The sequence below is a fragment of the Streptomyces sp. NPDC085937 genome (assembly GCF_044540535.1).
Taxonomy (GTDB): Bacteria; Actinomycetota; Actinomycetes; order Streptomycetales; family Streptomycetaceae; genus Streptomyces.
Map to the genome: position 1 here is coordinate 290,454 of NZ_JBITSH010000004.1, position 55,383 is coordinate 345,836.

Consider the following 55,383-nt stretch of genomic DNA (forward strand, 5'->3'; position numbering starts at 1 on the left):
GACGGCCCCCGCCGGGACTGCAATCCCACTGCGAGGGCCTGACCACCGAGGAAGAGGAAGCTTCCCGATGGGTACCCAGAACCCTAGCGTGCCCCCGCACGCCCAGGCCCGCCTAGCGGGCAACAAGCACCCGAACCAGGCCCACCGCACCACCGGCGGGCTCCGGCACGACAACACCCGCCACACCACCCGCTTCACGGTGATCGGCAACCACCTCGCCCAGCACCAGCGGCTCTCGCTCCTCGCCATCGGGCTCGGCACGCACCTCCAGTCCCTGCCGAAGGGCGCCCCCGCCGACATCAAGACCCTCGCCGCCCGGTTCCCCGAGGGGGCCACCCGTATCGCCGCCGCCCTGCGCGAACTGGAGACCCACGGCTATCTGCGCCGCGAACGTGTCCGCACCTCCACCGGCCGCATCGTGACCCGCACGACCTCGTGCAACCAGCCGACGGCCGCCCGCCGCCCTGCCGAGGCACTTTCCCGAACGACAGCCGAACCGCAGCCGCAGCCACAGCCACAGGAGGCCCGCGAGGAGCGCCCCCCACGGGAGACGCGTGAGCAACGAGCGCCCCGCAAACCCCTCCCCGCCGTGCCCCGCCCAGGGTGCAGCGTCCCCGCGCTGTTCCGGGCCGCCGCCGACCTCCTCGCGGACCTCCACCGCCACGAGCCCCGGCTGCTCCTCTCCACCACCGACACGGCCCACCTGACCCCCGGCGTCGCCGCCTGGCTGGAGCGGGACGTCACCCCCGCCGCCGTACGCCGGGCCCTGACCGCCGACCTGCCGCCCGAGGGTGTACGCCGGCCCGCGGCCTTCCTGGCCCACCGCCTCGCGGACCAGCTCCCACCCCCGCCCCCGTTCCGCGTACCGGCCGCCGCCCCGCCGCCGCCCGTACGACACCCCCTGCGGAACTGCGACGGCTGCGACCGGGCTTTCCGTTCACCCGGCTCCGAGACCCGCTGCCGCGACTGCCGGACCGACGTCCAGACGGCTGCCTAGCGTGAACGACGAGGAGCGAGAGCCATGACCACCCCACCCGACCGACCACGCACATCAGGGCGCCTCCCACCGGTACCGGGCCCTGCGCGACGTCGTCCGGTCCACGGACGACGCACTGCCGGGGAAGTTGGAGATCACCAAGGAAGGGATCGTCCACGACCTTCTGTCGCCCAACGGCCGACACGAGCTGACCGCGTCGCTGCTGCGCAAGCGCCTGGAGAGGGTGATGCCGGAAGAGGTCGTGGCCCATACGGGCACGCCTGATGTGGAGGACGAGTATGAGGGCATCCTGCGGCGCCCTGACGTCATGGTGATCACCATGGCGGACATGGAAGTGCCGGCCGGGTTCGCCCCCCGGGCGCTCGTCGCCGCCATCGAAGTCGTCTCGCGGTCCAACCCGGACAACGACTGGGTGGGCAAGCTGCGCGACTACCCGCTGCTGGGGGTCCCGACGTACGTGATCTTCGACCCCCGTACCGGAACCGGCGCCGTTTTCACCGACATCCACTCCACCCCGGACGGCCCTCGCTACGCCGTGCGCAAGGACTTCGTCTACGGCGAGGACGTCACCATCGGCGAGTGGACCATCTCCACGAGCGGCCTGCCGCGCTACCAGGACGGCGGCGCGGAGCGGGACCGGTCGTGAAGGACGTGTTCCGGAATCCGGGGGGACTGTTCCGGTCACCTTCGCCCGTGGGGCACGTCATGTACCCGGCCGGAGGGCGGGACGTCCGGCGCACCGGCCAAGTCGACCGAAGGCGCCCCAGGCCAAATAGGGTGGTCCCATGACGGAACTGCCCTCCTCCAGCCCTCGGCCGGGGGGACCCCCCTCTCGCTCCGCCCGGCGTCTGATGCTGGTGCACGCGCACCCGGACGACGAGTCGATCAACAACGGCGCGACGATGGCGCGCTACGCGGCGGAGGGTGCCCACGTGACGCTGGTCACCTGCACCCTCGGTGAGCGCGGCGAGGTCATCCCGCCCGGACTGCGGCACCTCGGCGGCGCCGCCCTCGGCGGACACCGGCTCGGTGAGCTGCGGGAGGCGATGGCGGCGCTCGGCGTCACGGACTTCCGGCTGCTCGGCGGGGCCGGGCGGTACTGCGACTCCGGGATGATGGGGCTGCCCGACAACGACGACCCCGGCTGCTTCTGGCAGGCCGACGTCGACCAGGCCGCCGGGCTGCTCGCCGAGGTGATCCTCGAGGTGCGGCCGCAGGTGCTGGTCACGTACGACGACAACGGCGGCTACGGGCACCCCGACCACATCCAGGCCCACCGCGTCGCCATGCGCGCCGTCGAACTGGCCGCCGGGGCGGGGTGGGACGTCCCCAAGGTCTACTGGAACCGCGTGCCCCGCTCCGTGGCCGAGGACGCCTTCGCCCGGCTGGAGCGTGACCTTCCCGACCTGCCCTTCGACAAGGCGGGCGGGGTCCAGGACGTCCCCGGTGTGGTCGACGACGAGCGGGTCACCACGGCCGTCGACGGCACGGCGTACGCCGGCGCCAAGGCCGCCGCGATGCGCGCCCATGCCACCCAGATCACCGTCGCCGACCAGCCGTACTTCGTGCTGTCCAACGAGCTCGCGCAGCCGCTGTTCACGACCGAGTACTACGAGTTGGTGCGCGGCGGGCGGCCCCCGGGCCCGGAGGACGACCTGTTCGCCGGCGTCGGCGCGGGGGAGGCGTCGTGAGCGGCGACCGCGTGCCCCTGATGGCGCAGCCCCTGCGTCCGCCCTCCGCGGGGCGGGCCGTCGCCCTGCTCGGGCTGCTGGTGCTGGGCGCCGTGGTGGGCATCGCCGGGGCGCTGGTCCAGCCCGCGTGGTTCCCGGGCGGGCTCCTGCTCGCCCTGGCCGGTGAGGCCGGCCTGGTGCTCGGCGCGTCCCGGGCGACGCGTGGCCGGTCCGGCGGGGTGGCCGTCGCCGCCGGCTGGATGATCATGGTCATCCTGCTCACGGTCAGCCGTCCGGAAGGCGACTTCGTGTTCGCCGCGGGAAGCGGCTCGTACCTCTTCCTGCTCGGCGGCATCGCCGTGGCTGTGATCTGCGCCACCTTTGGTGCCGGGAGGCAACCGGACGGCGACTCCGCCCGACTTCGCAAGTGACGTACCACTTCGCCGTGCCAGGGGCGTGATGGTCCGGTGTGGGTTTCCCCGGCGGTACTGGGATACGGGCCGGATATGGCCAGTAAGGTGGTGCGCGCCGTCGAGCCTCCCTCGAACCCTCGGCCTCGCCCGAGCTGGGAGGACCCCCACCGTGAGGTCGTGACGGGCGGCGGAGCCAACCGGGAGAACCTGCCTTGAGTCGTGAAACTGACACTCCGTCCTCCGGGCCCAACGGGCACGGCGGAGCCGCCTACCCGTCGGGCACGCCGCCCTACGGGATCCCGGCGATTCCGGACGCGGGCCGTCCGGCCGCGCGGCCGGAGGAACGCAAGACCGAGACCACGCTGACGACCCGGATCCGGATCAACATCCCCGGGTCCCGGCCGATTCCGCCGGTCGTGGTGCGCAAGCCCGTCACGGACGCGGAGGGCAGGAAAGCCGCCGCGGACGCCGGGACCGCCGCCGAGCCTGCTCCCGCCGCACCCCCCGCCGACCCGGTCGAGCCCCCCGCGCGGCCCGAGGCCGCCGACCGGCCCGCCGCCGAGGAGAAGCCGGCCAGCGACTGGTTCGCGCCCCGCAAGTCCGGGGCGGGCAAGCCCGGTCAGGGCGCGGGGCCGGCCAACGGGGCGGCGGCTCCCGGTACTTCCGGCGCGCCCACCGCGGCCCCCTCCGGCCCGCCGCAGGCCCCGTCCGCACCGAACGGCGCGGGCCCCGCGGCCGGCGGTGCCGCGCCGGCCGGTCCCGGCGCGCGACCCGGTGGCCCGCGGCCCGGCGGCGTGGTCGGCTCCATGGGCGCCCCGGGCGCTCCCCGTCCCGGCGGCGGGAAGGCGGCCGGCCCCACCGGCGGTCCGGTGGCTCCCGGTCACGGCGGCGGCACCGGCTCCTTCGACGTGACCGAGGCACTGGCCGGCGCCCCCGGCGGCAACGGCGCCCGTCCGGACGCGAACCGCGGCGGCGAACCGCGCCGCGACGACCTCCCGTACTTCGCGGACGGCACCGACGGCGGCAACCGGCGCGACCCCGCGGGGCGGCCCGGCGGCGTGCCCGGCCCCGGCCTCCCCGGCGGCCCGCAGGCCCCCTCCGGCCCCACCGGCGGCCCGGTCACCGGCGACGGCCCGATGACTCCGCCCGCCGCCGCACGCGGCGCGGGCGCCCCCGGTGGCGGCGCGCCCTTCGCGGAGGAGCGCACCGGCCCCGGCGGCGGACTGAGCGACGACACCGCGATCCTCACCCCGCAGAAGCTCGCCGACCCCGGCGCCGCCGGCTACGGGCCCCGCCACGACAACGTGTCCGGGCAGACCGTCACCAGCGGCATCCCGGTGATCCCGCCGAGCGCGTCCTTCGACGCGCCCGGCATGGGCCCGAACGCCCCCGGCCCGCACACCCCGCCGAAGCTGCCCGACCCGGTGAGCCCGCCCCCGGCGAGCTCCTCCAAGGCGCCGAAGAAGAAGGGGCGCAGCAAGCTCGTCCTGCTCGCCACCGGCGTGGTCCTGGTCGCCGGCGTCGCCTACGGCGCGGGCCTGCTGATGAACCGTTCCGACGTGCCCAAGGGCACCACGGTACTCGGCATCGAGATCGGCGGCGGCACCCGCGACGAGGCCGTGAAGAAGCTGGACGGCGCGCTCGACGGCCGGCTGAACAAGCCGCTGAAGCTCTCCGTCGACGGCAAGACCTTCGAACTCCAGCCGGACAACGCCGGCCTGCAGGTCGACATCGACGCCACCGTCGGCAAGGCCGCCACCAGCGACTACAACCCGGTCAACGTCATCGGCTCGCTGTTCGGCCAGTCGCGCGTGGTCGAGCCGGAGATCCCCGTCGACCACGAGAAGCTGCAGGCCGCCCTGGAGAACGCGGCCGGAGGCGTCGGCACGGTCAAGGAGGGCTCGATCACGTTCGAGTCCGGCAAGGCCGTCCCGGTGTACCCGCAGGCCGGCAAGGGCATCGACGCCGCCAAGGCGGCCGACGTGGTCGCCGCCGCGTACCGCACGCAGGTGGAGACCGGTACCGCGAACGCGGTGAACGTCCCCACGACGTCCCAGCAGCCGAAGGTCACCAAGGCCGAGGTCGACCGGATGATGAAGGAGTTCGCCGAGCCCGCCATGTCCGACCGGGTCACCGTGCAGACCGACCCGGCGCACTCGGTGCCGATGAGCCCCGAGAGGTCGCTGTGGAAGTTCCTGCGCGTCGAGGCGGTCAACGGCAAGCTGGTCGACAAGCCCGACCTGAAGGCCCTGGAGGAGCTGTACGGCCAGGCGTTCGACGGTGTGCTCATCACCCGGGGCAACGGCAAGAAGACCGCCGTCACCCCGCAGGACGTCTACGGCGCCCTGCGCCAGGCGCTGATCAGCACGTCCGACCGCACCGCCGTCATCGAGACGAACCCGAGCTGACGCACACACGAAGCGAGCGGCGCCGCACGGATGTTCCGCGCGGCGCCGCTTCCTTTGGTCCGCGCACGGCGGCAGGTTCGTCCGCGCACGGCGGCAGGGCGGCCGTGCGCGGGGCGCGTCCCCACCGTGCGGCATGACATCTGTCATCCCCGGGTCACGACCGCCGGCACTGCCGGGCACCCGCCCCCGGCGGCCACGATGGGCGCATGACGACGACAGAGGCGGTCGTGTTCGACCGGGTCACCAAGAGATACGGCGACGTCCGCGCCGTGGACGACGTGACCCTCACCCTGCGCGCCGGGGAGACCGTGGCGCTCCTCGGCCCGAACGGCGCCGGCAAGTCCACCACCCTCGACCTGCTGCTCGGCCTGGGGCGCCCCGACAGCGGCACGGTCACCGTCTGCGGCACCGGCCCGCGCGAGGCGATCGTCGCCGGACGCGTCGGGGCCATGCTGCAGAGCGGCGGGCTGATGGGCGAGGTCACCGTCGCCGAACTGGTGGGGCTCGCCTGCGGCCTCCACCCCAGGCCGCACCCCGTCCCCGACGTCCTCGCCCGCGCCGGACTCACCGGGATCGCCGGCCGCAGGGCCGACAAGCTGTCCGGGGGACAGGCCCAGCGGCTCCGCTTCGCCCTGGCCACCGCCGGGGACAGCGACCTGCTCGTCCTGGACGAGCCCACCACCGGCATGGACGTCACCGCCCGCCGGGCCTTCTGGGCCACCATGCGCGAGCAGGCCGGCCAGGGGCGCACGGTCCTCTTCGCCACGCACTACCTGGAGGAGGCCGACGCGATCGCCGACCGCGTGCTGGTCCTGCACCGGGGCCGGCTGCTGGCCGACGGCACCGCTGGCGAGATCAAGGCGAGCACCGGGGCGCGGCGCGTCTCCTTCGACCTGGCCGACGGCACACCCGACCGGACCGCGCTGCGCCGGCTGCCCGCGGTCACGGCCGTCGACGTGTCGCCCGGCGGCACGGTCCGGCTGCGCTCCTCGGACGCCGACGCCACCGTCCACGCCCTCTACGGACTGGGCCTCTATCCCCGCAACCTCGAAGTCGCCGGGCTCGGACTCGAGCAGGCGTTCGTCACCCTCACCGGGACCGAGGAGGCCGTCGCGCCATGAGGGGACTGATCCGGCTCGAACTCGTCCGCGTCCTGCGCAACCGCAAGTTCCTGTTCTTCTCCGTGCTCTACCCCAGCGTGCTGTTCCTGCTGATCGCGGGCACCGCCGACACCACCGCCACGCTCGACGACAGCGGCCTGACCCTGCCCGCCTACCTGATGGTCTCCATGGCGTCCTTCGGCGCCCTGACGGCCGTGCTGATGGGCAACAGCGAACGCATCGCCCGGGAACGCGAGAACGGCTGGGTGCGGCAGCTGCGGCTCACGTCCCTGCCCGGCCGGGGCTACGTGCTGGCCAAGACCGCGAGCGCCGCAGTGGCCGCCCTGCCGTCGATCGTCGTGGTCTTCGCCGTCGCCGCCACGGTGAAGGACGTACGGCTGGACGCCTGGCAGTGGCTCGCGCTCACCGGGACGATCTGGGCGGGCAGCATGGTCTTCGCCGCCCTCGGCGTGGCCATCGGGTACGCGGCCACCGGGGACGCCGTACGGCCCGTCACGATGATCGTGTACTTCGGGCTGTCCCTGCTCGGCGGCCTGTGGATGCCCACCACCACGTTCCCCCGGTGGCTCCAGGACATCGCCGGCTGGCTGCCCACCCACGCGTACGCCGCCCTGGGCCGGGCGATGGAACAGAGCCACGCGCCGGACGTACGGGACGTTGCCGTCCTGCTGGTCTTCCTCGTCCTCTTCACCGCGGGCGCGGCCTGGCTGTACCGGAAGGACACCTCGCGAGCGTGAGCGGCATCGGCTTCGGACAACGTCCCCAGAACGTCGGGCAGCGGGCCGTCAAGGTGCTGTGGACGGCCATCTGGCTGGTGTTCCTGGGCGCGCCCGTGACGGACCTGCTGCACGGCGGGCACCCCACGGGCGCGCGCGTCCTCGGCTGGCTCGGGCTCGCCGTCTTCGTCACCTGGTACATGCTGCTGATCTTCCGCACCGGCCGCGGCGACCGCACGGCGCTCGTCCTCGGCTCCGTCGCGGTGCTCGCGGCCCAGTCCGCCGTCCTCTCCCTCACCCTCGGCCGCGAGTGGCTGGTCCTGTTCGTGTACGTCGCCATCGCGTCCGGCGCGGCCCTGCCCACGAGACTGTCCCGCTGGACCGTCCCCGCCGCCTGCGCGGTGATGGCCGCGCTCGCGTTCGCCGTGCCGGACGGCGTGGACCTGCTGTGGGGGCTGCTCCCCCCGGCGCTGCTCGGCGGCTTCGCCATGACGGGCGTACGGGAACTGATCCGCACCACGATCGCGTTGCGCGAGGCCCGCGCCACCGTCGCCCACCTCGCCGCCAACGAGGAGCGGCTGCGGCTCGCCCGGGACCTGCACGACCTGCTCGGCCACTCGCTGTCCGTGATCACCCTCAAGAGCGAGCTGGCGGGCCGTATGCTCCCCGGCCACCCGGAGGAGGCGGCCCGGCAGGTCGCCGACATCGAACAGGTCAGCCGGCAGGCACTGGTCGACGTCCGGGAGGCCGTCACCGGCTACCGGCGGCTACGCCTGGCCGGCGAACTGGCCGGGGCACGGCTGGCGTTGCGGGCCGCCGGAGTCGTCCCCGACCTGCCCGACGAGTCCGGCGCAGGCGACGTACCGGAGGAGGCCGAGTCGGCCCTCGCCTGGGCGCTGCGCGAGGCCGTCACCAATGTCGTCCGGCACAGCGGCGCCCGGCGCTGCACGGTCGGCCTGGTCCGCCGGCAGTCCCTGCAGGGCCCGGTGCTGGAACTCTCCGTGGAGGACAACGGCTCGGGAAGCCCCGGCGCCTCCTACGCCCTGGGCAACGGCCTGCGGGGCCTGGGTGAGAGGCTGGGCGCCGTGGGCGGAACACTGGAGGCCGGGCCCGTCCGGCACGGATTCCGGCTGGTCGCCCGCGTCCCCGTGGAGAGGGCCGCCGACCCGGCGCCGGGAGGGGGAGCCGCATGATCAAGGTCCTGCTGGCCGAGGACCAGGCGATGGTCCGCGAGGCCCTGGCCGCGCTGCTCGGCCTGGAGCCGGACATCGAGGTCGTGGCCCAGGTGGCGCGCGGCGACGAGGTGCTCGCGGCGGCCCGCGCCCACGACGTGGACGTGGCGCTCCTCGACATCGAGATGCCGGGCGCGACCGGTATCGAGGCGGCGGCCCTGCTGCACCGCGAACTCCCCGCACTGAAGCTGGTCGTCCTGACCACCTTCGGGCGGCCCGGCTATCTGCGCGGCGCCATGGAGTCGGGCGCCGACGCCTTCCTCGTCAAGGACGCCCCGGCGGCACAGCTCGCCGACGCGGTGCGCCGGGTGCTGGCGGGCGAGCGGGTCATCGACCCGGCCCTGGCCGCGGCGGCGCTCGCCGAGGGGGCCAACCCCCTCACCGACCGCGAACGCGAGGTCCTGCGCGCCGCCGCCGACGGCTCCACCAACGCGGACCTCGCCCTCGCGCTCCACCTCTCCCCGGGAACGGTCCGCAACTACCTCTCCACCGCCATCCAGAAACTGGCGGCCCGCAACAGGGCGGAGGCGGTCCGCATCGCCCGCGACAAGGGGTGGCTGTAGCGGTGGCCGGCCGGGCCTCGCAGGACGGGGCGTGCGGGCAGGCGCGGTGCTCCGGTGCGGTCCTGTGGCGGCGCAGCGGTGAGGGCTGCCCCGACGGATGAGCCGGGGCAGCGCTGTCAGTTGAGGAGCGCGCGGGCGGCGTGGGCCTCGCCGCGGACGCGGGCGGCGGCCGGCGGGTCCACCGCGGCGACGACCTCCGCGTACGCCTCCAGTTCCGCCGCGCCCGCCGTGAACTCGCCGCGCTGGACGAGAAGCTGGGCCCGCTCGTAGCGCAGCCGGGCGGGCCGGGACGGGAGGAGCAGGGCGAGGTCCAGGGCCCACAGCGCCACGTCGGTCCGCTCGGGACGGGTCGCCGCCCACGCCCGTACGTTGTTCAGGATGCGCGCGACCACCTCCAGCGTCCCCGCCGGCGTCAGCATGGACGCCTCCAGCGGGCCCCCGGTGACACCGGCGACCAGCAGTTCCGCGTCCGCCCCGGTGAGCACCCGGCCCCCGTCGAACGGGTCGGCCAGCACCTGTCCGGCGCCCGGCCCCCCGGGGTCGCCGAAGCCGACGACGAAGTGCCCGGGCAGCGCCACGCCGTACACGGGCGCGCCCGCCCGCCGGGCCACCTCGATCCACACCACCGACAGCAGGATCGGCAGCCCGCGCCGCCGCCGCAGCACCGCGTGCAGCAGCGAGGACTCCAGCCGCCGGTAGTCGTCCGGGACGCCGTGGAAGCCGTACCGCTCACCCAGCAGGTCCCGCAGCGCCAGCGCCCAGGCACGCGGCGACCCGGGCCGGTGCGGCAGCTCGCCGGCCAGCCGGTCGAGCTCGATCTCCACCGCGTCCATGCCCGCCTCGTCGAGCGTGCCGTCGCCCTCCGCGCCCACCAGCAGGCAGAGCGCGGACAGGCCGGGCCGCTCGCTGCGGGCCTCCTCGGCGAACCGCCGGCGCAGTTCGGCGGAGCGTCCGGGCGGTGGGGGCCAAGGGGAGCGCATACCCGGTTCGTGCCCGCTCACAGCGCTCCGTCACCTGCCGGAGCCGACGATTCCGCGGGAGACGTGCGCGGCTCGCGGTAGTGGTGGTACGCGTGGTGCGGGGCGAAGCCCATACGGCCGTACAGTGCCCGCGCGCCCTCGTTGTCCACCTCGACCTGGAGCCAGGCCGCCGACGCGCCCTCCTCCAGCGCCCGGCGGGCCAGCGTCACCATCACGGCCGTGGCCAGCCCCCGCCGCCGCTGCGCCGGATCCACCTCGACCGCCGCGAACCCGGCCCACCGGCCGTCCACGACGCACCGCCCGATGGCGGCCGGCGCCGCCGCGCCCGGAGCGCCCGGCACCGTCGCGAACCACACCGACGGCTCACCCGGACTCCCGGCCGGCGCGCCCGGGGAACCCCCGCCCAGCACCCGCAGGGCCACCTCGCTCACGCCCTTGCGCTGGTACCGGGACAGCCACGCCCCGTCCGCCTCCCGCGACAGCAGCACCGCGGACGACGGGTCACCCAGGTCCGCGACCGGCGCGAGCGCCCCCGTCCACAGCTCGGCGGTCACGTCACGGACCCACCCGCGCCGCTCCAGCTCCGCGCACAGCAGCTCCTGCGTGCCCTCGGCGCCCGTGGCGGTCTGGACGTACGCCGGCAGCCCGCGGGCCGCGTACCAGCGGCGTACGGCCGTCAACGCGTCGTCGAGCGGCATCCCGGGGTCACCCAGCGGCAGCACGGAGTTGGCCCGCCGGGTGAACCCGCCCGCTGCCCGCAGCTCCCATCCGCCGAGCCGCTCGCTCTCCACCGGCCGCCAGCCCCGCGCGGCGATCCGCGCCAGCTCCTCGTAGGACGCGGCGGGCCCGCGCCGACGCGCCGGGGCGGCGGGAACGACCTTGCCCGCGACCAGCGCGGACTCGGCGACGCGGACACTTTCCCCGCTCTTCCTTGTGATCCGCAACACACCGTTGTCCCATGATGTGAGAACGCCGACCGTGTCGCCGAACTTCTCACCCGAAGGACCATGTTCGATCAAGCTCCGTACGGAGACCCGTTTCCCCACGTCAGCAGTGGTGATACGGACCTCGAGGCGCCCGGCGGCTGAGATTTCCACAGGTCAGTTCACCCCTCCTGTTCGGATCATGCTCCGGAACGGAGATACTAGGGGCGGGCATCGACGACGCCGCGCTCCCGCGCGCCAGGCGGCGGAGCCTGAGGAGGCCCGCCAGCGCCCTATCGAGGAGGAACGACAGCGTGACCTACGTCATCGCGCAGCCTTGTGTCGACGTCAAGGACAAGGCGTGCATCGAGGAGTGCCCGGTCGACTGCATCTACGAGGGCCAGCGGTCCTTGTACATCCACCCGGACGAATGCGTCGACTGCGGCGCCTGTGAACCGGTCTGCCCGGTCGAGGCGATCTTCTACGAGGACGACACTCCGGAGGAGTGGAAGGACTACTACAAGGCGAACGTCGAGTTCTTCGACGAGCTCGGCTCCCCCGGCGGCGCCAGCAAGCTCGGTCTGATCGAGCGGGACCACCCGTTCATCGCCGCGCTGCCGCCCCAGGCGTAGCCGTCCCGCATCGGCCTCGCACCGACGCGTCGCCCCCGGTCCCGTACGGCCCCGCCCGCCGTACGGGACCGAGGCGTTCCCCGAACCAGAAAGTGAGCCCCCGCCCGTGTCCGCAGTCTCCGACCGGCTGCCCGCCTTCCCCTGGGACAAGCTGGAGCCGTACAAGAAGACGGCCGCCGCGCACCCCGACGGCATCGTCGACCTCTCGGTCGGCACGCCCGTCGACCCGGTGCCCGAGCACATCCAGAAGGCGCTGATCGCGGCGGCGGACTCGCCGGGCTATCCCACGGTGTGGGGCACCCCGGAACTGCGGGACGCGATCACCCGCTGGGTGGAACACCGGCTGGGCGCCCGCGAGGTGACCCACCGGCACGTCCTGCCGGTCGTCGGCTCCAAGGAGCTCGTCGCCTGGCTCCCCACCCAGCTGGGCCTCGGCCCCGGCGACCAGGTCGCCTACCCGCGCCTGGCCTACCCGACGTACGAGGTGGGCGCCCGTCTGGCCCGCGCGGAGTACGTGGCGTACGACGACCCGACCGAGCTGGACCCCGCGCGGCTGAAGCTGCTGTGGCTCAACTCGCCGTCCAACCCGACGGGCCGGGTGCTGCCCAAGGAGGAGCTGACGAGGATCGTCGCCTGGGCCCGCGAGCACGGGGTGCTGGTCCTCTCCGACGAGTGCTACCTCGAGCTGGGCTGGGAGGCCGACCCCGTCTCGGTGCTCCACCCGGACGTCAACGGCGGCTCCTACGACGGCATCGTCGCCGTCCACTCGCTGTCCAAGCGGTCCAACCTGGCCGGTTACCGCGCCGCGTTCCTGGCCGGCGACCCGGCGGTGCTCGGCCCGCTGCTGGAGATCCGCAAGCACGGCGGGATGATGACGCCGGCCCCGACCCAGGCGGCCGTGGTGGCGGCCCTCGGCGACGACGAGCACGTCCGCGTCCAGCGCGAGCGGTACGCGGCCCGCCGCACGGCCCTGCGCGAGGCCCTGCTCGCCCACGGCTTCCGCATCGAGCACAGCGAGGCCAGCCTGTACCTGTGGGCCACGCGTGACGAGTCCTGCTGGGACACCGTCGCCCACCTCGCGGACCGCGGCATCCTGGTCGCCCCCGGCGACTTCTACGGCCCGGCCGGCGACCGCTTCGTCCGCGTCGCCCTGACCGCGACGAACGAACGCGTCCGGTCGGCGGTCACTCGACTGACCTCCTGACCCGCCGCGTCGTCGCCGACGCGGCGGGGCACGACGACGGGGCCCGGGGAGAACTCCCCGGGCCCCGTCGCCTTCGCCGGGTGCGCCCCGCGGCGGTGAGGTCAGCCGATGGGCAGGCCCTTCACCGGCAGCTTCTTCGCCGCGCCGCCCTTGGCGAGGGAGTCGGTCGGCAGTTCCTTCACCACCGGCACGGCCTTCTTCACGGTCGTGCCCGCGGCCGGCGCCACCTCGGTCGCGTCGGGCGCGGTCTTGCCGACACCCTTGGTCACGTTGTCCACGGTCTTGCCCGGCGCACCGTCCAGGGCGTTCAGCCCGAGGTTCGGGGCGGCCGGCAGCGCCGGCGCCGCGCTCGCGGAACCGGCGGCACCGACCCCGGCGGCCGCTCCCGCAGCGACGATCAGCGCGGCACGGGCGATCCGACGGGTCAGGGGGAGGGACATGGTGCTCCTTCGACGGCAGAGAACGATGAGGTCCGGCCGCCCGGTGACGACCCACTGGCTGTCGACCGCCTGTCGCCGGGCTCGGACGCAGTGACTACCGCGCGACCGCCCCGAAAGTTGCGGAGGCGCCGGGCAAAGAGTCGGCAATGCGGGGCATTGTCGGCCGGGTTCAACGCCTGCGGGTGATCTCCCGCACTCCTGCGCGGGGGCACGTCCGCACACCTGCGCGGGCCTGCGTGCCCTTCCTTGCGGAGCCGCCCCGTGCTACTCGCCGGTGGTGATCCGGACCGCGTCCGCGCCGCCGTCCGTGCCCGCGGACCCCTTGCCGTCCAGCGTCCGCCACTGGCTGTCCGTGTGCCCGGCGACCCACTCCCGCCCGCCGTACGACACGCTCCGTATGTGCAGCTCGGAGGCGTTGGCCACGGCCCAGTGGGCCAGCTGCCACCCCCGCTCACCGGCGTGCCGCCGGTCGCCGGAGACGGCGGTGACGGGAAGCGTCACGGTCCGCCCGCAGGAGCCGTCGCCCGCCGCCTCCGCGGACGCGGAGGGCGTCGGGCGCGACCGCTCCCCGGCGTCGTCGCCCACCTCGGCGCCGGCCGGCTCCAGCACGTCCCGGCCGAAGTCCCGGGCCAGCGCGGCCCGCACCGCGTCCGCGCCGCGCGCCCGGGTGGCCGCCGGCCGGCCCTCGCAGGTCAGCGTCGCCCCGGAGCGCCCGGTGAGGGCGGCCGCCAGCAGCGTCGCGTCCGGCTCGTGCTTGGCGTACGCCTGCGGGAAACCGCTGCGCTGCACCTTCTGCGCGGCGACGGTCAGCGGCAGCCGCGTGTAGCCCGGCACCTTCTCCAGGTGCTCGTAGAACTTCTCCGACGCGTACGCCGGGTCCATGATCTGCTTCGGCGTGCCCCAGCCCTGCGAGGGACGCTGCTGGAACAGCCCCAGCGAGTCACGGTCCCCGAAGTCGATGTTGCGCAGCGCCGACTCCTGGAGCGCGGTCGCCAGCGCGATCGTCACGGCCCGCTCGGGCAGGTCGCGCGCGGTGCCCACGGCACTGATCGTCGCCGCGTTCACCGCCTGCTCGGGGGTGAACTCGTAGGTCGCCCCGTCGCCCTTGCCGGACACGACCTTGCAGCCCGGGCCGCCGGTGCCTCCGGTGACGTACTGCGCCACGACGTATCCGGCGACCGCTGACAGCACCGCGAAGGCCGCGCCGCAGCGGAGCAGACGGCCACGGCGCTTGCGCTTGAGAGGAGGGGACGGCTCTGGCACGCGTACAAGGTACTGGAGAGTACGTTCGCGTGTGAGCCCTGTGGGGACAGTGGGCCGAAGCCCGTCCGCGCTAGGGTCGACGGCATGGCCGACACCCCGCTTGACCTCACGCTGGACGCCGCACGCCTGACCGCGCAGCTCGTCGACTTCCCCTCCGAGAGCGGCACCGAGAAGCCGCTCGCGGACGCCGTCGAGGCGGCCCTGCGTACCCTGCCGCACCTCTCGGTCGACCGGCACGGCAACAACGTGGTCGCCCGCACCCGGCTGGGCCGCGCGGAGCGGGTGATCCTCGCCGGCCACATCGACACGGTCCCGATCGCGGACAACGTCCCCTCGCGCCTCGACGAGGACGGCGTCCTGTGGGGCTGCGGCACCTGCGACATGAAGGCGGGCGTGGCCGTCCAGCTGCGCATCGCGGCCACCGTCCCCGAGCCCAACCGCGACCTCACCTTCGTCTTCTACGACAACGAGGAGGTCGCCGCCGACCTCAACGGCCTGAAGCATGTCGCCGAGACGCACCCCGACTGGCTGGAGGGCGACTTCGCGGTGCTCCTCGAGCCCTCCGACGGGCAGGTCGAGGGCGGCTGCCAGGGCACCCTGCGCGTGCTGCTGAAGACCTCCGGCGAGCGCGCCCACTCCGCGCGCGGCTGGATGGGCTCCAACGCCATCCACGCCGCCGCGCCGATCCTCGCCCGCCTGGCCTCCTACGAGCCCCGGTGGCCGGTCATCGACGGCCTGGAGTACCGCGAGGGCCTCAACGCGGTCGGCATCTCCGGAGGCGTGGCCGGCAACGTCATCCCCGACGAGTGCGTCGTCACGGTGAACTTCCGCTACGCCCCCGACCGCAGCGAGGAGGAGGCCCTGGCGCATGTCCGGGAGGTCTTCGCGGACTGCGGCGTGACCGAGTTCGTCGTCGACGACCACAGCGGCGCGGCCCTGCCCGGCCTGTCCCACCCGGCCGCGGCGGCCTTCATCGAGGCGGTCGGCGGCACCCCGCAGCCCAAGTACGGCTGGACCGACGTGTCCCGCTTCTCCGCGCTGGGCGTCCCCGCCGTGAACTACGGCCCCGGCAACCCCCATCTGGCCCACAAGCGCGACGAGCGCGTCGACACCGCCAAGATCCTCGCGGGCGAGGAGCGGCTGCGGTCCTGGCTGACCGCCTGACACCCGTACGGGCGGCGTCGCGTTTGGAACGCTCTCCCGTGGACATGCTGACGTCCCCCGCATGTAACCCGCGTAGATCTACGCTGAGGCGGTACGACCTGGCAATCGGAGGGAGCGCACATGGCTACGGGCAACCCCGAGGGGAAGCGGCAGCCGCCGGAGGAGAAGCGCCTGGGGCCGGTCCTCCGCCGGCGCGGTCAGGTGGAGTCCAGCACCACCGACCAGCGGCTGCTGGACGAGCGAGCGCCGAGCGACTGGGTGCACACAGACCCCTGGCGGGTGCTGCGCATCCAGTCGGAGTTCATCGAGGGCTTCGGCACCCTGGCCGAGCTTCCGCCCGCGATCAGCGTCTTCGGCTCCGCCCGCACCCCCGCGGACTCGCCCGAGTACGAGGCCGGGGTGCGGCTCGGCCGCGGCCTGGTCGAGGCGGGCTTCGCGGTGATCACCGGCGGCGGCCCGGGCGCCATGGAGGCGGCCAACAAGGGCGCCCTGGAGGCCGACGGCGTCTCGGTCGGCCTGGGCATCGAGCTGCCCTTCGAGCAGGGCCTGAACCGGTACGTCGACATCGGGCTGAACTTCCGGTACTTCTTCGTCCGGAAGATGATGTTCGTCAAGTACGCGCAGGGCTTCGTGGTCCTGCCCGGCGGCCTCGGCACCCTCGACGAGCTCTTCGAGGCCCTGACCCTGGTGCAGACCCAGAAGGTCACGCAGTTCCCCATCGTGCTGTTCGGCACGGAGTACTGGGGCGGCCTCGTCGACTGGCTGCGCAAGACGGTGATCGCCCAGGGCAAGGCGGCCGAGAAGGACCTGCTCCTGTTCCACGTCACGGACGACGTGGACGAGGCGGTCGCCCTGGTCTCCAAGGAAGCGGGCCGCTGAGGCCCCGGGACCCCTACGGGGCGGCCGGGGCCACGACCCCGCCGCCCCCGCAGCGGCCCGCCGGGCCGCCTACGCCAGTCCCCGCCGCGCCACGGCCGGCTCCCGGTCCCCGGCGATGGACGACACCATGTCCAGCACCTGCCGTGTCTCGGCGACCTCGTGCACCCGGTACACCTGGGCGCCCAGCCACGCCGACACCGCCGTCGTCGCGAGCGTCCCCACCACCCGCTCCTTCACCGGGCGGTCCAGCGTCTCGCCGACGAAGTCCTTGTTGGACAGCGACACCAGCACCGGCCACCCGGTGGCCACCATCTCACCCAGCCGCCGGGTCGCCTCCAGGCTGTGCCGGGTGTTCTTCCCGAAGTCGTGCCCCGGATCGATCATCACCGACTCCCGCGGCACCCCCAGGGACACCGCCCGTTCGGCCAGGCCCACGGTCACGTCGAGGATGTCCGCCATGATGTCGTCGTACGTCACCCGGTGCGGCCGGGTCCGCGGCTCCGCGCCGCCCGCGTGGGTGCACACCAGCCCCGCCCCGTACCGCGCGGCGACCTCCGCCAGACGCGGATCGACCCCGCCCCACGCGTCGTTCAGCACGTCCGCGCCGGCCTCGCAGACGGCCTCGCCGACCTCGTGCCGCCAGGTGTCCACGCTGATCACCACGTCCGGGAAACGGCGGCGCACCTCGGCGACGAAACCGACGGTCCGCCGCACCTCCTCCTCGGCCGTGACCTCCTCGCCCGGCCCGGCCTTCACCCCGCCGATGTCGATGATCGCGGCGCCCTCGGCCACCGCCTGCTCCACGCGCGCGAGCGCCGGCTCGTCGCGGAAGGTGGCGCCCTGGTCGTAGAAGGAGTCCGGGGTCCGGTTCACGATCGCCATGATCACCCGCTCGTGCGGTGCGAATTCCCGCCTGCCCAGCCTGAGCATCCCCTTGAGACCTCTCCTCGTCCTGCCGTGCGGGCCGCCTCCGTCCGCCCGGCGGTCCCGACTGTCAGACTCGCATGGCACGATCGGAGCCACACATCCGACTCCGACTCATCCGACCGTGGGGGCCCCGGCGATGGTTATGTTCCTGTTCCTGGTCGTCGCGCTGGCCGTCGTGGTGGCCGCGGTGACCCTGGCCGTGGTGGGCGGCGGCGACAGCGCCCCGCTGCCCGAGGCGGCACCGGAGCGCCTCCAGGACTCCCTGCCGCCGGACCGCCCGGTCAACCGCGCGGACATCGACAGCCTGCGCTTCCCGCTCGCCGCCCGCGGCTACCGCATGGCGGAGGTGGACGACGCCCTCGGCCGCCTCGGCGCGGAGCTCGCCGAGCGGGACGCCCGGATCGCCGACCTGGAGTCCGCGCTGGCGGGCGCCCGGGCCGCCGCGGCGCACGTCGCGATGGACAAGGCCGCCCCGCACCCGGAGGGCGATCAGCGGTGAGCGACGCCGCGAGCGAGGTGCCGGCCGGCCCGGACGGCCTTCCGCGCTGCCCCTGGGCGCTGTCCGCCCCGGACTACCTGGCGTACCACGACGAGGAGTGGGGCCGCCCGGTCCACGGCGACGACGCCCTCTTCGAGCGCCTCAGCCTGGAGGCCTTCCAGTCGGGGCTGTCGTGGATCACCATCCTGCGCCGCCGCCCCGGCTTCCGCGCGGCCTTCGCCGGGTTCCGGATCGCGGAGGTCGCCGAGTTCACCGACGCGGACCGGGAGCGGCTGCTGGCCGACACCGGCATCATCCGCAACCGCGCGAAGATCGACGCCACGCTGGGCAACGCGCGCGAGCTGGCGGGGTGGGCGCCGGGCGAGCTGGACGCCCTGATCTGGTCCCACGCCCCCGACCCGGCCGGCCGCCCGGTGCCGGACACCCTCGCCGACGTCCCGGCGGTGACCCCGGAGTCCACGGCCCTGTCCAAGGCCCTCAAGAAGCGCGGCCTGCGCTTCGTCGGCCCCACCACGGCATACGCCCTGATGCAGGCCTGCGGCCTGGTCAACGACCACCTGAAAACCTGCACAGCAAGAACCTGACCGACACGAGAAGCGCCCCTCAGGGGCGCGGGCAACCGCGCGAAAGCCCCCACGGACCCGCACCCGAAAAGCCGAGCCGCAGCCCCACCCCCTCAGGGGCGCGGGGAACCGCGCGAAAGCCCCCACGGACCCGCACCCGAGAACCGAGCCGCAGCCCTCACCCCCCCTCAGGGGCGCGGGGAACTGCGCGAAAGCCCCGACGGACCCGCACCCGAAAAGCCGAGCCGCAGCCCTCACCCCCCCCTCAGGGGCGCGGGGAACTGCGCGAAAGCCCCGACGGACCCGCACCCGAAATCCGAGCCGCAGCCCCCACCCCCTCAGGGGCGCGGGGAACTGCGCACCCAGCCACAGCGCACCCGCACCCGCCCCCGCGCCGCAGGCCCCCTCACCGCCCCAAATACTTCGGCTTCTCCTTGTTCACGAACGCCCGCACAGCAATCGCGTGATCCTCGGAGGACCCCGCCCGAGCCTGCAACTCGTCCTCTTTCTCCAGCAGTTCCTCCAGCGAGTGGCTCAGCCCGTACGCCACCGACTCCTTCAGCGCCGCGTAGGCCACCGTCGGCCCCTCGGCCAGCGCGCGGGCCGTCTTCTCGGCCTCCGCCCGCAGCTCCGCCGCCGGCACCAGCCGGTTGGCGATGCCCAGCTCGTACGCCTCCTGCGCGGAGACGCTGCGCGGGAAGAGCAGCAGATCGGTGGCGCGGCCGGGACCGACGACCCGTGGCAGCGTCCAGGAGATGCCCGAGTCGGCCGTGAGCGCGACCCCGGCGAAGGAGGTGTTGAACGCCGCCGTGTCCGCGACGATGCGGTAGTCCGCGGCCAGCGCGAACCCGAAACCGGCCCCCGCCGCGACCCCGTTGACCGCCGCCACCACCGGCTTAGGCGCCCCCGCGATCGCCTTGACGATCGGGTTGTAGTGCTCGCGCACCGTGGACATGGTCTGCCCCGAGCCGTTCTCCCGGTCGGCGGCCAGCAGCCCGATGTGCTCCTTGAGGTCCTGCCCGACGCAGAACGCCCGCTCCCCGGCGGCGGTCAGCAGCACGGCCCGTACGGCGTCGTCGTCCGCGGCGGACCGGACCGCGTCACGGAGGGCGACCTTCGCCGCGACGTTCAGCGCGTTCATCGCCTCGGGGCGGTTCAGCGTGATCGTCGCGAGTCCGTCGCTGACCTCGTAGAGCACGGTGTCGGCCATGTCGTATCCCTCCGTGTGCGGCTCGGGACGTACTGGTGAGTACATCCTCGTGTGGAGGACAGCATGACCCAGATCACCGGTCGGGGCGGACGGCCCGTGTGTGACCTGCGTCAAAGAAATGCCGCCCGTTTCCGGGCACCGAAAGTCCGGGCGGCGGCGAAGTATCGCAGCCACATCGCCGAATTGAGTGGTTTTGCTCGCGTGCGTTGCCCAAGCGATGCCTACTGATGTTGGTCATCGGGTCCTGCCATGCGGGATAATGGCTGGGAAGCAATGTGTTCGATGCCGGTGGCGTGTGTCCTGCTTCAGGGACCGCAGGTGCCCTTCAGGGCCGTCGGCTCAGACGGTTTAGCTGGGTTTCAGGAAGGGGAACGAGCATGGCGGCCATGAAGCCGCGGACGGGTGATGGCCCGCTCGAGGTGACCAAGGAGGGGCGGGGCATCGTCATGCGCGTTCCGCTCGAAGGCGGCGGTCGGCTCGTCGTCGAGCTGACCCCGGACGAGGCCGACGCGCTCGGCGACGCCCTCAAGAAGGTCGTCGGCTGACGCGCAAGCGACCATACCCCTTCAGCCGCCCCGGTGCCGCACGCGGTGCCGGGGCGGCTGTTTGCGCGCGCGGGGGAGCGCCGGCGTCCGCCGGTCACCGCTCCGGGAGTGGGAAGAGCACCGTTCCGCGGCCGCTCACCGCTTGACGGCGCACAGCAGACCGTCGCCCACCGGCAGCAGCGACGACACCAGCTCCTGGCTCTCGCGAACGGTCCGCACCAGCTCCCGCAGCCGCAGCACCTCCGAGGGCTGGGGGCCGGAGTCCATGGTGCGTCCGTTCGCGAAGACACCTTCGAAGGCGACCAGGCCTCCCGGACGCAGCAGACGCAACGATTCAGCGAGATAGTCCTGGTACTCCTGCCGGTCGCCGTCGCAGAAGACCAGGTCGTAGCCGGAGTCCGCGAGCCGGGGGAGGACGTCCAGCGCCGGGCCGGGGATGAAGCGGGCCCGGTTCCCGGCGAAGCCGGCCTCACGGAACGCCTGGCGGGCCGACTGCTGGTGCTCCGGCTCCTGGTCGACCGTGGTGAGCACCCCGTCCGGGCGCATGCCGTGCAGCAGATGGATCCCGGAGACGCCGCAGCCGGTGCCGATCTCCGCGACCGCCTTGGCGTCAACGCTGGCGGCGAGCAACCTGAGGGCCGCGCCCGTGCCGGGCGACACCGAGCGCAGGCCTGCCTCGCCGGCCCGGTCGCGCGCCCAGCGCAGCGTCTCGTCCTCGGCGACATAGGCGTCGGCGAACGCCCAGCTCGTCTGCCGGTTGGCGGTAATGACCCTCTCCTGTCCCCGTGGTTGCCTGGGCGTGACTGTATCCGTTGGCGTCGGGAACCCGCAGATGGGACCAGTCGTTCAAAGGGAGAAGAAAGAGAGCGTGCCGGGAAGGGGGGGCGGGGAATGGACGCGGACGCCGAGCAAGTGCAGACGCAGTCGTACGAGCCGTGGCAGCCCAGATCAAATTCTCGTAAAACCGCTTATCCGGAGCTAACGGGCGAGGTGGCTATGGTAGGGGCTCCACTGGACACCACCAGAGCCGACAGGGGAGGTGCGGCTGCGCCTGTGGATCGCGCAGGAGTGCTGCGGCGCTTCCTCGGATCGGCGGGCAGGCCGAAATCCGTGAACAACACCGCTGCTGACCATGACCGCGCCGGCGACCCGGCCCAGACCGCGACCTTCTCCGGCGACGCGGACGGGCAGGCGTGGACTCCGCCCACCTGGGAGGAGATCGTCAGCATGCACAGCGGCAGGGTGTACCGGCTCGCCTATCGCCTCACCGGCAACCAGCACGACGCGGAGGACCTCACCCAGGAGGTTTTCGTCCGCGTCTTCCGGTCCCTGTCGACGTACACGCCGGGCACCTTCGAGGGCTGGCTGCACCGCATCACCACCAACCTCTTCCTGGACATGGTGCGCCGCAAGCAGCGCATCCGCTTCGACGCGCTCGGTGACGACGCGGCCGAGCGGCTGGCCAGCAAGGAGCCGACGCCCCAGCAGGTTTTCAACGACGCGCACTTCGACGCCGACGTCCAGCAGGCCCTCGACACCCTCGCCCCCGAGTTCCGCGCCGCCGTCGTGCTGTGCGACATCGAGGGGCTGTCGTACGAGGAGATCGCGGCCACCCTGGGCGTGAAGCTCGGTACCGTGCGGTCCCGTATCCACCGCGGCCGTTCCCAGCTGCGCAAGGCCCTCGCGCACCGCTCGCCCAAGGCGCGTGCTGAGCGCCCCTCGTTCGTGCCGCGTGTCCCCGCACTGGGAGGAGGGGGCGCGAGCGCGTGAGCAGTTCACTGCCGAAGTCTTCCGAGGGACACCTCGCCGAGCATCACCTGGGAGACCGACTCTCCGCCCTGGTGGACGGAGAGCTCGGTCATGACGCGCGTGAGCGCGTGCTGGCGCATGTCGCCACCTGCGCCAAGTGCAAGGCGGAGGTGGACGAGCAGCGCCGCCTGAAGAACGTCTTCGCGGCCGCCGCCCCGCCGCCGCCCTCCGAGAGCCTCCTGGCCCGCCTGCAAGGGCTGCCGGCCGGGGGCGGGTTCGGCGACGGCGGTTCACCGCTGGGCGGCTCCCCGCTGCCGGGCGGTTCCTCCGGACGGTTCGGCTCGTCCTCCGGGGTCTTCGGTGCCCGGCGCGGCGAGCGCTTCGAGTTCGCCTACGCGCCGGTGCGGCGGCACCAGCCGGCCGCCGCCGCGGCAGCCGACGCTTCCGATTTCGCCGACCGGCACGCCACCGACCGGCCGTCCTCGCGCGGGATGCGGCTCGCCTTCGTCGCCGCCGGCGCGGTGTCGCTGGCCGCGATCGCCCTCGGCGGCGTCACCACCGTGACCCCCGCCGACGCGGAGGCCCGCGGCCAGGGCAAGGGCAGCAACGTCACCCCGATGCGCACCCAGGGTGCGGGCGCGGCGACGACGCCCGAGTCCCGGCGTCGGGGCGTCGGCCCCCTGCTGGGACAGGTGGCGGGCGGTCAGAGCGGCCTGGGGGCGGGTCCCGTCGTCCCCACCGGCGTCGCCGCGCCGTTGCTGCCCGGCATCCCCGCGCCCCCACAGGGCGGTGCCACGGCCATGTCCCCGCTGATACGGCCGCTGAACGCCACCCCGCCGCTCGGCCTGAGCGCCTGGGCCACGGCCGTCGGGCTCAAGACCCCCGGCCTGGTCACCGCCGCTCCGTCACCGGCCCCGGCCCCCACGCACAGCTCCGGGACGGTCCGCTGACCCGTCTCCTGCGCAGGGGCGCGCGAACCTGATTAGATTCCGGGTGGCGCGCCCGGGCCTGTGCGGACGGGCGCCGAGCCGGGCTCCACCGCGCGGGCGGACCGGAGCACGGTGCCACGATCCGTGCCGGTCCAGCCGTGGGGAGAGCATGAACGAGGGGAAGCCGGGCGCACCGGGGGAGGAGCCGACCGCGCGGTCCGAGGGACCCGACGGCGACTTCGAACTGGCCCGCCCGGACCGCGTGCAGCAGTCCGCCCACGCCGCTGCCGAAGGCGACTACGAACTGGACCGCCCCCGTCCCACCGAGGACACCCCCGGGACGGCGCGGGCAGCCGCCCCGGAGCAGCAGGTCGCCGCGTCGGACGGGGCCGTCTCCGACGCCCCCGCCGCACCACTCGACGGGACCGGCCCGACGCCCGCCGCAGACGCGGCCGCCACCACCCCCGGCGCCTCCGGGGACACGCCGGACGCCCCCGACCCGGCTGTGCACGGCGCGCCTGGTGCGGCCGACCTCCCGGCACACGGTGCGACCGCGGGCGCCGAAGCCTCCGCCGCCCCGAGGCCGGCATCCGGCGCCCCCACCCCCGCCGTGCCCGCGCCGGGCGGTGAGGCCACCGCTTCCGTCGCTGCGGGTCGCGCGCCTGCAGCGGCCGGCGGCCCGGCTCACGGTGCGACCGCGGGCGCCGGAGCCTCCGCCTCCGACGGGCAGCCCGCCGCGTCCGCCGCCCCGCATCCGGCGTCCGCCGCCCCGACCCCCGGCGTGCCTGCCCCGGGCGGTGAGCCCACCGCTTCCGTCGCTGCGGCCGCTTCCGACGCGCAGCGGGTGGCACCCGGCGCCGCAGAGCGCGTTTCCGCCGCCCCGCATCCGGCGTCCGATGCCCCCACCCCCGCCGTGCCCGCGCCGGGCGGTGAGGCCCGTCCGGCCGCCTCCGTCGAGGCGTCGACGCCCCTGCACGAGCCCGACCCCTACAGCACCCCGCCGTACGGCGAGCCGGGGCCCTGGGCGCCCGCGCCGCCGGTGCAGCACCCGGCGACCACCCCCGCGCACGGGATGGCCGTGATGGCGCCCCCCACGGCCCCGGAGGGGCCCCCGCACGGGCCCGCCGCAGGGCAGCACCGGGTCCCCGCCCAGCCCGACGCGCCCGCGACAGCTCCCGTCGCTCTCGAGACGGCACCGCCCGCGTCCGGGCCCTGGGCGCGCTACGACCCGTGGGCGGTCGCCGGGACCGCCGTGCCGCTGCAGCAGGCCGACCCCGCCGAGTGGCAGGCCGACCGGCGACGGCGCCGGCGCAGGCGCGCCGCGCTCGGCATCGCCCTGCTGATCGCGCTCGTGTCCGGCGTCGCCGGCGGTGTGGTGGGCGTGCAGCTGGAGCGCAACGGCGGTGTGGGCACCGTGGAGCTGCCCCAGGCCGGCGTGGAGTCCGCCGACCGGGACCCGGACAGCGTCGCCGGGATCGCCGCCCAGGCCCTGCCCAGCGTCGTCACCCTGCACGTCAGCGGCGGCGGGAGCGCGGGCACCGGCACCGGGTTCGTGCTGGACCAGCGGGGCCACATCCTCACCAACGACCACGTCGTCGGGCCCGCCGGGGACAACGGCGACATCACCGTCACGTTCAACAGCGGCGACACCGCCGAGGCGACCGTGGTCGGCCGGGACAGCGGCTACGACCTCGCCGTCGTCCGGGTGAAGGGCGTCCGCGGACTCAGCCCCCTGCCGCTCGGCAACTCGGACAACGTCCAGGTCGGCGACCCCGTCGTCGCCATCGGCGCCCCCTTCGACCTGGCCGGCACCGTCACCTCCGGCATCATCAGCGCCCGGGAACGGCCCATCACCGCGGGCGGGGAGAAGGGCGACGGCAGCGACGTGTCGTACGTCGACGCGCTGCAGACCGACGCGCCGATCAACCCCGGCAACTCCGGCGGCCCGCTGCTCGACACCAAGGGGCGGGTGATCGGCATCAACTCGGCCATCCGCTCGGCCGACGGCGGTCTCGTCCCGGACGGCGGCCAGTCCGGCTCCATAGGGCTCGGCTTCGCCATCCCGATCAACCAGGGCAAGCGGGTCGCCGAGGAGCTGATCAACACCGGGAAGGCCACGCACCCGGTGATCGGCATCACCCTCGACATGGAGTACAGCGGCGACGGCGCCCGCGTCGCCACCGAGGGCGGCGACGGCGGCCCCCCGGTCAGCACCGGCGGCCCCGGCGCCGACGCGGGCATCCGGCCCGGCGACGTCATCACCGAGGTCGACGGCAGGCCCGTGCACTCCGGCGAGGAACTGATCGTCAAGACCCGCGCCCACCGCCCCGGCGACCGCCTCGAGCTGACCCTGGAGCGCGGCGGCGAGGAACGGAAGGTGTCCCTGGTGCTCGGCTCCTCGGACGGCGGCTGACACCACCGGGGGCCCGCACGGTACCGGTCGTGCGGGAGGTCCGGGTACCGTGGACCCGGCCCGGACCACGGAAGACCACAGGCCGGCACCGAGGGCCGAGGACCGAAGGCATCGCGAGGAGCTTCAGGTGTTCAATGACATAGGACCGCTCGAGCTGGTGACGCTCATCGTCCTCGCCGTGCTCGTCTTCGGTCCGGACAAGCTCCCCAAGGTCATCCAGGACGTCACCCGCACGATCCGGAAGATCCGGGACTTCTCGGAGAGCGCCAAGCAGGACATCCGGCAGGAACTGGGCCCGGAGTTCAAGGACTTCGAGTTCGAGGACCTCAACCCCAAGACGTTCATCCGCAAGCAGCTGGACAACGACGACCTGGGGCTGAAGGAGATCCGCAACGGCTTCGACCTGAAGAAGGACATGGCCGAGGTCGCGGACGCCGTCCACGGCCGCGACTCCGAGCCCGCCACGCCGGCCGCCCCGGCGTCCTCCGGCGCGCGGGTGGACATGACGAAGAAGCCCGAGAAGCCGGCGGCCGACGACCGTCCGCCCTTCGACATGGACGCCACCTGAGCCGGTCCTCGCGGCGCGCGCCCGCGCGTACGTGACGCGTTTCATACTCCACCCGAGCTGCGCACGGCCCGTTCCGGGCGCCCGGACGCCCCACGCGCCGGGCGGTTTCCCTGCCTGTGGCGGCAGGGTGGTTATGCTGCCGAGTTGTTGTGCGGAACGGACGAGTACGCCCGAAGGGGGGCGGGCCGCCCGGTCCGACGAGAGCGAGGAGGCGTCCGGGCACATGGAGACGACGAGTTCGGCAGTCGCGCAGGCGCCGGCCACGGAGGACGGACAACCAGTCCCCTCCGCCCGGCGCACGGTCGACGGCTACCTGCGCGCGCCCTTCCCGTGGTACGGCCTGGACGAGGCCTTCACGGGACCGCGCTGGCTGATGCAGGTCGGCCTGTCGGCCGACGGGGCCGTGGAGCACGGATCGGTCGGGCACGGCGACGAGCCGTCCGTCCGCAGCGAGTTCGCGGCCGGAGGCGACCAGGAAGCCAAGGAGAGGTTCGCGGTCGTGGTGACCGTGGCGGCCAACCCGGTCCGCCGCAGCGCCGACGGCACCGGCCTGCTGGAGGCCACCTCGGTCTCCTCGGCCGCCTGGCTCGCCGGTGTGGGGCTGCTGTCCTTCACCTGGCCGGGCCAGATGGACCACTCCCTGCGCGACGACTGGCTGGAGCAGCAGACCGAGACCGCCTGGGTCCTCGCGGACGACCTGGAGGGCGAGGACTGGTCGACGCTGTCGCTGCCCGTGGACGGCGTACCGACGTCGTTCCACTACCGGGAGTCCGAGTACGGCTGGGTGCTGGCCGGCTCCACCCAGGCGGGCGTCCACGTCGGCGCGTACGGCCGGGGCATGAGCGCGTACGGCCTCGGCTTCGCCGTGGTCAAGGACATCGCCGCGTACGAGGGCTGACCGGGCGCGCGGCAGTACGCCGAAGGGCGCCGTCCACACGGACGGCGCCCTTCGGCGTACGCACGGGCCCCGGCGCGGCGGCCCTCAGAACTTGTTGCGCGGGGTGATCCCCAGGGACATGCCCGACAGACCGCGCTGCCGGCCGCCCAGCTTGCCGGCGATCGAGCGGAGCGCGGAACCCGCCGGGGAGTCCGGGTCGGACAGCACCACGGGCTTGCCCTCGTCGCCGCCCTCACGCAGCCGGACGTCGATCGGGATGGCGCCCAGCACCGGGACGCTGGCGCCGGTGGTGCGGGTCAGGCCCTCGGCGACGGTCTGGCCGCCGCCGGTGCCGAACACGTCGACCATCTCGCCGCAGTGCGGGCAGGGCAGCCCCGACATGTTCTCCACCACGCCGACGATCTTCTGGTGCGTCTGCACGGCGATGGAGCCCGCCCGCTCGGCCACCTCGGCCGCCGCCTGCTGGGGCGTGGTGACGACCAGGATCTCCGCGTTCGGCACCAGCTGCGCGACGGAGATCGCGATGTCACCGGTGCCGGGCGGCAGGTCGAGCAGCAGCACGTCCAAGTCGCCCCAGTACACGTCCGCCAGGAACTGCTGGAGCGCGCGGTGCAGCATCGGGCCGCGCCACACCACGGGCGCGTTGCCCGGGGTGAACATGCCGATGGAGATGACCTTCACGCCGTGCGCCGACGGCGGCATGATCATGTTCTCGACCTGGGTGGGACGCCCGTCGGCGCCCAGCATGCGCGGCACCGAGTGGCCGTAGATGTCGGCGTCCACGACACCGACCTTCAGCCCGTCGGCCGCCATCGCCGCCGCCAGGTTCACCGTCACCGAGGACTTGCCGACACCACCCTTGCCGGACGCCACCGCGTACACCCGGGTGAGGCTGCCCGGCTTGGCGAAGGGCACCTCGCGCTCGGTCTGGCCGCCGCGCAGGGCGTTCGCCAGCTCCTTGCGCTGCTCGTCGCTCATGACGTCCAGCGTCACGTCGACCCGGGTCACCCCCTCGACAGCGGAGACCGCGTCTGTCACGCGCTGCGTGATGGTGTCCCGCATGGGGCAGCCGGAGACCGTCAGGTACACGGCGACCGCGACCGCACCGTCCGCACCGATCTCCACCGATTTGACCATCCCGAGCTCGGTGATGGGCCGGTTGATCTCGGGGTCGTTCACCGTCGCCAGTGCCTCGCGCACCGCGTCTTCCGTAGCCATAGGGACGATGGTACGGCGCCGGGTACACCCGCCGGTAAGGACGTCAACGGTCGTCTGCGTCACGTCCCGGCGGCCGTTCCGCCCGCATCGCCGGGTATGACCCGTGCTGCTCCTTGTGGCCGTTCCGGTGGATCTCCAGCTCCTTGGCCAGGTCCTGCAGCTCCGAGCGGATCCAGTCCCGGGTGGCGACCTCGCCGAGCCCGATGCGCAGCGCGGCGATCTCACGCGTCAGGTACTCGGTGTCCGCGATCGACCGCTCGTTCTGTTTGCGGTCCTGCTCCAGGTTGACCCGGTCGCGGTCGTCCTGCCGGTTCTGCGCGAGCAGGATCAGCGGGGCCGCGTAGGAGGCCTGCAGCGACAGCATCAGGGTCAGGAAGATGAACGGGTACTCGTCGAAGCGCAGGTCCTTCGGTGCGGAGACGTTCCACAGCACCCACAGGATGATGACGACCGTCATCCAGACGATGAACCGCCCGGTGCCCAGGAAGCGCGCGATGCGCTCCGACAGCCGTCCGAAGGCCTCCGGGTCCCACTCGGGCAGGATCCGGCGCCGGGGAGGGCGCGGCTGGTCCAGCCGCGGCGCACGCGGCCGCCCGGCCGCCGTGGCCCCCACCGGCTGCCGCTCGCGCACACCCTCGCGCTCAGCCGCCATCGGGCACCACCCCCTCGTCCATGTGGAACTCGTGCTCCCGCCAGTCGTCCGGGAGCATGTGGTCCAGCACGTCGTCCACCGTCACGGCGCCCAGCAGCGAGCCGGCCTCGTCGACCACCGGCGCCGCCACCATGTCGTACGTGGCGAAGAATCCGGCGACCACGGGCAGCGTCGCCTCCGGCTCCAGCGGCTGCAGGTCGTCGTCCAGCATCGAGCCGACCAGTGTGTACGGGGGGTCGCGCAGCAGCCGCTGGAAGTGCACCGTGCCCAGGTACTTGCCCGTGGGCGTCTCCTCCGGCGGCCGGCAGACGTAGACCTGCGCCGCGTGCGCCGGGGACAGGTCCGGCTCGCGGATCCGGGCGAGGGCGTCCGCGACGGTCGCGTCCGGCCGCAGCACGATCGGCTCCGTGGTCATCAGACCGCCCGCGGTGTGCTCCTCGTACGACATCAGGCGCCGCATGTCGGCCGCGTCCGCGGGCTGCATCAGACTCAGCAGCCGCTCCTTGTCCGCCTCGGGCAGCTCGCCCAGCAGGTCGGCCGCGTCGTCGGGGTCCATCGCCTCCAGCACGTCGGCGGCCCGCTCCTCCTTCAGCTTGCCGAGGATCTCGATCTGGTCGTCCTCGGGCAGCTCCTCCAGCACGTCCGCGAGCCGCTCGTCGTCGAGGGCGGCGGCCACCTCGGCGCGCCGCTTGGGGGAGAGGTGGTGCAGCACGTTGGCGAGGTCGGCGGGGCGCAGCTGCTCGAAGGTGGCGAGCAGGTTCTCGGCGCCCTGCGCGTGCTCCTCCAGCGAGAAACCGGTGACGGCGGACCACTCCACGGTCAGCGCCTCGCCCTTGCCGCGCCGGAACGCGCCGCCCTTCCTGCCCTTGCGCACGAAGACCCGGTCGATCTCCCACTCCCGCCGGGCCTGCAGCTGATGCACCGACAGGTCGAGGACGGTGACCTCCTCGCCGCTGTCGACCAGCGTGACCCGCCGGTCGAGGAGCTCACCGAAGACCAGGCGTTCGGTGGGCCGCTGCTCGAAGCGCCGCACGTTGAGCACGCCGGTGGTGATGATCTGGCCGGCCTGCACGGCGGTCACCCGGGTCATGGGCAGGAAGATGCGGCGCCGGGTGGGGAGTTCGACCACCAGGCCGAGCAGCCGGGGCGGGCGCCGGCCCGGACGGAGGATGACCACCAGGTCGCGCACGCGCCCCACCTGGTCGCCCGCCGGGTCGAAGACGGCGACACCGGAGACGTGCGAGACGAAGAACCGGGGTGCGCCCGCTGCCATGCCGGCGGCTCCTTTGCGTGCGTGCGGAGTGCTTCCTTGCCGTGTACTGCCTGGTGCGTCCGTTATCCGGATTGCCCGCTCGGGTGGGCTTCAGGCTAGCCCGTCCCGATCGGTGCTGCTCCTGTGGCCGGTCCGGACGGACTGGCTCCGTCCGGCCTCCCCGGCCCCGGTACCCTGCGGTACGCCGTTCAGGTCCCCCGTCAGAGAGGCAGCCCACCTGTGATTCCGATCTCCCCGGGCCGTACCCGCAGGGCCACGCTGGCGGGCGCCGTGTGCGCGCTGCTCGTGGCGGGGACGGCGCTCACGGGATGCTCCGAGGATCCGAACGAGGGAACGAACGGCGTCGGCAGACTCCCCGCCGACCAGATCCAGGCCAAGGCCCAGAAGGCCGCCGCGTCCGTCGGCACCGTGCGGCTGCACGGAACGGTCGTCACCAGCGGCCGTACCTACACGCTCGACATGCGCCTGAAGGAGAAGGGCGGCATCGGCTCGGTCACCACCAAGGGGGAGACCTTCCGCCTGCTGCGGGTCGACGAGGAGCTGTTCCTGAAGGCCGACGCCGCCTTCTGGGGGCAGGGGCGCAGCGGGGGCGCGAACGACTCCAAGGCGGCGGACAAACTCGCCGCGAAGTACGTCAAGGTCCCCAAGGGCGACCCCTCGTACACCAAGTTCATCGGCTTCACGGACAAGAACGTGCTGCTCGGCGGTCTGCTGACGCTGCACGGGGAGCTGGCCACCGACGGCCACCACGAGCAGGACGGCGTGCGCACCGTCCGGGTCACCGCCGGCGAGGGGGCGGGCGGCACCCTGGACGTCTCCCTCGAGGGGAAGCCCTATCCGCTGCGGCTGGAGCGGGCCGGGGAGGCGGGCACCCTCACCTTCTCCGCCTGGGGCACCGACTTCCCGCTGGAGAAGCCGGCCAAGGGCGAGACACTGGACTACGGCAAGCAGCTCCCGACGTCCTAGCCGCCCGGTGTCCCGGCCCCGGCGGCTCAGGGCGTCGCGTGTCCTGGACCGGACGCCTCCGCCGGGTCAGCGGCGCCGCTTGCGCTTCGCCAGGAGGCGCGGCAGCCCCGCCGGCATCGGCTGCCGGGTGGTCACGGGGGTCGGCAGCGGGGCCGCGGCCAGGTCCCCGTCGGGCAGCGGTGACGTCCCGCCCGTCGGCTCCAGACGCAGGACGCGGCACTCGCGGGCCCAGCGCCCGGGCATCGCCTCGCCGTCGGGGGCGTTCAGCCGCTTGCCCTTGAGGTCGGCGACGGCCGCCGTCCACTCCTCGGAGCCCGACGGCAGTTCGCGGACCGTGGCGGCCCAGGTCACCAGCCGGCCGCCCTTGTCCTTGCTGCGGACCGTCACCTCGGCCGGCCCCCCGTCGGCCAGCCCCGGCAGCGGCTGTTCGCCCGGTCCGTCGCCGATCACGCAGGCGGCGCCCTCGTGCCACACGTGCCACAGCGCGCGGGCCGGGACACCGGGACCCCTGACCCAGATGAGGCCGGACTTCTTCGTGGCCTCCTCGATGAGGGCCCGTTCGAGCAGCTCGCCAGTCATGCGGGCCAGCCTATCCACGCCCCCGGGGCGCCGGGCCCGTGCGTCTCAGAGCCAGCCGTTGCGCTTCAGCGTGCGGTGGATGCCGAGACAGAGGGCCACCGTGACGCCGAGGACCACCGGGTAGCCGTACTTCCAGTGGGTCTCCGGCATGTAGTCGAAGTTCATGCCGTACACCCCGCAGACCATCGTGGGCACGGCGATGATCGCGGCCCACGAGGTGATCTTGCGCATGTCCTCGTTCTGCGCGACGGACGCCTGCGCGAGGTTGGCCTGGAGGATGGAGTTCAGCAGTTCGTCGAAGCCGACGACCTGCTCCTGCACCCGGGCCACGTGGTCGGCGACGTCCCGGAAGTACTTCTGGATCTCCGGGTCGATCAGCCGCATCGGCCGCTCGCTGAGCAGCTGCATCGGCCGCAGCAGCGGCGCCACGGCCCGCTTGAACTCCAGCACCTCGCGCTTGAGCTGGTAGATCTCACCGGCGTCCGTACCGCGCGGGGTGCCCTTGCGGCCGGGCGAGAAGACCTTCGTCTCGACCTCGTCGATGTCGTCCTGCATCGCGTCGGCGACCGCGATGTAGCCGTCCACCACGTGGTCGGCGATGGCGTGCAGCACGGCCGAGGGGCCTTTGGCCAGCAGCTCCGGGTCGTCCTGGAGGCGGTGCCGCAGGGCCCGCAGGGAGCCCTGGCCGCCGTGCCGGACGGTGATGAAGAAGTCCCGGCCGGTGAAGCACATCACCTCGCCGGTCTCCACGATCTCGCTGCTGGAGGAGACGCGGTCGTGGTCGAGGTAGTGGACGGTCTTGAAGACCGTGAACAGGGAGTCGTCGTAGCGCTCCAGCTTGGGCCGCTGGTGGGCCTGGACGGCGTCCTCCACGGCCAGCGGGTGCAGGCCGAACTCCGCGGCGATACCCGCGAATTCGGCCTCCGTCGGCTCGTGCAGGCCGATCCAGACGAAGCCTCCGTCGCGGCGCACCCGGCGCATCGCCTCCTGCGGGCCGAGCGGTCCGTCCTCGGTGTCCAGGCGGCGGCCGTCCCGGTAGACGGCGCAGTCGACGACGGCGGTGGCCGACGCGGCGTCGCGCGTGGTGTCGTACGGGCCGCTCCCCTTACGGAGCGAGATGCGGGAGGCGGGGCGGACCACGGCGCGCAGGTCGCGGATCATCGACATGGCGGGCTCCTTCGCGAGCGGGCAACGAAAGGCGCCGGAACGACGGGTGGAACAACCCGGAATGAGGACGTCCTGGACTGCGGATGTTTGGCACGTCCACAAAGCGGGCAGCACCGCACCGTCGCGGTGGCGAGCTTCGTCGCTGATACAGCTACTGGGGCAGATCAGTCAGAACGAAACGAGTGCTCTTCCGATGAAGACGCGCGAAGCGAAAGGCGGGAGCCGAACGGGAAGCAGCTACCTCAGCGGGCGGAAGAGCGGGTGATACTGCACGGTCGACTTCGGTCCATGCCAGCCCCACCTCCTCCGGCCGGTCCCTCGTGAGGGACGATCGCGATCCCCCTGAGGGGATTTCCCCCTTGAGCGGGGGTGCACACAGCGTTCGGGCAATAGTCGAGCGCGTGAAGCGTGCTGCCCGAACCACCGGCCAAGCGTATCAGCCGACTGCTGTGTCAAGGCTCTGCTTTGCCCGGTACTGACGAGTTCTATGCTCGCCCCATGGCTGATGTTCTTCCTCTGGTCGAGGCCCGGCTGCGCACCGCGCTGGGCGAGCCGGACGCACGCGCGGCGGTCACCTTCCTGGGCACGGACCGCATCGAGGTGCTGCGCTTCCACGAGGGGGACATCGTGCGCTACGCCACCCTCGGCATGTCCGCGCAGCCCATGGCGGACCCCACGGCCGTGATCGCGGACCCGGTCGCGGGCCCCCGCGCCGAGCTGGTGCTGTCGGTGCGCGGTGGCACGGCCGACACCGACAAGGTGCTCCGCCCGCTCGCCGTACTCGCCGCGTCCCCGCAGGTCGAGGGGCTGGTCGTGGCCCCCGGCGCCTCGCTCGACGTCGGTGAACCGCTGTGGCCCGGCGCCCCGTTCACCTCGGTACTGGTCGCCGAGCCGGGCGGCCTGGTCGAGGACCTCGAACTCGACGCGCCCCTGGAGCCCGTACGGTTCCTGCCGCTGCTGCCGATGACGCCCAACGAGGCCGCCTGGAAGCGGGTGCACGGCGCCCAGGCCCTCCAGGAGCGCTGGCTGGACCAGGGTACGGACCTCAGAGACCCGTCCCGGAAGTCCGTACCGCTGGACCGAGCGCCTGAGTGAGCCCCGCTCCGGGCCCACGCCGGAGTGGGCCCGGAGCGGACCCCGGAGTGAGCAAGCTCACCAACGCCGTTGGCGCACCGCTCAGTTGGCGAAGACGCCGACCCCGTCCTCGGTGGCGTGCCGGGGCTGCTGCTCCTCGGCCTTCGCGGTGAGCGACCGGCGCCGCACCAGCACCACCAGGGCACCCAGCGCCGCCGTCACGGCCGCGACCACGAACGGCATCCGGGCGTCGGCCCACTCCTCGAGCTTCGGCGCGAAGAAGGGCGCGGCGGCGGCCGCGAACCAGCGCACGAAGTTGTACCCGGCGCTCGCCACCGGCCGCGGCGCGTCCGACACACCGAGCGCCAGCTCCGTGTACACGGTGTTGTTCACACCGATGAGGGCGCCGGACAGCACGATGCAGACGACGGCCGTGGTGTGGTCGCCGTAGCCGAGCACCAGCACGTCCACCGCGAGCAGCACCAGCGAGCCGCCCAGCACCCGCAGTGAACCGAAGCGCTTCTGCAGCCGCGGCGCGACGATCACCGAGAAGACGGCGAGCAGCACGCCCCAGGCGAAGAACACCGCGCCGGAGCGGTAGGGGGTCATGTTCAGCACGAACGGCGTGAAGGCCAGCACGGTGAAGAACGTGTAGTTGTAGAAGAACGCCGAGACCGCTGCGGAGGCCAGCCCGCCGTGCCCGAGCGCCTTGACCGGGTCGAGCAGGGAGGTCTTGCGGGCCGGGCGGGGCTGCTCCTTCAGGAACACCGAGATGCACACGAAGCCGACGGCCATCAGGAAGGCCGTACCGAAGAACGGGTAGCGCCAGCTCGCGTCGCCGAGCACCGCGCCCAGCAGCGGGCCGCAGGCCATGCCGAGGCCGAGGGCCGACTCGTAGAGCAGGATGGCCGCCGCGCTGCCGCCGGCCGCGGCGCCGACGATCACCGCGAGGGCGGTGGAGACGAACAGGGCGTTGCCCAGTCCCCAGCCGGCGCGGAAGCCGACCAGCTCGCCGACCGATCCCGATGTGCCGGAGAGCCCGGCGAACACCACGACCAGCGCCAGGCCCAGCAGCAGCGTCTTGCGCCCGCCGATGCGGCTGGAGACGAAGCCGGTCACCAGCATCGCCAGCGCGGTGATCAGGAAGTACGAGGTGAACAGCAGGGAGACCTGGCCGGCGGTGGCGTCGAGGCCCTCGGCGATGGACGGCAGGATCGGGTCGACGAGCCCGATTCCCATGAAGGCGACGACGGACGCACCGGCAGTCGCCCACACGGCTTTCGGCTGCCTGAGAATGCTGCCCGATCCCGTGTCGATGGGGTCCATGGGTGCTCCAATCCCGGACGTGGAGGGGTGCCGGATGTCCGGCGACAGATTGGTTGGGTTATGCACACAATAGCTTAGCCAACCTAACTAATGCAAACTACATCTATCGTGGTCCGTGGCCTGCGGTTCCCTCCGGACGGGTGATCGTCCTTGACGTGACGCGGCGGAGCTAGGACCGTGGGGCCCTATGAGGGGCGAACCCAGTTGCCCGAAGTGCGGTGGCCGGGTCAGGGCTCCCGGCCTCTTCTCGGATGCCTGGCAGTGCGACGTGCACGGCACCGTGCATCCGCTGCAGCCCGTGATACCGCCGAGCGTCGAGGCCCTCGAAGTCGTCGTGCACCGCACCAAGGTGCCGGTGTGGATGCCGTGGCCCCTGCCGGTGGGCTGGCTCTTCACCGGGGTGGCCTCCGCGGGTGACGACCGCAGTGGTGGCCGTGCGACGGCCGTCGCCTGCACCGGCCCCGGACCGCTCGGCGGAATGGGGGAGCTGATCCTGGTCGCCGAGGAGCTCGGCGTCGGCCTGGGCGCGCGGTACGCGGGCATCGGCGGACCCGACCCCGGACCCTTCATGGACGTCGAGAAGCCGCCCCAGGCCAAGGTGCTCGCCGCCGGCCGGCCGACCCCGCTCTGGCATGTGTCCGGCACACCCGACGACCGCGCCGTGTTCGCGGGCGAGGCGCTCGGCCTGTGGCTGTGGGCGGTCGTGTGGCCGGAGAAGTCGGGCCTGCTGATGTACGACGAACTGGTGCTCGCCGACCTGCGGGACGCCGGCGCCGAGGTGGAGCTGGTGCCCTGCGGCGCCCTGTCCCCGCGGCTGCTGGAGGCGTAGTCCGCCCACCTCGGTTGTCGGAGGCGTAGTCCGTCCACCTCGGGTTGTAGGGGGCGCATACCGGGTTCGGGTGTGACAGGAGCGGCCGAAAATCCGGTTATCCTGGAGCGTCCTCATCCGTCCGTCACGCTTGGAGTAACGCGTCGTGCGCATCGACCTGCACACCCACTCCACCGCGTCCGACGGCACGGACACCCCGGCCGGACTGGTCCGCAAGGCCGCGTCCGCGGGTCTCGACGTCGTCGCCCTGACCGACCACGACACCACGCGCGGCCACGCCGAGGCCCTCGCGGCGCTGCCGCCGGGCCTCACTCTGGTCACCGGCGCCGAACTCTCCTGCCGGCTCGACGGCATCAGCATGCACATGCTGGCCTTCCTGTTCGACCCCGAGGAGCCCGCGCTGCTCGCGGAGCGCGAGCTGGTCCGGGACGACCGGGTGCCGCGGGCCAAGGGAATGATCACCAAGCTGAACGAGCTGGGCGTCCCGGTCACCTGGGAGCAGGTCGCGCGGATCGCCGGCGACGGCTCGGTGGGACGCCCGCACGTGGCGAGCGCGCTCGTCGAACTGGGCGTCGTGGCGAGTGTGAGCGACGCCTTCACCCCGGAATGGCTGGCCGACGGCGGCCGGGCGTACATGCCGAAGCACGAGACCGATCCCTTCGAGGCCCTGCGGCTGGTCAAGAACGCCGGCGGGGTCGCCGTCTTCGCGCACCCGGCCGCGAGCAAGCGGGGCCGGACCGTGCCGGAGTCGGCGATCGCGGAGCTGGCCGAGGCAGGGCTCGACGGCATCGAGGTCGACCACATGGACCACGACCCCGCGACGCGGGCGCGGCTGCGCGGCCTGGCGGGCGAGCTGGGCCTGCTGACCACCGGGTCGAGCGACTACCACGGCAGCCGGAAGACCTGCGTGCTCGGCGAGTTCACCACGGACCCGGAGATCTACGGCGAGATCACGCGGCGGGCGACCGGGGCGTTCCCGGTGCCGGGGGCCGGCGGGGCCTGACCCCGCACCCGGACCTCACCTTTTCTCGGCTCGCGCCTCACTCTTCCCGGCCCGCGCCTCCTCCTTCCTCGCTCACCCTTTTCGTACTCGTGCAAGGCAGTCATGTTCGACGTCGCCGTCTTCGGCTCTCTCTTCCTGACCCTTTTCGTCATCATGGATCCCCCGGGGATCACCCCGATCTTCCTCGCGCTGACCGCGGGCCGTCCGGCCAAGGTGCAGCGGCGCATGGCCTTCCAGGCCGTCTGTGTGGCGGGCGGTGTCATCACCGTCTTCGGGCTGCTCGGCCATCAGATCCTCGACTACCTGCACGTCTCCATCCCGGCGCTGATGATCGCCGGCGGTCTGCTGCTCCTGCTGATCGCGCTCGACCTGCTCACCGGCAAGACCGACGAGCCCCAGCAGACCAAGGACGTCAACGTCGCGCTGGTCCCGCTGGGCATGCCGCTGCTGGCCGGGCCGGGCGCGATCGTGTCGGTCATCCTCGCCGTGCAGAAGGCCGACAGCGTCACGGGGCAGGTGTCCGTGTGGGCGGCGATCCTCGCCATCCACGTCGTCCTGTGGCTGGTGATGCGGTACTCGCTGCTGATCATCCGGGTCATCAAGGACGGCGGGGTCGTCCTGGTGACGCGGCTTGCGGGCATGATGCTCTCCGCCATCGCCGTGCAGCAGATCATCAACGGCGTGACCCAGGTGATCCAGGGCGCCTGACCAGGCCCTGCCCAGGCCCTGACCGGGCCGCCGGACACACCGGAGCCCCCGTACCCAAGGTGGTACGGGGGCTCCTCAAGCATGCGTACAGTGCACCGGGACGCGGCACGTACGGCCGCGGGACCGCGGTGCGGGAGTTACGAGGCCGTGGTGTCGGCCGGGCGGATCCACAGGCGCTGCCCTACGGCGGCGGCCTGCTGAACGATGCGGTTGACGGAGGCGGCGTCCACAACGGTCGAGTCCACGGTGGTGCCGTCGACGTCGTCGAGTCGCATGATTTCGAAGCGCAAGGGCTTCTCCCTTCGTCTGGTCATCCTCCTGGAGGAGAACTACTGGGGGTGGAGGTCCACGGGACCGGACGGGCCCGTGTTCAGTGACTGGTACAACGAGCTTTGCGGTGCAAACATTCCCTACGCTAAGGAAATTTTTCGATCGACTAAATACTGACCCGTAAGGGTTTCGAGGGAGACCGACCGGGACCGGTTGTGTTCATAGCGTGACCAGCGGGACAATGTGAGGTGATGAACGACGACCTCGCGGCACTGCACGCCCGTATCGACCGCACGAACGAGCTGCTCCAGCGCATGCTCGCCGAGGTGGCCAAGACGCCCTCGACCCACGCGATCTTCGTGGACGCCGGCTACCTCTACGCGGCCGCCGGGCGGCTCGTCGCCGGGACGGAGGACCGCCGCGCCTTCGACCTCGACGCCGAGGGGCTCATCGACGCGCTCATCGACCGCGCCCGCACCGTCTTCGCCGACAGCAGGCTGCTGCGCGTCTACTGGTACGACGGCGCCCGGCGTCGCATCCACACCGCCGAGCAGCAGACCATCGCCGAGCTGCCCGACGTCAAGGTCCGCCTCGGCAACCTCAACGCCAACAACCAGCAGAAGGGCGTCGACTCCCTGATCCGCTCCGACCTGGAGTCACTGGCCCGGCACCGCGCCATCAGCGACGCGGCCCTGCTCGGCGGCGACGAGGACCTGGTCTCCGCCGTCGAGGCCGCCCAGGGGTACGGCGCCCGCGTCCACCTGTGGGGCATCGAGGCGCCCGAGGGCCGCAACCAGGCCGAGCCGCTGCTCTGGGAGGTCGACAGCCAGCGCACCCTCGACCTGGACTTCTTCAAGCCGTACGTCTCCCGGCGCACGGCGTCCGCCTACGAGCCGGCGACCGGCCGGCCCACCCGGGAGGACGTCCGTTTCGTCGGCGCGCAGATCGCCGCGAAGTGGCTGGTCTCCCGCGGCCGGGACACCATGATGGAACTCCTCCCCGGCCACCCCTACCTGCCCGGCTCGGTCGACCAGGACCTGCTGGTCGAGGCGGAAGGCCTCCTCCAGTACTCCCTCCGCGGCCAGGCGGACCTCCGCCGCTCCCTCCGCGACGGCTTCTGGGACCACCTGCAGGCGCAGTACTAGGCGGCGCCACGGGTTCGTCCCGCCTCGCGCTGAGGGGGCCGCGTGCCTCGTGTGGTGCCGCTCAGCCGGTCGCCGGGGCCCGGTCCTCCCCGGCGAACCTCAGGCGCGGTGATACGGGCGGGACCGGAGCCGGAGTGATCCCTGAGGATCACTTGAGGGACGGCTGAGACTCCGTGATGTCGAAGAAGTCGGCCAGAGCCCGCGCCGTGTGGGTGGGGCGGTCGACCATGGGCGTGTGGCCGGCGCCGTCGACGACCGTGCGACGGGCCGTCAGGCGCCGGGCCATGTGGTCGAGGTCCGGCACCGGCCAGGTGTCGTCGGTCGAGCCGGAGAGGACGTGCGTCGGCAGCGGTACGGCGGCCAGTTCCGCGACCCGGTCCGGCTCGGTGCACAACTGGCGCCCAGCGGCGAGAAGTTGTGCGGGCTTCGTGCTCAGCCAGCGCCTCCGCAACTGCTCCGGTCCGCCGGTGCCGCGCGCCGGCCCGCCCACCTCCTCCGGCGGGCCCATCGCCAGGATGGCCTCCCAGCACTCCTCCATCGACATCACGGCCAGCGCGTCCCGCAGCAGCCTCACCCGCTGTTCCTGCGCGGCCGAGATACGGGCGGGACCCGAGCAGACCAGCGTCAGCGAGCGGAAAGGGGAGTGGTCGAGGAGGACGGCCGCACGCGCGATCTGGCCGCCGAGCGAATGGCCGACGAGGTGGACGGGCGCGTCGAACTCACGCGCCTGTGCCAGCACGTCCTTCGCCAACTCGTCCTGTGCGTAGGCGGCTTCGTCGTCGGCGGGCCCGTCGGACGCGTGCTGGCCCCGCCCGTCCACGGCGACGGCGCGGTACCCGCGGGCGGCGAGCGGTGCGAGCACCGGCGTGAAGTCCTCCTTGCTGCCGGTGTAGCCGGGCAGCAGCAACGCGGTTCCCCGCAACGGGACGTCACCGGCCGGCGGTACGTCCAGGACGGCGAACTCGCCCCGTGCGGTGCGGAGTCGGCGAGGCAGGTCACCGGGGGGCGGGGCGGGGGGGAAGGCGCTGGTCACGGGGTGAGGGTAGCGGGTGCGGACACGCCGACGGCCCGGCCCCACGTGGGGGAACCGGGCCGTCGGCGTCGGTGTGCGTCAGCCCTCCGCGGACTCCGCCTCCGGGGCGACCGTCGCGGCCTTGCGGGTGCGGCGGCGCGGCGCGGGGGCCTCGGCGGCCTCCGCCTCGGGGGCGGTCTGCGCCGGGACCGTCTTGCGCGTGCGGCGCGGCTTGGCCTCGGCCGTGCCCTCGGCGGCCACGGCCTTCTTGGCGGCGGTCTTCCGCGTACGCCGCGGCTTCTCCTCCGCCTCCGGCGCGGTCTGCGCCGGGATCTCCACGGGCTCCGCCTCGGCGGCCTTACGGGTGCGGCGGCGCGGCTTGGCCTCGGTGCCCTCGGCGGTGTCGACGGCCGCCGCGGCCTTCTTGGCGGCGGTCTTCCGCGTGCGCTTCGGCGCGGCCTCGGTGGCCTCGGCCGCGACGTCGGCCTCGGCGACGGCCTTCTTGCGGGTGCGGCGCGGCTTGGCCTCAGCGACCTCGGCAGCCTCGGCGGCCGCCTCGGTGGTGCCTTCGGCCGTCTCGACCACGGCCTCGGCCTTCGCCGCGGCCTTACGGGTGCGGCGGCGCGGCGCGGCCGGCTCGGCGTCGACGGTGCCCTCGGCCGTGTCGACCGCGGTCTCGGCGGCCTCGGCCGACTTGCGGGTGCGGCGGCGACGGGGCTCGGCGGCCTCGGGAGCGGACTCCTGGACCGACGGCTCCTCGACGGCGGCCGGCGCCTGCTCGGCCACCGGCGCCTCGACGGCCGTGGCGTCCTGCGCGGCGGACCCCGCACCCCGGCGGGTGCGACGACGGCGCGGCTTCTCCGGGGTGTCGGAACCGGTCGCGGAAGCCTCCACCGACGGGCCCTCGGCCGTGTCGACGGCGGTCTCGGCCGCCTCCTGCCCCACGGCGCCCACCGGAGCGGCGGTGGCCCCGCCGCGCGTACGGCGACGGCGGCGCGGGGTGCGTGCGGTGGCCTCGCCGGCCTCCGCCTCCCCCGCGACCTCAGCGGCCGCAGCGGCGGACTGCCCGCCCGCCTCGCCGAGCGGGGTACCGCTGCGGGTGCGGCGACGGCGGCGCGGCGTACGCGTCGACGCCTCCCGCTCCTCGGAGCGGGAACCGCGACGCCCGTCACGGCCGTCACGCCCGTCCCGGCCACCCCGTCCGCGCGGCGCGCGGCCGCCCGGCTCGCCCAGGTCCTCGAGCTCCTCCGCGTCCAGTCCGGCCCGGGTGCGTTCCGAGCGCGGGAGGACACCCTTGGTGCCCTCGGGGATGCCCAGGTCCGTGAACAGGTGCGGAGAGGTGGAGTACGTCTCCGGCGGGTCGCTGAAGCCCAGGTCCAGCGCCTTGTTGATCAGCTGCCAGCGGGGGATGTCGTCCCAGTCGACCAGGGTGATCGCCGTACCCTTGGCGCCCGCGCGGCCGGTGCGGCCGATGCGGTGCAGGTACGTCTTCTCCTCTTCAGGCGACTGGTAGTTGATGACGTGCGTGACGCCCTCGACGTCGATGCCGCGCGCGGCGACGTCGGTGCAGACGAGTACGTCCACCTTGCCGTTGCGGAAGGCGCGCAGCGCCTGCTCACGGGCGCCCTGGCCGAGGTCGCCGTGGACCGCGCCGGAGGCGAAGCCACGCTGCTTCAGCTGGTCGGCGAGGTCGGCCGCGGTGCGCTTGGTGCGGCAGAAGACCATGACCAGGCCACGGCCGTCGGCCTGCAGTATCCGCGCGACCAGCTCGGGCTTGTCCATGTTGTGCGCGCGGTAGATGAACTGCTTGGTGTTCGCGACCGTGGCGCCCTCGTCGTCCGGCGCCGTGGCGCGGATGTGCGTGGGCTGCGACATGTAGCGGCGGGCGAGACCGATGACCGCGCCCGGCATGGTGGCCGAGAACAGCATCGTCTGGCGCTTCACCGGAAGCAGCTTGATGATCTTCTCGACGTCGGGCAGGAAGCCCAGGTCGAGCATCTCGTCGGCCTCGTCGAGGACGAGGGCCTTGACGTCCGACAGGTTGAGCTTCTTCTGCCCGGCGAGGTCGAGCAGCCGGCCCGGGGTGCCGACGATCACGTCGACGCCCTTCTTCAGCGCCTCGACCTGGGGCTCGTAGGCCCGGCCGCCGTAGATCGCGGTGACGCGCACGTTGCGCACCTTGCCGGCGGTCAGCAGGTCGTTGGTGACCTGCGTGCACAGCTCGCGCGTGGGGACGACCACCAGCGCCTGCGGCGTGTCGGTGAGGTCCTCGGGCTTCGCGCGGCCCGCCTCGACGTCGGCGGGGACGGTGACCCGCTCGAGGAGCGGAAGGCCGAAGCCGAGCGTCTTGCCGGTGCCGGTCTTGGCCTGGCCGATGACGTCCGTGCCCGACAGGGCCACGGGGAGCGTCATCTCCTGGATGGGGAAGGGAGTGGTGATGCCGACGGCTTCAAGGGCTTCGGCTGTCTCGGGGAGGATCCCGAGCTCTCGGAACGTCGTAGTCAGGGTGCTGCCTCTTCTGTGTGCGCGGTGCGAGGCGAGCGCGGGGGTCGTGTAGGGACCGTGCCGGGGACGACGGCTGCCATACGGTGAAGGCCGTAGGACACGGGACCACTGCCGACGCTCGAGCGCTCGTACCGCTGAGGTGTCCCTCCGGATTTCGTACGCGGTGTGCCGTACGACTTCAGAGGGCTGTCGGGTCGGAGCCGATCGGGCCACCGACCGGGCATCCTCATACTTGCGGCCCGTCGAGCACGTCCGAATACGCCAGAGTGCTCAGCAGCCGCAATACCACCATACCCCGGATTCCCGCACACGCCATGGCCGATTTGGTCACGTAGTCGTCGTCACACTGATCGGCCAGGGCCCTCCGGCGCAGGCCGGGCGGGCTATTGTGCGCTGCATGACGAGCTCTGACAGCCCTGACACCGCCGCGGAAACCCCCGAGACCCCCGCCGCACGGACCGGCGTCGCCGCCATGGACTGGGCGGCCGCCTCCGCCGACCCCCAGTACCGTGCCGCTGTCGTGGACCTGCTCGGCGCGCTCGCGTACGGGGAGCTGGCGGCGTTCGAGCGGCTCGCGGAGGACGCCAAGCTGGCGCCCACCATGGGGGACAAGGCGGAGCTGGCGAAGATGGCCTCGGCCGAGTTCCACCACTTCGAGCGGCTGCGGGACCGGCTGGCCGAGATCGGCGAGGAGCCGACGCACGCCATGGAACCGTTCGTCGCCGCCTACGACGGCTTCCACAAGCAGACGGCGCCCTCCGACTGGCTGGAGGGCCTGGTCAAGGCCTACGTCGGCGACTCCATCGCCAGCGACTTCTACCGCGAGGTCGCGGCACGTCTCGACTCCGACACCCGCGCGCTGGTGCTGGCCGTGCTGGACGACACCGGGCACGGCGGCTTCGCCGTGGAGAAGGTGCGTGCCGCGATCGACGCGGACCCGCGCGTGGGCGGGCGGCTCGCGCTGTGGGCCCGCCGGCTGATGGGTGAGGCGCTGTCCCAGTCCCAGCGGGTGGTCGCCGACCGGGACGCGCTGTCGACGATGCTCGTCGGCGGGGTCGCGGACGGGTTCGACCTGGCCGAGGTCGGCCGGATGTTCTCCCGGATCACCGAGGCGCACACCAAGCGGATGGCGGCGCTGGGCCTGGCCGCCTGACCGCATTCCCCGACGGCGCGGGCCCGGCGGGTCGGCGGCGTCCGCGGACACCGCCGCTCGCGACCGGTCAGGCGGTCGCCGAGCGGCGCAGCCGACCCGCCGGGCGCAGCAGCAGCGACAGCGAGGCGACCGAGACGATCGCGGCGCCCAGCAGCATCGTCAGCAGATTGCCCGCGTCCAGCGCAGTGTTCATGACGAAAGCGCCGAACAGGGCCCCGGCGACACCGGTCGGCAGCACCAGCACGGGGGCGGGAAGCCGATGCGACAGGCGGCGGTACGCCCCCAGGGCCAGGGCCAGGCCGAGGATCGCGGAGCTGAGCGCTTCCAGAAGCATGTCGGGGTCCCTCCCACATGGCCGGCCTGCTCGTTCAGGTCGTAGCCCGTCTTACCCCTGACCTGCGGAATGCAATCCTCCCTGGGGGGTTCGCCGTACTCCGTCGGAGTGGTCCGGGTCAGCGGCCCCCCGCGACACGCCCGGGTGTGCCCCCGACACGCCGTGGGGGCGCGGGCAAGGGGGGACCGGGACACGGGAAGGCCCGGCGGTGGGAACCGCCGGGCCTTCCCGTGTGCCGAACCGCTTCGCGTGCTACAGCGCGCCGAAGCCCACCTTGCGCGGGGCCGGCTCGCCGATCTCGATGTAGGCGAGACGGTCGGCCGGGACCAGGATCTTGCGGCCGTGCTCGTCCACGAGGCTCAGCAGCTGCGACTTCCCGGCCAGCGCCTCGGCCACCACGCGCTCGACCTCCTCCGCGCTCTGACCGCTCTCCAGAACGATCTCGCGGGGCGCGTGCTGCACGCCGATCTTGACCTCCACGGCTATGTCCCTCCGACGGTCAGTGAAGTGCGCGACCTTCCGCGCCGTACCAGCACACATTAGCCCGGTGAGGGGACGTACACGCTCCGCCCTGCCACGCCAACAGCGAACAGCCGACGGGAACAAACGCCCGCCGCGCCCCGGCGGTCAGTGGGGCTCGTTGCCGTGCAGCGGGAACCCCGCGATGCCGCGCCACGCCAGTGAGGCCAGCAGCTGCACCGCCTGGTCGCGGGGCACGCTGCGGTCGCTGTGCAGCCAGGACCGCGCCACCACCTGGGCGAGGCCGCCGAGCCCCGACGCGAGGAGCATCGACTCCGCGCGCGACAGCCCGGTGTCCTCGGCGATGACGTCGCAGATGGCCTCCGCGCACTCGTTGGTGACCTTGTCGACGCGCTCCCGGACGGCGGGCTCGTTCGTCAGGTCCGACTCGAAGACCAGGCGGAAGGCTCCGCCGTCGTCCTCGACGTACGCGAAGTACGCGTCCATGGTCGCCCGGACACGCTGCTTGTTGTCCGACGTCGACGCCAGCGCGTGCCGCACCGACTGGATCAGCGCCTCGCAGTGCTGGTCCAGCAGCGCCAGGTACAGGTCGAGCTTGCCGGGGAAGTGCTGGTACAGCACCGGCTTGCTGACACCCGCGCGCTCGGCGATGTCGTCCATGGCGGCCGCGTGGTAACCCTGCGCGACGAAGACCTCCTGGGCGGCGCCCAGCAACTGGTTCCGTCGGGCACGGCGCGGAAGGCGTGTACCCCTCGGGCGTACCGCGTCCGTCTGCTCGATGGCTGTCACGCCGCCTCCCATTGTCGTCCACATGCGGGGTCAGCCGCGCCGCCATCGTACTTTTCGGTAATCCTGATGTGCGCGGTGCACGTGCAGAATTTCACGGACCGGACAGCGGAAGAAGCGGTACGGACGGTTTCAAAAGCTGTCAGAGCGGGCAAGAACTGTCCCCTTCCGGGCGGCCGGTGTCCCGGCCTGCGCGCTCCTCACCGGTAGTCGTCCTCGTCGAGGGAGACGACGCGGGCCTGTTCCACCAGGTCCCCCTCGCTCGCCCGGCCGGGGTCGACCTCGGTCAGCGGGTCGTCGCGGTCGGGCGACACCTCCGCCTGCTGTTCGGCCGCGTCGACCTCGGGCGCCTCGACGTCGTACTCCAGGCCCTCCTGCACGTCCTCGTCCTCCAACGTCTCGGGGTCGGTGGGGTCTACGGGGTCTACGGCCATCGCTGGGCTCCCTTCCTGGTCACGTCCCTGAAGCATGCAGGGGCCACGTACGGGTGCCCTCAGTACGAGCCTAGGAGACACCCGATCCGGACGCCATGCGATCGGCGGCCGGGTGCGACCGGGTGCGCGCCCGGTGTGGGAGGGGCGTGACGGCGGCGCGGAGGGGTGTTCGTCGTCCTGTGATGCCGAACACATGAGCTGCCGCGTGATCGTCTCGTAACATTGCGGCATGTCTGCGTCCGAGCTGCCCTCCGTACCGCCCACCAGCGTGCTGCCCGAGCCGGCGGCGGTCAGGGTGGCGGAGGGTGAGCAGCTCAGGTCGGTGCGGCTGCCCGGCGTCACGCTGACGGTCAGATCCCGGCCACCGGCCCGCGAAGGCCTTCCGCCCGCCTTCTTCGTCCACGGACTCGGCGGTTCCTCACTGAACTGGTCGGCCCTGATGGCCCTGCTGGACGACGTCGTCGACAGCGAGGCCGTGGACCTCCCGGGTTTCGGCGACTCCCCGCCGCCGGACGACGGCGACTACTCGATCACCGCGCACGCCCGCGCGGTGATCCGCTGTCTGGAGGCCTCCGGCCGCGGACCGGTGCACCTCTTCGGCAACTCGCTCGGCGGCGCGGTCGTGACCCGGGTCGCCGCCGTGCGCCCCGACCTCGTCCGCACCCTCACCCTCGTCTCACCCGCCCTGCCCGAACTGCGCGTACAGCGCACCGCCGTCCCCACGGGGCTGCTGGCCGTACCCGGGGTCGCACCGCTGTTCACCCGGATCACCCGGGAGTGGACGGCCGAGCAGCGCGTCCGCGGCGTCCTGCACCTCTGTTACGGCGATCCCGGACGGGTGACCCCGGAAGGGTTCCGGCACGCGGTGGAGGAGATGGAGCGGCGGCTGCGGCTGCCGTACTTCTGGGACGCGATGGCGCGCTCCGCGCGGGGGCTCGTCAGCGCCTACACCCTGGGTGGCCAGCAGGGACTGTGGCGGCAGGCCGAGCGGGTGCTCGCGCCGACCCTGCTGATCTACGGCGGCCGGGACCAGCTCGTCGGCTTCCGCATGGCCCAGCGCTCCGCCCGCGCCTTCCGTGACTCCCGGCTGGTGACACTCCCGGACGCGGGACACGTGGCGATGATGGAGTATCCGGAGACCGTGGCGTTGTCGTTCCGTGAACTCCTGAGGGACGCGACGGGTTCAGTGGGCGAGGGGGATAGTGTGCAGCCGGACGCACAGGGCGCTCCGGGTCCGTCCGCCGACACCGGTGGCCCGACCACCGCAGAGATCACGAGGGGCTGAGGCGCGACGTGGGACGCCACAGCCGCCGCGGACCCGCCCCGAAGGGCGACCCGGCGAACACCACCACCGCCGCCGCCACCGGCCGTGACGCCCGTGACGGCCGTGAAGCGCGTCACGACGAGCGTGACGGGGTGGTGCCGGCGCAGCAGCAGACGCGGCGAGCGCCTTCGGGTGCCGGCCAGGGTCACGGTTCGCCCTACCCGGGCGGCCCGTCCGCCACTCCGGCGCACGGTACTCCGGGCACGCCCGGCACTCCCACCTACGGACACGGGCACGAGGCGCCGGGGCACGGAAGGCCGGCACCGGGTGTGCCGCGCCTGCCGGAGGGATGGCAGCCGGACGGAACCCCGGCGCGGGGTGTGCCGCGGTTCGGGGACGGGACTCCGCCGCAGGGTGTGCCCCGGTACGCGGACGGGACCCCGGCGCACGGAATCCCGCAGGTAAGAGGCGGGCACCCCGAGCAGCAGGAGCCCGGCGGTGGCTGGGGGGACCCGCACGGCCGCACCGCGACCGGGGCGGGCCACGGCACACCGGCCGCCCGGCAGGGCGTGCCCCTCCCGCGCCAGCGCCAGGCACCCGCCGACGGACCGCGCCAGGACTACGTCGAGGCGTTCGACGACCGGAACGACGACCTCTTCACCCCGCGCAGGCCCGCCGCCCGTACCCAGGCCGACCCGTACGACGCCGTCACCGACTGGGAGGGCACTCCCGGCACCGGCGTCCCCTCCGGCCGCGACACCGACACGGACGACGAGGACGAGGCGCCGACGGGTGTCCCGGCACAGACCAGGGGCGGGAGGGGCCGCGCGTTCACCGGCATAGCGGCCGCCGCCGTCACCACCGTGCTGGCCGTCGTCGTCGCCGGGCAGGTCGCCGACGACCGCGACGCCCCCGGCGTACAGCAGTCCTCCGGTGAGCAGGCGCGTGACGTGCGTGACCCCGCCTCGCGTGGCGACGCCCGCGAGACGCCCGGGGCGCCCCCGGCACGGCCGCTGACGTACGAGCAGCAGATGAACCGCAAGTTCCCCCTGGCCGCCACCCGCGCGGGCACGGGGAAGTTCGACGCCGTCGAGGGCATCGACAAGGCGCCCGGCAAGGGGCGGAAGATCACGTACCGGGTGGACGTGGAGCGGGGGCTCGATCTCGACGGAGCCCTGTTCGCCGAGGCCGTGCACCGGACGCTCAACGACAACCGCAGCTGGGCGCACAACGGCGCCCTCACCTTCGAGCGGATCCACTCCGGCAGCCCCGACTTCGTGATCACCCTCGCCGGCCCCGAGACGACCGCCGACTGGTGCGCCAAGTCGGGCCTGGACACCACCGAGGACAACGTCTCCTGCGACTCCGCCGCCACCGAACGCGTGATGATCAACGCCTACCGCTGGGCTCAGGGCGCGGAGACCTACGGCGACAAGATGTACGCCTACCGCCAAATGCTGATCAACCACGAGATCGGCCACCGCCTGGGCCACAACCACGTCACCTGCGACAAGGACGGCGACCTGGCCCCGGTGATGCAGCAGCAGACCAAGTTCCTCGACCACGACGGAATCCGCTGCCGCCCCAACGCCTGGCCCTACCCCAAGGGTTAGAGCCCCGCCCGGCGCACCCCGTCGGCGGACGTGAGCCGGCCGCGCGCCGGTCGTGAGCCCGGAGCGGGCCCGGCGTGAGCCGGTCCCAGCACGGCGAACGCGCTCCGTGCGGGAAAGTTACGCCCGTTCACCCCTTTTGGTGGCGTGATGGACAACCGTCCATCACGCCACCGTCCTGTCCGCATACGTTCGTCCCGCTGCGAGCCGCCCGACCAAGGGAGGCTCACCACACGGGAGATCGGGGGTGCACACGTGCGCATCGGACTGCTTACGGAGGGTGGCTATCCGTATGTGGGCGGTGAAGGCGGGGTGTGGTGCGACCGCCTGGTGCGCGGGCTCGACCGACACGAGTTCGACGTCTACGCGTTCAGCACCGGCCAGGCCCAGGAGGACACGGGCTGGGTGGAGCTGCCGCCGCAGGTCACCAGGGTGCGCACGGCGCCGCTGTGGACCGCCGAGGACGACGGGGTGGTCCACGGCCGCCGCGCCCGCCGGCGTTTCGCCGAGCACTACGGCGAACTGGCCGCCGTCCTCTGCACCGCGGCCGAGTCCGGCACCGCCGAGGCGGACCGTTTCGCCAACGCGCTCCACGGACTCGCCGAACTCGCCCGCGACGAGGGCGGACTGGTCGCTGCACTCCGCTCCGAGCAGGCCGTACGCGCCCTTGAACGCGCCTGTCGTGCGCCCGGAGCGCGGCGCACCGCGCGCGAGGCCCGCGTCCCGGATCTGCTGACGGTCGCCGCCCACCTGGAGCGCGCCCTGCGCCCCCTCTCCCTCGACTGGTACGAGGAGGGCGGCCTCGGGGCGGTGGACCTCTGCCACGCCGCGTCCGGCGGCATCGCCGCACTCCCGGGCCTGCTCGCCCACCACTTCTTCGGGGTGCCGCTCCTGGTCACCGAGTACGGCGTCCGCCTGCGCACCCACTACCTCACCCGCCCGGACGCCTCGCCCGCGGTCCGGTCGCTGCTCGCCGCCTTCCACGGCCGGCTGACCGCCGAGACCTACCGCACGGCCGCGGTGATCACCCCCGGGAACGCGCACGCCCGGCGCTGGCAGGAGCGCTGCGGCGCCGACCGCGCGAAACTGCGCACGGTCCACCCCGGGATGGACCCCGCGCCCTTCGCGCGGGTGGCGGACAACCCCGCGACGGCTGACTCGCACACCCTCGTCTGGACCGGCCGGGTCGAACCCGCCAAGGACCTGGTCTCGCTGCTGCACGCCTTCGCGGAGATCCGCACGGCCGAGCCCAAGAGCCGGCTGCGGATAGTCGGCCGCCCTTCGGGTCCGGAGGGCACCGCCTACCTCGGCCACTGCAAGGCACTGGCCGCGCAGCTCTTCCCGGACGAGGCCGACGGCCCGCACGCCGTCGGGCAGAACCCGGTGTCCTTCGAGGAACTCGGCGGCCCCGGCGCCGAGACCGCCGCCGACGTCCGCGCGGGCGGCGCCGTCACCGTGCTCTCCAGCGTCGTCGAGGGGTTCCCGGTGGGCCTCATCGAGTCGATGTTCTGCGGCCGCGCGACGGTCTCCACGGACGTCGGCGCGGTCGTCGAGGTGATCGGCGGCACCGGTCTCGTCGTACCGCCGCGCAATCCGCGGGCGCTCGCCGAGGCGTGCGTGTCGCTGCTGCGCGACCCCGAGCGCCGCGCGCGGCTCGGCGCCGCCGCACGCGCCCGGGCGCTCGAACTGTTCACCGTCGAGCAGAACGTCACCGCGTTCCACGGCCTCTACCTGGAGATCGTCGCGCGGACACCGGTACGCCGCCCCGTCCTCGACGGCACCGGAGACCCCCAGCCCTTCGCCGCCCCCGCCGAGGCCCACGTCACCGGCAACTGGACCGAACCCACCCCCCGCGCCGTCCCCACCTGGGCCGTGGAGACGCCGGTGCCCGCCACGGAGACCGTCCGATGACCGACCTGAGCGAACTCGACCGCGGGACCCCGCCCGGAGCGGCCGACCCGGTCAAGGTGCTGCTGCACCGCCACCGCGAACTGTGCGAACGCGCGGTGGACCCGCTGGAGATCGCGGCCGGCCTGGAGGCCCACGGCATCACCGACCGGACCGCCGCACGCTTCCGTCACCGCGACGTCTTCTCGCTGGCGGAGGAGCTCTACGCCCGCGTCCCGCGCGACGCGGAGACCGGCACGCCCGGGCCTGACGAAACGTCCGGGGCCGGCACGCCGTCCCGCGAAGGGAGCGGCCGTCGGGCCGTCCCGCTCCTCCTCCTGCCGCTGCTCCCCGGCCTCCTGTGCGCGGCGTCGCTGTTCGCCCTCTCCCGGACCCAAGGCCAGACCCGTCTCTACGCGGCGGCCGCCGGCATCCTCGCCGTCGCCCTCGCCCTGCGCGCGGCGGTGCGCCGGGGACCGCTGAGCGTCCCCGCGGACCTCGCCCCCCGGGCAGCCACCGGCTCCTGGACCTGGTGGCTCGTGGGGTACGCCGTGCTGGGCGACGGACTGCTGCGCACCGCCGTCACCGGCGGCCCCGACGGCCTCCCCGACGGCACCACCGAGGGGCACTGGCCGCTGGCCCTCACGCCGGTGCTGGTCCTCACCCTGGCCTGCCTCCCCGCAACCTGGACCACCCACCTCTTCCTCACCGTCGCCCGCCGCAAGCTCGCCACGAGCCGCGGCCTGGAGGACTTCGCCGCCTCGGTCCGCCCCGTCCTGCTCGGCGCCGTCACCCTGTTCCTGGGCGCCCTGGCCGCCATCGTCGCCCTGTGCTCGCCGTTCCTCGGCACCGCCCCCGTGTCCCCGGCGATCCTCACCCTGGGCGCCCTCCTCCTCGTCGCCCGCCTGCTCACCGTGCACGGCTTCACCCACGCGCCGCGCGTGATCCTCATGCTCACCGCGGTCGCCCAGGTGCTGGCCGTCGCCACGGTCTTCGCGGCCCGTCTGCCCGGCTGTACCCCGCTGGGCGCACCGGTGGAAGCCCTGGTGACCGCCTGGGGTCCCGCCGCCGTACCCGTCCTCACCTGCGGTGCCGGCGCCCTGGTCCTGCTGGTCCACGCCTCCCGCACCCTCACCCGCGCCTCGGCGCACCTGCGCGCGGAGCAGCCGCGATGACCCCCGCCGCAGCGGGGCGGCGCGGCCCGACGCGACCCCGGAGCACCGGCCGGCCGCCCGTCCCGCACATCCCGCCCCACCCGCAGCCGCACCGCAGGCGCGTCCCACCCCACCCGAAGGAGACCCCCGCATGACCTGCCGACCCGCCACCGCCTGCCGCGAAGGAGCCGACCGATGAGGGTCCTGCTGATCGGAGCCAACGGCTACATCGGCCGCTTCGTGGCCGACCGCCTGCTCGCCGACCCCGCCGTCCAGCTCACCGCCCTCGGCCGCGGTGACGACGCCGACGTCCGCTTCGACCTCGCCACCGGCAGCCCCGGCGCCCTGACCCGCTTCCTCGACGCCGTCCACCCCGGTGTGGTCGTCAACTGCGCCGGCGCCACACGCGGCGGCGCCCGCGAGCTCACCCGGCACAACACCGTCGCCGTCGCCACCATCTGCGAGGCGCTGCGCCGCAGTGGCTGCGGGGCGCGGCTCGTGCAGATCGGCTGCGGCTCCGAGTACGGGCCCAGCCAGCCGGGCTCCTCCACGGCCGAGGACGCCGTCCCCCGACCCGGCGGCCCCTACGGCGTCAGCAAGCTCGCCGCCACCGAACTGGTCCTCGGCTCCGGCCTGGACGCCGTGGTGCTGCGGGTGTTCTCGCCCGTCGGCCCCGGCACCCCCGCCGGGTCGCCCCTCGGCCGCCTCGCCGAAGCCATGCGCCGCGCCATGCAGTCCGGCGACGGCGAGCTGAAGCTCGGCGGTCTCGGCGCCCAGCGCGACTTCGTGGACGTCCGCGACGTGGCGCGCGCCGTGCACGCCGCCTCGCTCTCCGCCGCGCAGGGCGTCATCAACATCGGCTCCGGGCGCGCCGTCCGCCTCCGGGACGCCGCCGGGATCCTCGCCCGGGTGGCCGGCTACGGCGGCGCCCTCAACGAACTCGACGGTCTCGCCGGCCCCCACGCAGGGGCCGTCCACACCATGCACACCGCCCACGCCTCCCAACTGAGGGCGACCATCGGGCACCCCCGCAGCGAACCCGAGCACCACACCGCCACCTCACCCGCCGCGTTCCCGTACCCCGACGGCTGCGGAACCTGGCAGCAGGCGGATGTACGCACCGCACGCGACCGGCTCGGCTGGCGGCCCCGGATCAACCTCGAGGAGTCGCTGGCGGACATCTGGATGGAGGCGGCATGCCGTATCTGACCAGCTCCAGACCGGGCACCGCGACCACCGACGTCCGCACCGGCTTCGGCGTCCCGGGGGTCGCGCACCCCCTCCTCGCCGCCGACGAGTGGAACCGGCTCCACCGCCCCGGAACCCCCCTGCACTGGGTGGTGCTCGACGTGGCCGGCGGCCCCGGCGTCCAGCCGGACCCGCACTGCCTGGAGGCGGCGGGCCGCCTGCGCAACGCCGGCGTGCGCGTCCTCGGCCACATCGACGCCGCCTACGGGCTGCGGAGCTTCGGGGAGATCATCTCGGACGCCCACCGCTTCCTCGACTGGTACCAGGTCGACGGCTTCCTCCTCGACCGCTGCCCCGCCGACCGCGCGGCGCTCCCCGAGGTACGGCGCACCGTCGCCACCCTCCGGGTGATCCACGAGGGCGCGCACGTCGTCCTCGGCCACGGCACGCATCCGCACCCCGGCTACGCCGAGCACGCCGACCAGCTGGTCACCTACTCCGGCCCCTGGAGCGACTACCGCTGGTCGCAGGTCGCGGAGTGGACCGCGGACCATCCGCCCGAGCGGTTCTGCCACTTCGTGCACGGCGTGCCCCGGCCGCACCTGGAGGAGGCCCTGCGCATCGCCCGCTGGCAGGGCGCCGCCACCATCTACTTCACGGACCACTCCGACCGTGTCTCCGGCCGTGCCGGCCCGGCCGATCCCTGGGGGCCGCTGCCCGGCTACTGGGACGACATCGTCTCGCGTGTCGGAACGGGTGTCTCGGAATGAAAAAGGGCGTGGCAGTGTTGTCGCGAGAACAACCGTAGTGATTGACCGACCAACGGAGTCCCCGTGTCGCTGCCACCCCTGGTCGAGCCGGCCCCCGAGCTCACCGTAGACGAGGTCCGCAGGTACTCCCGCCACCTGATCATCCCCGACGTGGGCATGGACGGGCAGAAGCGGCTGAAGAACGCCAAGGTGCTCTTTGTGGGCGCCGGCGGCCTGGGTTCGCCGGGTCTCATGTACATGGCCGCGGCGGGTGTCGGCACGCTCGGCATCGTGGAGTTCGACGAGGTCGACGAGTCGAACCTGCAGCGCCAGATCATCCACAGCCAGTCCGACATCGGCCGCCCCAAGGCCGAGTCCGCGCGTGACACGATCAAGGGGATCAACCCCTACGTGAACGTGGTCCTGCACGAGGAGCGGCTCGAGGCCGACAACGTGATGGACCTGTTCAGCCAGTACGACCTGATCGTCGACGGCACGGACAACTTCGCGACCCGCTACCTGGTCAACGACGCCTGCGTGCTGCTGAACAAGCCGTACGTGTGGGGTTCCATCTACCGCTTCGACGGCCAGGCGTCCGTCTTCTGGTCCGAGCACGGTCCCTGCTACCGCTGCCTCTACCCGGAGCCCCCGCCCCCCGGCATGGTCCCCTCCTGCGCCGAGGGCGGCGTCCTGGGCGTGCTCTGCGCGTCCATCGGCTCCATCCAGGCCAACGAGGCCATCAAGCTCCTCGCCGGCATCGGTGAGCCGCTCGTCGGCCGCCTGATGATCTACGACGCCCTGGAGATGCAGTACCGTCAGGTCAAGGTCCGCAAGGACCCGGACTGCGCGATCTGCGGCGAGAACCCGACCGTCACCGAGCTCATCGACTACGAGGCCTTCTGCGGCGTCGTGTCCGAGGAGGCCCAGGCGGCGGCCGCCGACTCCACGATCACTCCCAAGCAGCTCAAGGAGTGGATCGACGACGGCGAGAACCTCGAGCTCATCGACGTCCGCGAGCCGAACGAGTTCGAGATCGTCTCCATTCCGGGCGCCCGGCTGATCCCGAAGAACGAGTTCCTCATGGGCAACGCCCTGGAGAGCCTGCCGCAGGACAAGAAGATCGTCTTGAACTGCAAGACGGGTGTCCGCAGTGCGGAAGTCCTCGCGGTCCTGAAGTCCGCGGGCTTCTCCGACGCCGTCCACGTCGGCGGCGGCGTCATCGGCTGGGTCAACCAGATCGAACCGGAGAAGCCGGTCTACTAGGCCGCACCGGCCGAAGCGGTCCGCGGGACCGCACCGGCCGTCACCGGGTCCTCGTCGGGGGCTTCGGGTACCTTGCCGGGTGCCTGGAGCCCCCGGCGCCGTCAGGAGCAGACCTTGCCGTCCTCCGGGACCGTGCCGGCCAGCAAGTAGGCGTTCACCGTGGAGTCGACGCAGTCGCTGCCACTGCCGTAGGCGCCGTGGCCCTCGCCCTTCCAGGTGAGCACCACCCCGACGTCCTCGCCCAGCTCGTCCGCCATCCGCCGCGCTCCCTCGTACGGGGTGGCCGGGTCGCCCGTGTTGCCCACGACCAGGACCGGCGCCGCGCCCGGGGCGCTCACCTCCGGCGTGTCGAACTGGCCCGGCACCGGCCAGTCGTGGCACCAGCCCGCCGTGTCCCAGCCGAGGAAGGACCCGAAGACGGGGGAGATCTCCTCGAACTCGGGCAGCA

57 protein-coding genes (1 of these 57 cut by a window edge) are annotated in these 55,383 nt (G+C 73.3%); 36 read left to right on the forward strand and 21 right to left on the reverse strand.

What is annotated here, in order from left to right:
* Positions 1-67 precede the first annotated feature (67 nt).
* From ACIF8S_RS11420 to ACIF8S_RS11460, 9 genes are all read left to right on the forward strand, one after another.
* Complete coding sequence (locus tag ACIF8S_RS11420; protein WP_399998794.1) at positions 68-997, forward strand: helix-turn-helix domain-containing protein; 930 nt, start codon at positions 68-70, stop codon at positions 995-997.
* An 82-nt stretch (positions 998-1,079) separates the two neighbouring features.
* Positions 1,080-1,643, forward strand: coding sequence for a Uma2 family endonuclease (locus ACIF8S_RS11425; RefSeq protein WP_399999020.1), 564 nt, complete (start codon positions 1,080-1,082; stop codon positions 1,641-1,643).
* 139 nt (positions 1,644-1,782) lie between these two features.
* The gene (gene mshB, locus ACIF8S_RS11430) at positions 1,783-2,688 is read left to right on the forward strand and encodes an N-acetyl-1-D-myo-inositol-2-amino-2-deoxy-alpha-D-glucopyranoside deacetylase (RefSeq protein WP_399998795.1); all 906 of its coding nucleotides are present in this window, start codon (positions 1,783-1,785) and stop codon (positions 2,686-2,688) included.
* Positions 2,689-2,708: 20 nt separating this feature from the next.
* Entirely contained in the window at positions 2,709-3,098 is a 390-nt protein-coding gene (locus tag ACIF8S_RS11435; protein WP_399999022.1) for a DUF6113 family protein, read from the forward strand.
* Between the two features lie 194 nt (positions 3,099-3,292).
* Positions 3,293-5,488, forward strand: a complete 2,196-nt coding sequence (locus tag ACIF8S_RS11440; protein WP_399998796.1) for a hypothetical protein — start codon at positions 3,293-3,295, stop codon at positions 5,486-5,488.
* A 206-nt stretch (positions 5,489-5,694) separates the two neighbouring features.
* The gene (locus ACIF8S_RS11445; protein WP_399998797.1) at positions 5,695-6,609 is read left to right on the forward strand and encodes an ABC transporter ATP-binding protein; all 915 of its coding nucleotides are present in this window, start codon (positions 5,695-5,697) and stop codon (positions 6,607-6,609) included.
* A complete protein-coding gene (locus ACIF8S_RS11450) occupies positions 6,606-7,346 on the forward strand; it encodes an ABC transporter permease (protein WP_399998798.1) in 741 nt (246 codons plus the stop codon). The genes ACIF8S_RS11445 and ACIF8S_RS11450 overlap by 4 nt, the downstream gene beginning before the upstream one ends.
* The gene (locus ACIF8S_RS11455; protein ID WP_399998799.1) at positions 7,343-8,518 is read left to right on the forward strand and encodes a sensor histidine kinase; all 1,176 of its coding nucleotides are present in this window, start codon (positions 7,343-7,345) and stop codon (positions 8,516-8,518) included. The genes ACIF8S_RS11450 and ACIF8S_RS11455 overlap by 4 nt, the downstream gene beginning before the upstream one ends.
* Positions 8,515-9,120 (forward strand): response regulator transcription factor, encoded by a 606-nt coding sequence (locus tag ACIF8S_RS11460; RefSeq protein ID WP_349798194.1) that lies wholly within the window; start codon positions 8,515-8,517, stop codon positions 9,118-9,120. The genes ACIF8S_RS11455 and ACIF8S_RS11460 overlap by 4 nt, the downstream gene beginning before the upstream one ends.
* 116 nt (positions 9,121-9,236) lie before the next feature.
* Here the strand turns inward: ACIF8S_RS11460 and ACIF8S_RS11465 are convergent, their stop codons facing one another.
* Complete coding sequence (locus ACIF8S_RS11465) at positions 9,237-10,100, reverse strand: transglutaminase-like domain-containing protein (protein WP_399998800.1); 864 nt, start codon at positions 10,098-10,100, stop codon at positions 9,237-9,239.
* Positions 10,101-10,117: 17 nt separating this feature from the next.
* Positions 10,118-11,197 (reverse strand): GNAT family N-acetyltransferase, encoded by a 1,080-nt coding sequence (locus ACIF8S_RS11470; protein ID WP_399998801.1) that lies wholly within the window; start codon positions 11,195-11,197, stop codon positions 10,118-10,120.
* A 140-nt stretch (positions 11,198-11,337) separates the two neighbouring features.
* Between ACIF8S_RS11470 and fdxA the strand changes: the two genes are divergently transcribed.
* Together fdxA and ACIF8S_RS11480 are read left to right on the forward strand one after the other, a co-directional pair.
* Positions 11,338-11,655 (forward strand): ferredoxin, encoded by a 318-nt coding sequence (gene fdxA, locus ACIF8S_RS11475; protein ID WP_004926152.1) that lies wholly within the window; start codon positions 11,338-11,340, stop codon positions 11,653-11,655.
* Positions 11,656-11,761: 106 nt separating this feature from the next.
* Positions 11,762-12,859: a bifunctional succinyldiaminopimelate transaminase/glutamate-prephenate aminotransferase gene (locus tag ACIF8S_RS11480; RefSeq protein WP_399998803.1), complete on the forward strand. Its 1,098-nt coding sequence runs from the start codon at positions 11,762-11,764 to the stop codon at positions 12,857-12,859.
* Positions 12,860-12,960: 101 nt separating this feature from the next.
* On the opposite strand, the gene ACIF8S_RS11485 is transcribed toward ACIF8S_RS11480, so the two are convergent.
* Together ACIF8S_RS11485 and ACIF8S_RS11490 are read right to left on the reverse strand one after the other, a co-directional pair.
* A complete protein-coding gene (locus ACIF8S_RS11485; protein ID WP_349798203.1) occupies positions 12,961-13,299 on the reverse strand; it encodes an ATP-binding protein in 339 nt (112 codons plus the stop codon).
* Positions 13,300-13,563: 264 nt separating this feature from the next.
* A complete protein-coding gene (locus ACIF8S_RS11490) occupies positions 13,564-14,562 on the reverse strand; it encodes a heavy metal transporter (RefSeq protein WP_399998805.1) in 999 nt (332 codons plus the stop codon).
* 84 nt (positions 14,563-14,646) lie between these two features.
* On the opposite strand from ACIF8S_RS11490, the gene dapE reads away from it, so the two are divergent.
* Positions 14,647-15,726 carry a succinyl-diaminopimelate desuccinylase gene (gene dapE / locus ACIF8S_RS11495; protein WP_399998806.1) on the forward strand — a complete coding sequence of 360 codons (1,080 nt, stop codon included), beginning with the start codon at positions 14,647-14,649 and terminating at the stop codon, positions 15,724-15,726.
* 120 nt (positions 15,727-15,846) lie between these two features.
* Positions 15,847-16,605, forward strand: a complete 759-nt coding sequence (locus ACIF8S_RS11500; RefSeq protein ID WP_349798208.1) for a TIGR00730 family Rossman fold protein — start codon at positions 15,847-15,849, stop codon at positions 16,603-16,605.
* A gap of 69 nt (positions 16,606-16,674) precedes the next feature.
* Here the strand turns inward: ACIF8S_RS11500 and folP are convergent, their stop codons facing one another.
* A complete protein-coding gene (gene folP / locus ACIF8S_RS11505) occupies positions 16,675-17,535 on the reverse strand; it encodes a dihydropteroate synthase (RefSeq protein WP_024884330.1) in 861 nt (286 codons plus the stop codon).
* Positions 17,536-17,668: 133 nt separating this feature from the next.
* Here folP and ACIF8S_RS11510 point away from each other — a divergent pair, with 133 nt between their 5' ends.
* Both ACIF8S_RS11510 and ACIF8S_RS11515 read left to right on the forward strand, forming a co-directional pair.
* Complete coding sequence (locus tag ACIF8S_RS11510) at positions 17,669-18,031, forward strand: DivIVA domain-containing protein (protein WP_024884331.1); 363 nt, start codon at positions 17,669-17,671, stop codon at positions 18,029-18,031.
* The gene (locus tag ACIF8S_RS11515; RefSeq protein ID WP_399998807.1) at positions 18,028-18,615 is read left to right on the forward strand and encodes a DNA-3-methyladenine glycosylase I; all 588 of its coding nucleotides are present in this window, start codon (positions 18,028-18,030) and stop codon (positions 18,613-18,615) included. The genes ACIF8S_RS11510 and ACIF8S_RS11515 overlap by 4 nt, the downstream gene beginning before the upstream one ends.
* A gap of 385 nt (positions 18,616-19,000) precedes the next feature.
* On the opposite strand, the gene ACIF8S_RS11520 is transcribed toward ACIF8S_RS11515, so the two are convergent.
* Entirely contained in the window at positions 19,001-19,804 is an 804-nt protein-coding gene (locus ACIF8S_RS11520; RefSeq protein WP_349798213.1) for an enoyl-CoA hydratase-related protein, read from the reverse strand.
* A gap of 63 nt (positions 19,805-19,867) precedes the next feature.
* Between ACIF8S_RS11520 and ACIF8S_RS11525 the strand changes: the two genes are divergently transcribed.
* Entirely contained in the window at positions 19,868-20,032 is a 165-nt protein-coding gene (locus ACIF8S_RS11525; RefSeq protein WP_158686710.1) for a hypothetical protein, read from the forward strand.
* 149 nt (positions 20,033-20,181) lie between these two features.
* Entirely contained in the window at positions 20,182-20,349 is a 168-nt protein-coding gene (locus ACIF8S_RS11530) for a DUF3117 domain-containing protein (protein ID WP_003966491.1), read from the forward strand.
* A 135-nt stretch (positions 20,350-20,484) separates the two neighbouring features.
* Here ACIF8S_RS11530 and ACIF8S_RS11535 read toward each other — a convergent pair whose 3' ends face one another.
* Complete coding sequence (locus tag ACIF8S_RS11535) at positions 20,485-21,183, reverse strand: O-methyltransferase (RefSeq protein ID WP_349798465.1); 699 nt, start codon at positions 21,181-21,183, stop codon at positions 20,485-20,487.
* A 276-nt stretch (positions 21,184-21,459) separates the two neighbouring features.
* Between ACIF8S_RS11535 and sigE the strand changes: the two genes are divergently transcribed.
* The 5 genes from sigE to ACIF8S_RS11560 all read left to right on the forward strand — a co-directional run bounded on the left by sigE (position 21,460) and on the right by ACIF8S_RS11560 (position 26,906).
* Positions 21,460-22,119: an RNA polymerase sigma factor SigE gene (sigE, locus tag ACIF8S_RS11540; RefSeq protein WP_024884335.1), complete on the forward strand. Its 660-nt coding sequence runs from the start codon at positions 21,460-21,462 to the stop codon at positions 22,117-22,119.
* Positions 22,116-23,048 carry an anti-sigma factor family protein gene (locus ACIF8S_RS11545; protein WP_399998809.1) on the forward strand — a complete coding sequence of 311 codons (933 nt, stop codon included), beginning with the start codon at positions 22,116-22,118 and terminating at the stop codon, positions 23,046-23,048. The genes sigE and ACIF8S_RS11545 overlap by 4 nt, the downstream gene beginning before the upstream one ends.
* Positions 23,049-23,871: 823 nt before the next feature.
* Entirely contained in the window at positions 23,872-25,440 is a 1,569-nt protein-coding gene (locus tag ACIF8S_RS11550) for a trypsin-like peptidase domain-containing protein (protein ID WP_399999024.1), read from the forward strand.
* Positions 25,441-25,567: 127 nt separating this feature from the next.
* Complete coding sequence (locus ACIF8S_RS11555) at positions 25,568-26,008, forward strand: sec-independent translocase (RefSeq protein WP_399998811.1); 441 nt, start codon at positions 25,568-25,570, stop codon at positions 26,006-26,008.
* A gap of 223 nt (positions 26,009-26,231) precedes the next feature.
* Positions 26,232-26,906 carry a hypothetical protein gene (locus tag ACIF8S_RS11560; RefSeq protein ID WP_399998813.1) on the forward strand — a complete coding sequence of 225 codons (675 nt, stop codon included), beginning with the start codon at positions 26,232-26,234 and terminating at the stop codon, positions 26,904-26,906.
* An 84-nt stretch (positions 26,907-26,990) separates the two neighbouring features.
* Here the strand turns inward: ACIF8S_RS11560 and ACIF8S_RS11565 are convergent, their stop codons facing one another.
* The 3 genes from ACIF8S_RS11565 to ACIF8S_RS11575 are packed head-to-tail and all read right to left on the reverse strand — an operon-like array spanning position 26,991 to position 30,049.
* A complete protein-coding gene (locus ACIF8S_RS11565; RefSeq protein ID WP_399998814.1) occupies positions 26,991-28,124 on the reverse strand; it encodes an Mrp/NBP35 family ATP-binding protein in 1,134 nt (377 codons plus the stop codon).
* Between the two features lie 43 nt (positions 28,125-28,167).
* Positions 28,168-28,776: a DUF1003 domain-containing protein gene (locus ACIF8S_RS11570; protein ID WP_399998815.1), complete on the reverse strand. Its 609-nt coding sequence runs from the start codon at positions 28,774-28,776 to the stop codon at positions 28,168-28,170.
* Positions 28,766-30,049 (reverse strand): magnesium transporter MgtE N-terminal domain-containing protein, encoded by a 1,284-nt coding sequence (locus ACIF8S_RS11575; protein ID WP_349798227.1) that lies wholly within the window; start codon positions 30,047-30,049, stop codon positions 28,766-28,768. Before ACIF8S_RS11575 ends, ACIF8S_RS11570 begins: the two co-directional genes overlap by 11 nt.
* 219 nt (positions 30,050-30,268) lie before the next feature.
* Between ACIF8S_RS11575 and ACIF8S_RS11580 the strand changes: the two genes are divergently transcribed.
* Complete coding sequence (locus ACIF8S_RS11580; RefSeq protein ID WP_399998817.1) at positions 30,269-31,015, forward strand: hypothetical protein; 747 nt, start codon at positions 30,269-30,271, stop codon at positions 31,013-31,015.
* 66 nt (positions 31,016-31,081) lie between these two features.
* Here the strand turns inward: ACIF8S_RS11580 and ACIF8S_RS11585 are convergent, their stop codons facing one another.
* The gene (locus tag ACIF8S_RS11585) at positions 31,082-31,594 is read right to left on the reverse strand and encodes a hypothetical protein (protein WP_349798231.1); all 513 of its coding nucleotides are present in this window, start codon (positions 31,592-31,594) and stop codon (positions 31,082-31,084) included.
* Positions 31,595-31,639: 45 nt separating this feature from the next.
* A complete protein-coding gene (locus ACIF8S_RS11590; protein ID WP_349798233.1) occupies positions 31,640-32,761 on the reverse strand; it encodes a magnesium and cobalt transport protein CorA in 1,122 nt (373 codons plus the stop codon).
* Between the two features lie 498 nt (positions 32,762-33,259).
* Between ACIF8S_RS11590 and ACIF8S_RS11595 the strand changes: the two genes are divergently transcribed.
* Positions 33,260-33,856 (forward strand): suppressor of fused domain protein, encoded by a 597-nt coding sequence (locus ACIF8S_RS11595; protein WP_399998819.1) that lies wholly within the window; start codon positions 33,260-33,262, stop codon positions 33,854-33,856.
* A gap of 81 nt (positions 33,857-33,937) precedes the next feature.
* Here ACIF8S_RS11595 and ACIF8S_RS11600 read toward each other — a convergent pair whose 3' ends face one another.
* Positions 33,938-35,161, reverse strand: a complete 1,224-nt coding sequence (locus tag ACIF8S_RS11600) for an MFS transporter (protein WP_399998820.1) — start codon at positions 35,159-35,161, stop codon at positions 33,938-33,940.
* 187 nt (positions 35,162-35,348) lie between these two features.
* On the opposite strand from ACIF8S_RS11600, the gene ACIF8S_RS11605 reads away from it, so the two are divergent.
* The 3 genes from ACIF8S_RS11605 (at position 35,349) to ACIF8S_RS11615 (ending at position 37,701) form a co-directional block, all read left to right on the forward strand.
* Entirely contained in the window at positions 35,349-35,990 is a 642-nt protein-coding gene (locus tag ACIF8S_RS11605; protein ID WP_399998821.1) for a DUF6758 family protein, read from the forward strand.
* Positions 35,991-36,135: 145 nt separating this feature from the next.
* Entirely contained in the window at positions 36,136-36,993 is an 858-nt protein-coding gene (locus ACIF8S_RS11610; RefSeq protein ID WP_399998823.1) for a PHP domain-containing protein, read from the forward strand.
* 102 nt (positions 36,994-37,095) lie between these two features.
* Positions 37,096-37,701, forward strand: coding sequence for a MarC family protein (locus ACIF8S_RS11615; RefSeq protein WP_024884350.1), 606 nt, complete (start codon positions 37,096-37,098; stop codon positions 37,699-37,701).
* 137 nt (positions 37,702-37,838) lie between these two features.
* Here ACIF8S_RS11615 and ACIF8S_RS11620 read toward each other — a convergent pair whose 3' ends face one another.
* Positions 37,839-37,991: a hypothetical protein gene (locus ACIF8S_RS11620; protein WP_349798245.1), complete on the reverse strand. Its 153-nt coding sequence runs from the start codon at positions 37,989-37,991 to the stop codon at positions 37,839-37,841.
* A gap of 231 nt (positions 37,992-38,222) precedes the next feature.
* On the opposite strand from ACIF8S_RS11620, the gene ACIF8S_RS11625 reads away from it, so the two are divergent.
* A complete protein-coding gene (locus ACIF8S_RS11625; RefSeq protein ID WP_024884351.1) occupies positions 38,223-39,116 on the forward strand; it encodes an NYN domain-containing protein in 894 nt (297 codons plus the stop codon).
* 148 nt (positions 39,117-39,264) lie between these two features.
* On the opposite strand, the gene ACIF8S_RS11630 is transcribed toward ACIF8S_RS11625, so the two are convergent.
* Positions 39,265-40,149: an alpha/beta fold hydrolase gene (locus ACIF8S_RS11630; RefSeq protein ID WP_399998825.1), complete on the reverse strand. Its 885-nt coding sequence runs from the start codon at positions 40,147-40,149 to the stop codon at positions 39,265-39,267.
* A gap of 78 nt (positions 40,150-40,227) precedes the next feature.
* Complete coding sequence (locus ACIF8S_RS11635) at positions 40,228-42,540, reverse strand: DEAD/DEAH box helicase (protein ID WP_399998826.1); 2,313 nt, start codon at positions 42,538-42,540, stop codon at positions 40,228-40,230.
* A 490-nt stretch (positions 42,541-43,030) separates the two neighbouring features.
* Here ACIF8S_RS11635 and ACIF8S_RS11640 point away from each other — a divergent pair, with 490 nt between their 5' ends.
* Positions 43,031-43,786, forward strand: a complete 756-nt coding sequence (locus ACIF8S_RS11640) for a ferritin-like fold-containing protein (protein ID WP_024884355.1) — start codon at positions 43,031-43,033, stop codon at positions 43,784-43,786.
* Positions 43,787-43,853: 67 nt separating this feature from the next.
* Here ACIF8S_RS11640 and ACIF8S_RS11645 read toward each other — a convergent pair whose 3' ends face one another.
* The 4 genes from ACIF8S_RS11645 to ACIF8S_RS11660 all read right to left on the reverse strand — a co-directional run bounded on the left by ACIF8S_RS11645 (position 43,854) and on the right by ACIF8S_RS11660 (position 45,820).
* Entirely contained in the window at positions 43,854-44,120 is a 267-nt protein-coding gene (locus tag ACIF8S_RS11645) for a hypothetical protein (RefSeq protein ID WP_024884356.1), read from the reverse strand.
* A gap of 252 nt (positions 44,121-44,372) precedes the next feature.
* Positions 44,373-44,600, reverse strand: a complete 228-nt coding sequence (locus tag ACIF8S_RS11650) for a DUF3107 domain-containing protein (protein ID WP_030220063.1) — start codon at positions 44,598-44,600, stop codon at positions 44,373-44,375.
* Between the two features lie 147 nt (positions 44,601-44,747).
* Positions 44,748-45,389: a TetR/AcrR family transcriptional regulator gene (locus ACIF8S_RS11655; RefSeq protein WP_349798255.1), complete on the reverse strand. Its 642-nt coding sequence runs from the start codon at positions 45,387-45,389 to the stop codon at positions 44,748-44,750.
* A 197-nt stretch (positions 45,390-45,586) separates the two neighbouring features.
* On the reverse strand, positions 45,587-45,820 hold the full coding sequence (locus ACIF8S_RS11660; protein ID WP_399998827.1) for a hypothetical protein: 234 nt from the start codon (positions 45,818-45,820) through the stop codon (positions 45,587-45,589).
* A gap of 229 nt (positions 45,821-46,049) precedes the next feature.
* Between ACIF8S_RS11660 and ACIF8S_RS11665 the strand changes: the two genes are divergently transcribed.
* From ACIF8S_RS11665 to moeZ, 7 genes are all read left to right on the forward strand, one after another.
* On the forward strand, positions 46,050-47,105 hold the full coding sequence (locus ACIF8S_RS11665) for an alpha/beta fold hydrolase (RefSeq protein ID WP_399998828.1): 1,056 nt from the start codon (positions 46,050-46,052) through the stop codon (positions 47,103-47,105).
* 8 nt (positions 47,106-47,113) lie between these two features.
* Positions 47,114-48,697 carry a DUF3152 domain-containing protein gene (locus tag ACIF8S_RS11670; protein WP_399998829.1) on the forward strand — a complete coding sequence of 528 codons (1,584 nt, stop codon included), beginning with the start codon at positions 47,114-47,116 and terminating at the stop codon, positions 48,695-48,697.
* Positions 48,698-48,949: 252 nt separating this feature from the next.
* Positions 48,950-50,605 carry a DUF3492 domain-containing protein gene (locus ACIF8S_RS11675; protein ID WP_399998831.1) on the forward strand — a complete coding sequence of 552 codons (1,656 nt, stop codon included), beginning with the start codon at positions 48,950-48,952 and terminating at the stop codon, positions 50,603-50,605.
* Positions 50,602-51,756 carry a hypothetical protein gene (locus ACIF8S_RS11680; RefSeq protein WP_399998832.1) on the forward strand — a complete coding sequence of 385 codons (1,155 nt, stop codon included), beginning with the start codon at positions 50,602-50,604 and terminating at the stop codon, positions 51,754-51,756. Before ACIF8S_RS11675 ends, ACIF8S_RS11680 begins: the two co-directional genes overlap by 4 nt.
* A gap of 174 nt (positions 51,757-51,930) precedes the next feature.
* A complete protein-coding gene (locus ACIF8S_RS11685; RefSeq protein ID WP_399998833.1) occupies positions 51,931-52,944 on the forward strand; it encodes an NAD-dependent epimerase/dehydratase in 1,014 nt (337 codons plus the stop codon).
* Positions 52,932-53,693, forward strand: coding sequence for a spherulation-specific family 4 protein (locus ACIF8S_RS11690; protein WP_349798267.1), 762 nt, complete (start codon positions 52,932-52,934; stop codon positions 53,691-53,693). The genes ACIF8S_RS11685 and ACIF8S_RS11690 overlap by 13 nt, the downstream gene beginning before the upstream one ends.
* Positions 53,694-53,756: 63 nt before the next feature.
* Positions 53,757-54,935, forward strand: coding sequence for an adenylyltransferase/sulfurtransferase MoeZ (gene moeZ, locus ACIF8S_RS11695; RefSeq protein ID WP_215210166.1), 1,179 nt, complete (start codon positions 53,757-53,759; stop codon positions 54,933-54,935).
* A gap of 101 nt (positions 54,936-55,036) precedes the next feature.
* Here moeZ and ACIF8S_RS11700 read toward each other — a convergent pair whose 3' ends face one another.
* Positions 55,037-55,383, reverse strand: the end of a protein-coding gene (locus ACIF8S_RS11700) for an alpha/beta hydrolase (protein ID WP_399998834.1). The gene runs 1,156 nt beyond the window's last position; the window shows 347 of its 1,503 coding nt (coding positions 1,157-1,503); its start codon lies off the right edge, out of view; it ends in the stop codon at positions 55,037-55,039.

Coding starts and splice junctions, on each gene's coding strand:
- ACIF8S_RS11420 (WP_399998794.1), top strand. CDS start 68: ATGGGTACCCAGAACCCTAGCGTGCCCCCGCACGCCCAGGCCCGCCTA.
- mshB (WP_399998795.1), top strand. CDS start 1,783: ATGACGGAACTGCCCTCCTCCAGCCCTCGGCCGGGGGGACCCCCCTCT.
- ACIF8S_RS11435 (WP_399999022.1), top strand. CDS start 2,709: ATGGCGCAGCCCCTGCGTCCGCCCTCCGCGGGGCGGGCCGTCGCCCTG.
- ACIF8S_RS11445 (WP_399998797.1), top strand. CDS start 5,695: ATGACGACGACAGAGGCGGTCGTGTTCGACCGGGTCACCAAGAGATAC.
- ACIF8S_RS11450 (WP_399998798.1), top strand. CDS start 6,606: ATGAGGGGACTGATCCGGCTCGAACTCGTCCGCGTCCTGCGCAACCGC.
- ACIF8S_RS11460 (WP_349798194.1), top strand. CDS start 8,515: ATGATCAAGGTCCTGCTGGCCGAGGACCAGGCGATGGTCCGCGAGGCC.
- ACIF8S_RS11465 (WP_399998800.1), bottom strand. CDS start 10,100: ATGCGCTCCCCTTGGCCCCCACCGCCCGGACGCTCCGCCGAACTGCGC.
- ACIF8S_RS11485 (WP_349798203.1), bottom strand. CDS start 13,299: ATGTCCCTCCCCCTGACCCGTCGGATCGCCCGTGCCGCGCTGATCGTC.
- dapE (WP_399998806.1), top strand. CDS start 14,647: ATGGCCGACACCCCGCTTGACCTCACGCTGGACGCCGCACGCCTGACC.
- ACIF8S_RS11500 (WP_349798208.1), top strand. CDS start 15,847: ATGGCTACGGGCAACCCCGAGGGGAAGCGGCAGCCGCCGGAGGAGAAG.
- folP (WP_024884330.1), bottom strand. CDS start 17,535: ATGCTCAGGCTGGGCAGGCGGGAATTCGCACCGCACGAGCGGGTGATC.
- ACIF8S_RS11510 (WP_024884331.1), top strand. CDS start 17,669: ATGGTTATGTTCCTGTTCCTGGTCGTCGCGCTGGCCGTCGTGGTGGCC.
- ACIF8S_RS11520 (WP_349798213.1), bottom strand. CDS start 19,804: ATGGCCGACACCGTGCTCTACGAGGTCAGCGACGGACTCGCGACGATC.
- ACIF8S_RS11525 (WP_158686710.1), top strand. CDS start 19,868: ATGACCCAGATCACCGGTCGGGGCGGACGGCCCGTGTGTGACCTGCGT.
- ACIF8S_RS11530 (WP_003966491.1), top strand. CDS start 20,182: ATGGCGGCCATGAAGCCGCGGACGGGTGATGGCCCGCTCGAGGTGACC.
- ACIF8S_RS11560 (WP_399998813.1), top strand. CDS start 26,232: ATGGAGACGACGAGTTCGGCAGTCGCGCAGGCGCCGGCCACGGAGGAC.
- ACIF8S_RS11565 (WP_399998814.1), bottom strand. CDS start 28,124: ATGGCTACGGAAGACGCGGTGCGCGAGGCACTGGCGACGGTGAACGAC.
- ACIF8S_RS11570 (WP_399998815.1), bottom strand. CDS start 28,776: ATGGCGGCTGAGCGCGAGGGTGTGCGCGAGCGGCAGCCGGTGGGGGCC.
- ACIF8S_RS11575 (WP_349798227.1), bottom strand. CDS start 30,049: ATGGCAGCGGGCGCACCCCGGTTCTTCGTCTCGCACGTCTCCGGTGTC.
- ACIF8S_RS11585 (WP_349798231.1), bottom strand. CDS start 31,594: ATGACTGGCGAGCTGCTCGAACGGGCCCTCATCGAGGAGGCCACGAAG.
- ACIF8S_RS11590 (WP_349798233.1), bottom strand. CDS start 32,761: ATGTCGATGATCCGCGACCTGCGCGCCGTGGTCCGCCCCGCCTCCCGC.
- ACIF8S_RS11595 (WP_399998819.1), top strand. CDS start 33,260: ATGGCTGATGTTCTTCCTCTGGTCGAGGCCCGGCTGCGCACCGCGCTG.
- ACIF8S_RS11600 (WP_399998820.1), bottom strand. CDS start 35,161: ATGGACCCCATCGACACGGGATCGGGCAGCATTCTCAGGCAGCCGAAA.
- ACIF8S_RS11605 (WP_399998821.1), top strand. CDS start 35,349: ATGAGGGGCGAACCCAGTTGCCCGAAGTGCGGTGGCCGGGTCAGGGCT.
- ACIF8S_RS11615 (WP_024884350.1), top strand. CDS start 37,096: ATGTTCGACGTCGCCGTCTTCGGCTCTCTCTTCCTGACCCTTTTCGTC.
- ACIF8S_RS11625 (WP_024884351.1), top strand. CDS start 38,223: ATGAACGACGACCTCGCGGCACTGCACGCCCGTATCGACCGCACGAAC.
- ACIF8S_RS11635 (WP_399998826.1), bottom strand. CDS start 42,540: ATGACGCTCCCCGTGGCCCTGTCGGGCACGGACGTCATCGGCCAGGCC.
- ACIF8S_RS11640 (WP_024884355.1), top strand. CDS start 43,031: ATGACGAGCTCTGACAGCCCTGACACCGCCGCGGAAACCCCCGAGACC.
- ACIF8S_RS11645 (WP_024884356.1), bottom strand. CDS start 44,120: ATGCTTCTGGAAGCGCTCAGCTCCGCGATCCTCGGCCTGGCCCTGGCC.
- ACIF8S_RS11660 (WP_399998827.1), bottom strand. CDS start 45,820: ATGGCCGTAGACCCCGTAGACCCCACCGACCCCGAGACGTTGGAGGAC.
- ACIF8S_RS11665 (WP_399998828.1), top strand. CDS start 46,050: ATGTCTGCGTCCGAGCTGCCCTCCGTACCGCCCACCAGCGTGCTGCCC.
- ACIF8S_RS11680 (WP_399998832.1), top strand. CDS start 50,602: ATGACCGACCTGAGCGAACTCGACCGCGGGACCCCGCCCGGAGCGGCC.
- ACIF8S_RS11685 (WP_399998833.1), top strand. CDS start 51,931: ATGAGGGTCCTGCTGATCGGAGCCAACGGCTACATCGGCCGCTTCGTG.
- ACIF8S_RS11690 (WP_349798267.1), top strand. CDS start 52,932: ATGCCGTATCTGACCAGCTCCAGACCGGGCACCGCGACCACCGACGTC.